The organism is Nitrospira lenta (assembly GCF_900403705.1).
Lineage (GTDB): Bacteria > Nitrospirota > Nitrospiria > Nitrospirales > Nitrospiraceae > Nitrospira_D > Nitrospira_D lenta.
The window spans coordinates 968788-1026458 of record NZ_OUNR01000001.1 but is presented as its reverse complement, the minus strand read 5'-3'; the positions used below and the strand labels follow the sequence as shown (position 1 = coordinate 1026458).

Here is a 57671-nt window from a genome sequence, read left to right as displayed (position 1 = left end):
AGATCGGGATGTTGACCACCGTCATCATCGGGTCGAGCAATACCTTCATGTTCGAGGGCTACATGGTCACGCCGCGCGGCTATACCAATAAATACAGTTTCGACGGGGCCGTGCTTCCAGGTCAGAGGCCGGGGTTTTCGCTCGTTGTGCCTCCTGCATCGGAGGTGGACTGATGGCGCTGGTCGGACGTTTAGCCGGAGCCATTCTGGCCGAGACGGAAGGACAGTTCTTTCTGGTGGGCAATCCCAAGGAGCCCTGCGATTTCGTCGCGGTGGGGTTCGAGTCTCCTGGCGTGATCGATGCCATGGTGCGGCCCTTTATCAGGCTCTCGCCCCTTCGCCCGGTTCAGATTCCGCAACCGTACGTGACCATGAACGTCGAGGGAGAAGTCTTGGTTCGGTTGCTGGTCGGTCGGTTCGTCATCCAGCGGAATGGATCGGTGAGCGATCGCCTTTGGCGTTTGGTGACCGATCCCAAGCAGGAAAACCGCGCGGTGCCTGGCGGCACGATCGACGCGCGGTGGCTAGGCGAAATTCCGGCAGAGATTTGGCAAATTGTGCGAGAGACCGTGTTGAAGTGTACGTAAAGGAGTTTTGATGCGTGTTTATATCATTGGAGCGGGTCCGGGCGATCCCAAACTGCTCACGCTTCGCGGAGCGGAGTTGATCGCGTCTTGTCCCGTCGTGCTCTACACAGGCTCGCTGGTCCCCAAGGAAGTCATCGCCCGTGCCAGGGCTGACGCGAAGGTGATGGACTCGTCGGGGATGACGCTCGAACAGATCGTCGAGGTGATCGTGGCCGCCCGCGATACGGACCAGGATGTGGCGCGGGTCCATACGGGTGATCCGATGATCTTCGGGTCCACTGCCGAGCAGATGCGCCGGTTGATGGAGTTGGGGATCGGCTACGAGATTATTCCCGGTGTCTCCTCCTTCACCGCGGCGGCGGCGGCGTTGGGCCGAGAACTCACCCTGCCGGAACTGTCTCAGACGGTGATTCTGACCAGGGCGGAGGGGCGGACCTCGATGCCGGAGGGAGAAAAACTGGAAGCCCTGGCGAAGCATCAAGCAACCTTGGCGCTATTTTTAAGTATCACGCTCCTCAAGGATGTCGTTCGTGATTTGACTCCGTCGTATGGAGCCGATTGTCCCGTGGCGGTGGTGCATAAGGCGTCGTGGCCGGATCAGGTGATTGTCACAGGGACCCTGGCGGATATTGCCGACAAAGTGAGAGCGGCCAAGCTCAATTCGACCTCGATGGTGTTGGTGGGGCGTGTGCTCACGGCGACCGAGTTTGCCAATTCGAAGTTGTACGATCCGGAGTTTACCCATCGGTTCCGGAAGGGCGAGCCGGCGGTGAAGACGCAAGGAGAGATGCGTGCCGACTGAGCCGGAGACTCGAACAGGCATGGTGTATCTGGTCGGGGCAGGACCGGGTGATCCAGGGTTGCTCACGGTCCGTGCGCTGGAATTGCTGCGTGCCGCAGATGTCGTGGCCTACGATGAGTTGGTCTCGAAAGCCATTCTTTCGCTCGTCAGGTCGGAGGCTGAGCTGTTGCCGGTGGGCCGGCGTCATGGTGAGGGCGCGATAGGCTATCGATTGCATCCGGAGGTGTTGGCTCGCGTCAAGGCCGGCCGCACGGTCGTGCGATTGAAGGCGGGGGATCCGCTCATCTTCGGACGAGGCGGAGAGGAAGCGGAGGAATTGGCGGAAGCGGGTATTCCTTGCACGATCGTGCCAGGCATTTCCTCGGCTCTTGGCGCCGCTGCCTATGCAGGCATTCCGCTGACCCATCGGCTGCATGCGTCCGATGTGACCTTCCTGAGCGGCCACGATGTCGAGGGGAGCCGGAGTCTCACTGATTGGTCCAAGGCGGCCAGCGGCAAGGGCACGCTGGTACTCTTCATGGCGGCCCGAAAACTTTCCGCGAATCTTCAGCGACTGATTCAGGCTGGCCGCTCCGCTGAGACTCCCGCTGCCTATATCGCTTCCGCCACCACTTCGGAACAGAACGTCATTGTCGGAACCCTGGCGACGCTTCCGGAAAAAATACAGCACGTTGATCTTGCTATTCCGGCCCTCGTCATCGTCGGCGACGTCGTTGGATTGCGTGAACGGATTGCCTGGTTCGAGCGCCGGCCTTTGGCGGGACGCCGCCTGCTGGTCGCCCGCGCGCGCTCTGGCCGCTCTGCCATGGCTGATGACCTCCGCGCGCTCGGTGCCGAGGTGCTGGAAAGTCCCGAGGTCGAAGCGGTCTCTCTCAGTGGAGGGTCTCCCCTCGATACCGCGCTAGCTCGCCTCTATGAATTCTGCGGCATCGTCTTCGGCTGCGCGGCTGGTGTCGATGCGGTCTTGTCCCATGGTCCCACCCTCGATCTGCCGGTTATTGCAGTCGGGGCAGCAGCGGCGCAGGCGTTGTCACGCCATGGCCTCGCTGCCGAAGTTTCGCTGCGAGGCGCCTGTCAGGAAGCGGTGGAAGAGCAGTCGTCGTTTTTTCAGAAGGGGCGATTCCTTCTCGTAACAGCGGAGGGGGGGCGCCCCAACTTATACAACGAACTCACGAAGGTCGGCGCGGAGGTCGAAGCGGTGGCTGCCTATCGGTATGTGCACCGGATGCCGACCTCTCCCTTGCTGCCAATCGATCTTGTGGTGTTGCCCAGCTCCTCGGCGACTCGTACCGTACTGTCTGGAGACTTCGGCAAGGCTCTGTTGGGCCTGCCGATGGCGGCGATTGGGCCTCAGACCGAAGCAGCGGCGCGCCAATGCGGGGCTCAATCTGTATCGTTGGCGAAAGAGGATACTGTGGCCTCGTTGGTCTCGCTTGTGGTGTCGATGGTGGGGAAACTATGACGGATCATGCCTTTCCGGAAGCCTGGCGCCGCGGTCTGTACGAAACGATCACGCGCCGCCGCGACATGCGAGCGTTTCTCCCGGATCCCATTCCAAACGAGATCCTGGCCCGTATTCTCCTAGCAGCGCATCAGGCCGGGTCGGTTGGGCTCTCGCAGCCTTGGAACTTTCTTGTGGTCGAGAATCGTGAGGTTCGTGTGCAGGTGCGAGCCCATGTTGAGGCCGAACGGCTGCGCGCGGCGGAGACGTTCGATCAGGAACGCCGCGAGAAGTATCTCTCCTTCAAGCTGGAAGGGATCCTTGATGCGCCCCTCAATCTCTGTGTCACCTGCGACCAGGAGCGGTTCGGGCCGACGGTGATCGGGCGGAACACCATTCCAGAAACGGCGGTGTATAGCACGTGCTGCGCGATCCAAAACCTCTGGTTGGCAGCTCGGGCAGAAGGGGTTGGTGTCGGGTGGGTGAGTATTATGGAGCCGGCGGTCCTTCGCACGATCCTCGGAATTCCGGAACGGATTGTTCCGGTGGCCTATCTCTGCGTCGGGTTCGTGGAGAGTTTTCCTGAGCGGCCAATTTTTGAGAGTAATGGCTGGTTGCCACGACTGCCGCTTCATGAGTTGGTGTTTCATGACCGCTGGGACGCGCGGCCCAGGTCCGATCTCCTCCGTGCGCTTGAGACGAGCCGGATCGACGGAGCGCAAGCGACACCTGCACCGATACACTCCGCGGAAGGCAGAGCCCAATGACCTATCCATTCGAATGTGCGGTTAAGGCTCAGCCGGAGATTGGTTCGTGACGATTCCACGGCTCGTCATCGCCGGCACTGCTAGCAACGTCGGCAAGACGACCGTCATGGTCGGGCTCGTTCGGGCGTTACGTGCGCGGGGGCTGCGAGTGGCCGTCTTCAAGTGTGGCCCCGATTATCTCGATCCGACCTATCATGTTCGTGCGGCTGATGCGCCGTGTCACAATCTCGACGGATGGATGATGGGGCGTGAGGCGGTCCTTTCGACGTTTACGCGCGCGTCGCAAGGGGCAGACATTGCATTAATCGAAGGGGTGATGGGGTTGTTCGACGGCGCGTCACCGACGGGCGATGAAGGCTCGACTGCCGAGATCGCCAAGTGGCTCCAAGCGCCGGTGCTGCTCGTGTGCGATGCGGGAGGGATGGCTCGCAGCATTGCGGCGCTAGCCAAAGGGTTTTCGACCTTCGACGCAGGCTTGCAGATTGCCGGTCTCATTTGTAACAAGCTCGGCAGCCGCGGGCATTTGGAATTGCTCCGCAAGGCGACGGGTGGTGAGCCTCCCGTCCTGGGGGGGCTTCTTAAGGAAGCTACTTTGGCGTTCGCGGATCGGCATCTGGGTCTACGCAGCGCAGACCGGGCGACGGTCCCGGAGGATGTCTTTGTGTCGTGGGGCGATCGGGTGAGCGAGTGGTGCGATGTCGAGGCGATCATCGCGCTGGCGCAATCCACGCCGGCTCTTCCTGAAATTCCCACCATGGAACGGATCGTCGGTGAAGGAGCCAGCTGTCGAATTGGTCTCGCGTTCGACGAGGCGTTCCATTTCTATTATGACGACAACCTCCGCCGTCTTGAGAGTCTTGGTGCGGAGCTCGTGCGGTTTTCTCCCATTCACGATACGCATCTGCCGGACGTGGACGGTCTGTATTTCGGTGGCGGCTACCCGGAGGTTCATGCGGAGGAGCTGTCGCGGAATCTTTCGATGCGTAGGGATGTGGTCTCGTTTGCCGAAGCTCATGGCCCCATCTATGGAGAATGCGGCGGGCTCATGTACTTGTCCAACGGCATCAGGACGCTCGATGGCGTGCTGCATCCTATGGTGGGCCTCATTCCAGGCGAAGCGGAAATGAAAGATCGTTTGCAGGCGCTCGGATATGTCGAAGTGGACACGAAGGACGCGACGATGCTCGGTCCGGCGGGCTTAAAATTTCGAGGCCATCAATTTCGCTATTCGGACTTTCGCCTTCCGCCAGCAGTCGAGTGTACCTATAGCGTGCGCCGCCGCCGTGGCGGCGAGGTCTTTCAAGAGGGCTATCGTCAGGGCAATACGCTGGCGTCCTATGTCCATGCCCATTGGGCCTCGAACCCGCGCCTGGCTCAGGGTTTCGTGCAGGCCTGCTCGGCCCATGCCAGGAGGGTCCGGTGAGCGGACTGGCCCCCACGATCATGGTCCAGGGGACGGCTTCGTCTGCAGGGAAGAGTCTCCTGGTCACGGCCCTCTGCCGGTTTTTCCGCCGCGAAGGACTGCGCGTCGCTCCCTTCAAGTCGCAGAACATGTCGCTGAACTCGGCCGTCACCATCGATGGCCTGGAGATCGGGCGGGCGCAAGCGGTGCAGGCCGAGGCCTCCGGTATTCTGTCCTGCGTGGACATGAATCCGATCCTGCTCAAGCCCGAAGGTGATCGACGCAGCCAAGTCGTGGTACTCGGCAAGTCGATCGGTAGCATGCTGGCGACCGAGTATCACGAGTATAAGCCGCGCCTCACGACGGTGATTGCGGAGTCGTTGACTCGGCTCCGATCGAACTACGATCTGGTCGTGATCGAGGGGGCGGGGAGCCCGGCTGAGATCAATTTGAAGGATCGCGATATCGTCAATATGCATGTGGCCAAGCTGGCGGATGCGCCGGTTATTCTGGTGGGGGATATCGATCGAGGCGGCGTCTTCGCTTCCTTTGTCGGGACGATGGAACTGCTCGAGCCGGACGAGCGGGACAGGATTGCGGCCTTTGTCGTGAATAAATTTCGCGGCGATCTGGCGTTGCTCACACCGGGGCTCGAGTTTTTGAGCGAACGCACAGGTAAGCCGGTGCTGGGTGTCGTGCCTTATATCAAAGACCTCCGCATCGCCGACGAGGATTCCGTATCGCTTGAAGCGCGACTGGCTCGGCGTAGACCCTCCCAGCAGGAACTAGATGTCGTGGTCGTGCGCGTGCCGCACCTCTCCAACTACGACGATGTCGAGGCGTTGGAACATGAGGCGGGGGTTGTCGTGCGTTTCGTTGAGCAGCCCGACGAAGTTGCGGGTGCCGATCTCGTGATTCTTCCCGGTTCGAAGAGCACGGTGGCGGATCTCGCGTGGCTCCGTGCCAGTGGTTTTGCCGGCGCGATTGAGGCGCGCGCCCGTGAGGGTGGACCGCTCTTAGGTGTATGCGGCGGATGCCAAATGCTTGGTGAGATGATCGACGATCCGCACGGAGTGGAGTCGGCGGAGCCTCACGTACGGGGATTGGGACTGCTGGCCCTACGGACCCACTTCGAGCAGGAGAAAGTCACGGCGCAGGTTCTAGCCCGCGTGCGGTGCCCCTCGTTTCTCACCGATGGCGTGGGGCTCGAAGAAGCGGTCCATGGATATGAAATCCATATGGGAATGGTGGTGCCACATAATCAGCAGGCGAGCCCCTTCGAGATTCAGTCGCGGAACGGACGCACAAAGGTACGCAGTGACGGGGCTCTCAGCAGCGATGGGATGGTGGTGGGCACCATGTTGCATGGCCTGTTCGAGAATGAGGTGATCAGGGCGCGGACTCTTTCTTTCCTGCGTCGGCGCAAGGGGATTTTCGCAGGCGACATCATCCGGTGCATTCCCACGAAACAGGACGAGTACGACCGGCTAGGAGCCGTGGTGCGTGGGCATCTCGACTGTGAGCTGCTCTGGCGTCTCACTGGCCGGTGCCCGGTGTTGCCACGGTGAATGATGCGTCAGAGTTTCGGGGTGAGAACCATGAGCCACAAGGGAGCCTATGAATCCAACTGATGGCAGTCTCTGGGCCTTGCTCGGTCTCGCCTTCGCATTGGGGTTGAGCCATGGAGCCGACCCAGACCATCTCACCGCCATCGATGGCATGACGAGGGCGTCTGTCGATCGGCATCCGAGAATGAGCCGGTGGGTGGGGACATGGTTTGCGTTCGGGCATGCCCTCTCTGTCCTGTTGATTGCGGGGTTGATCGCATTGGCGGCGGAGTATCTGCAATCGTTCAACGACTCTGTGCTGCACGTGAGCGGGGTTTTATCGGCCTGCCTGTTGTTCGCCATTGGGACATTAAACCTCGCCAGGCTGAGGACATTGCCGGCTGGAATGACGGTTCCGAGCCACGGGGTCATCGGCCATTTTTTGCCCAGACAGTTGCTCAACATCACACACCCGATGAGCGCCGTGCCGATCGGCGCCTTATTTGGACTGGGGTTTGAGACCGCCAGCCAGATGTCGGCCTGGGCCTTGGCCGGCACGATGGGCTATGGCCTGCTGGGCGCGCTGCTGATCGGCGTGGCCTTCAGCCTGGGGATGGTCGTTACCGATTCCCTCAACGGCCTTGTTGTACGCCGGATGTATTTGGCGGCGACCACGATGGCGATCCAAGGCAATCGCATGATGACACTGACCGTCGTGGGGCTGGCCTACGTCGTCGGGATCATCAAATTACTCCAGCCCACCTCGTTTGCGTTGCCGATTAGCGATCTGGGTCTCACGATTATGGTGCTAGGCGCGGTATTGCTGGCGTTTCTGACCGCACTGATCAAACCCAAGTGCCGGGTGGCGTAACAGAAGGGAGGCCTACTAGAGCAGTAACTTTTTCAATCCAATGCATTGATAGCCCATGTACCCCAAGGGAAGCGCGGTAGAAGCCGCCACTGGTCCGCAACTGTGATCGGGGACGAAATCTGCACTCAGCCACTGTCCGCAAGGATGGGAAGGCGCAGAGAGTAGGACGAGCCGAGAGTCAGGAGACCTGGGTACATGGAGACTCCAGAAACCCCTTTCGTGATCAAAGGAAGAGCCCTATGCTTTGCCGTCTTGTCATGGCCTCAGGAATTGTGTTGTGTCTCATGCCCCTCAATCTTTTTGCCAAGGAGGGTGAAGGGGATCCCGTGGAAGTGCAGGAAGTGACGGTGATTGGACAGCCAGTCGAGCGCCAGGGGACGGGGACGCTCAATCTCGACAGTCTAAGTATGACGTCCAGCCGCTTGGGGCTGACGCTACGTGAGATTCCAGCCAGTATTGAGGTGATCGGTCAACAGACCATTCAGGAGCGCGGATTTCGGTCGATCTCCGAAGCGATCGAAGGCGCGACGGGGGTGACGGTAGGCGACGCACCAGGAGACCCCGCGAACTTTTCCATGCGGGGGTTCACGAATAACCAGATTCGATTGCTGAACGATGGGCTGATGACCGGCCCGGCCAATATGACCTCGCGCCCGCGTGACACGTGGAATCTTGATCGCATCGAGATCCTGAAGGGGCCCGCGTCGGTGCTCTATGGGGAAGGGGCGATTGCCGGCGCGATCAACTTCGTGACCAAGCGACCGGTCCGTGAGTTACAGGGAACGGAGACGTTTCTCTCGTATGGCACCTTCAATACAACCAGGGCCGGTGTGGGCAGCGGAGGGACCCTCGGGACCGATAAGCTGCATTATCGAGTGGACCTGAGTTATCAGAACTCCGACAACTTTCTGGGCGTGCAGCGGGCACCCTATACCTATTGGAATGGGACCAGCGCCCTCCTCTATGACGTGACCTCTCGTCTCAGCGTTGAAGTATCCTTCGATCTCGGGTTCGATCGCAGCAAGCCCTACTTTGGCACGCCGCTGGTGCCCTCGTCGTTTGCCACCCAAGGGGTCAACGGAGTCGTAAGCACACTCGATGGGCGCACTGTCGATAGGCGGATGCTGCGGCAAAACTACAACACCCAGGACAGCGACATGAGTGCGCTGACCACGTGGACGAAGCTCAAAACGACTTGGAAGCCGACCGATCTGATCGAAGTGCGGAACCAAGCCTATTACTACACGGCGAAGCGCCATTGGCAAAATGCTGAAACCTACACATTTAACACCGGGACGCAGCTTATTGATCGTGATCGATTCTATGTGGCGCATGATCAGACTATCATCGGCGACCGACTCGAGTTTCAGGTCAACCAGCCCGTCGCGTCGTTGAAGAATCGTTTTGTGACGGGATTGGACTTTAGTCGTCTCGACTTCACGAGGCCTAGTTTTTTTAATGGGGCGGGTGGGAGCGTGGACCCGTTTGCCCCTGTCGCCGGACTGTTCGGGCCGATCGCGGCAGCAACGCAGAAGGCAATGGTCACCACGACCGCGCTGTTTGCCGAGGATCAGCTTAGCCTGACCGATCAGCTCAAGCTGATCGCCGGGTTTCGACATGATCGTATCGATTTGACTCGGGAGTTGTTCGACACCGCCGGCGTCCTCGATACGACGAGCAGTTTCTCGCGGAACTTCAATCCCACCACCTGGCGCGCAGGCCTTGTCTATGACGTGCTGCCGCAGATCACGCTCTATGGGCAATACGCGACGGCGGCTGATCCGGCTGCCAGCAATATTTTCCTCGTGACACGTCAGGAAAGTTTTGCACTCGCGACCGGGGCGCAGTGGGAGGTGGGCGCCAAAGGGGACTTCTGGAACAAACGGGCCGAGTGGACCGTTGCGTACTTTGATATCTTCCGGAAAAACATTCTGACGCAAACCTCGCTGACGGAAGCGGTCAACGTCGGTCGGCAGTCGTCTAAAGGCGTCGAGCTGTCCATGGGGGTGCGTCCCACCGAAGCGTGGCGAGTACAGGGAAATCTGACCTTTCTATCCGCCAAATTTGACGACTTTGCCGAACTGTCCGGAGGCAGTGTGGTCTCCCGGAACGGCAATCGCCCGTTCAATGTGCCGCAGGCGATGGCCAACCTCTGGTCGATCTACCGGCTTCCAACGGCGGTGCCGGTCGATCTCGGCGCGGCGCTGCGCTATGTGGGAGATCGCTACAACGATGCGGCGAATGCCATACGGATGCATGCGTATATGACGGCCGATGCCTGGATGACGGTGCCATACAAGAATCTGTGGTTCACGCTGCGCGGGCGCAACTTGTTCGATAAAACGTATGCGAGTTGGGGCGATAATTTCTATCCCAGCGAAGTCATTATCGGGGCGCCACGGACGGTTGAATTGAGCCTGATGGCGCGATTCTGACAGGGGTGCAGGGATGCGTTGGGTGAGTGCCGGACTGACAGGAATCCACCGTGTGTTGGGAGTGGGGATCGGTCTGCTCGTCATGCTCTGGTTCGGATCGGGTGCGGTGTTGCTCTTTGTGCCCTATCCGAGCCTGACCGAGGCGGAGCGATTCCAATGGCTTGAGCCACTCCAGTTGGAGTACTGCTGTGTGCCGCTGGAATCGGTTTGGAGTCAGGTCGGACCCAGCCAGGGGGTTGAGCGGGTGCGTCTGCTGATGGCTGCCGGGCGTCCGGTCTACGTCATCTATTTTCTGGACGGTACGCTGACGAGTCTGTGGGCGGATCGTGGAGAACCCATGTCTGGGGTCGCGTACAGCGATGCCTTACGTATTGCACAACAAGGTGTGCCGCGCGAAGACGAGATCGCGGCGGAGGCGCTGCAGGACGATCAATGGACGGTCCAACAGCGTTTCGACCCCTATCGGCCCTTGTGGAAAGTCCCATTGCACGATGCGGATGGGCGTGAGGTATACGTCTCTTCCAAAACGGGGGAAGTGGTGATGGAGACGACGGTGTTCGAGCGAAGGTGGAATACGGTAGGTGCTGTCATCCACTGGCTCTATGTGCCGGTGCTACGTCGGCATTGGGCTGCGTGGGATCAGACGGTCTGGTGGCTGGCTGCGGCTGGCGTGGTCACTGCCGCCACCGGGTTTGTGCTCGGTCTTCAGCATCTTCATCACTGGAGACGGCAAGGCCATAGCAGCCCCTTTTCGGGGATCAAGCGATGGCATCATCTTTTTGGAGTGGCTATTGGATCTGTGGTCTGTACGTGGCTCTTGAGCGGCATGTTCTCGATGGATCATGGGCGCTGGTTCTCGATCCCCGAGCCAACGGTAGACCAGCGTCAACGCTTCATGGGTGGAACGTTGGTGCCTGAAGATATTGCCGTTCCGTTACGAGACGCCATGCGGCAGGCCCAGCTCGGTGATGCCGTTAAAGAGATCCTGGTTACCAAGGTTGGGGGAGTGAGCTACTATGTGTTCCGCTCAGATCCTGAGCAGCAAGTGGTGATGAGCGCGGTCACGGCGCATGCGCCGTTTCTGGAATTTGGTCTCCAGGCTCTTCGTCAAGCGGCGAAGGCCGTGTTCCCAGCTCATGAAATTAAGAGGAGCGAAATCACCTACGGCGACATGTATTACTATAGCACGACCCACAATCCTCGGCCGCTTCCTGGTTTGCGAGTTGTTTTAGACAATCCGGCACAGACATGGCTTCACATCGATATGAAGACAGGCCAGCTGATGGAGCTCATGGATCACAGCAGGAGAGTGTATCGATGGCTGTTCCATGGTCTGCATAGTTGGGATATCCCGTTTCTTTTGGAACACGACCGCCAACGGAAGATCTTACTCCTGGTGTTCTGCGTCGCTGGGTTCCTGTTCAGCTTGTCCGGGGTGTATTTGGGGATTACGGTGTTTGTTGGTCGGTCGCAGCCGAAACCACCAGCCACTTAATAGTGCATGGTCTTCCGAGGAGGCGGGAGGACAGACACCGTGGCATTGTCCGTGCTTTCATCCGTCAAGATCCACACGATGGTGAACGGTCGTTGACATAGAAATCTGTTTCACAAATGTTTGGTCTCAATAAAGTCGATTGACTGCGGTCGCTCTGCCGATTGGCGACATGGGTCTCACGATCACTGTGTTCGGAGCAGTGCTGTCGGCGTTTCTGGCAGCTCTGGTGAGAGCAAAGTATTGGGTCGCGTAAGTGAAAGGAGGCCTACTAGAGCAGTAAATTTTTCAATCCAATGAATTTCTAACCCATGTACTTTAAGGGAAGCGCGGTAGTAGCCGCCACTGGTCCGCAACTGTAATCGGGGTGACGTATGGCCCCATACTGAGACAGTGCTTAACCAGAGCCGACGACTTTTTCTGACCCTCTAGGCTTGTTAGCTCATATCGGCGTGACGCTAGTCTGCACAGCAGCTCATTTTCGACACGTCTTTTGTGTACGACAACGCGGCGATTTTAAGCGCCTCGGACATGGTTGGATAGACGTGCAGCATGTGGGCGAAGTCGTCGATACTCGCACCAAAATGAAGCCCCATTGCCGCCTCATGAATCACCTCTGCCGCGTTCATTCCGTGCATTGACACCCCCAGCACCTTCTTCGTTGTCCGGTCCGCCACCATCTTCAGAACCCCTCTGGTCTCCCGGACCGCCCCAGCTCTGGGAACGAGAGACATAGGAATAACCCGACAATCGCACGCGTACCCGCGCGCATTGGCCTCCTCGTCCGACAGTCCGACGACGCCCATCTGCGGGTCGGTAAAAATCGCTCGCGGAATCACGGCGTGGTTTACCTTATGGCCCCCTTTGCCGTTGAGCGCATTCTCGGCGGCAATCCCACCGTCCTGCGCCCCCACAGGAGTCGCCATCTGGCTTCCTGTGTTGGAACCAATGACATCTCCGGCGGCATACACGTGCTCGGCAGAGGTGCGAAGCTCCTCATTGACCTTCACGAAACCACGTTCATCCAGATCGACTCCTGGAAGGTCAAGCCCCAGGTGTTCTGTATTCGGTGTGCGCCCCGTGGCCACAAGGAGCTTCGCCGCTTTCAGTTCCTTCTGACGCCCGTCCACCTGGAGCGTGACGACGACTTGGCGTTCATCGCCCTGCACCCGGCTCACCGTGGTGTTCGTCTGGATGGCAATGCCCTCCTCACGAAATACGTCTGCCACTGATTGTGCAATCTCCGGCTCGTAGGCCGAAAGAATTCGCTCTCCGCGTGCCAGAATCGTGACGCGGGTGCCGAAGCGCGAAAACATCTGGCCCAGCTCCAGCGCGATGTAACCGCCACCGAGTATGATGAGCGACGCCGGAAGCTCTGTGAGCTCGATGTCTTCGTGACTGGTGAGCAGGTCGCTGGTGAGATACGGCGTGTCACGAAGCCCGGGAACCTCTGGCACGGTGGGCGCGCTTCCCGTCGCGACAAGGAACCGAGGCGCTGAGAGCACCTGCCCGTTCACGGTCACCTCGTTGGGGCCGCTGAAGCGAGCGGCTCCTTCAAAAACGCGGATGCGTTCAGAATTGGAGATAATGCTCTCATACTTCTTTCCCCGGTAGTCTTCAATCACGGCATCCTTCTGCTCGATCAGAGCGCGGAAGTCCAGGCCCATCGAGGCAGGAGAGAGCCCTGGGTAGCGCGGATGCTTCGACTCGTAGAGGATTTTTGCGGCTTCGATGAGGTTCTTTGAGGGCAAGCAGCCACGATTGACACACGTGCCACCGAGCGTTCGCACCTCGGTCATGGCTGCCGTTTTTCCGCGTTCTGCCGCGCGAAGCGCCGCCGCAAACGCCGTCGAGCCGGATCCGAGAATTACTAGGTCAAATGTCTTCGCCATGATTTTCCCTCCTGGGTTGGTTGTCCGGGAATGTTCCTCAGGTCACACGCACGTCTGGCGCCGCACGACGTAGTAGCCCAGCGCGGCCACGCCGATGAACACCACAAGAAGACCGATCAATAGGGCATCATTGAGAATGAATCCGAGGCCAAGCGCGGTGACCAGACCGGCGACAAGAAACGGCGCCACGCAGCAGAGTGCGGCAAACGCGGCGCCGCTGATGCCGACCGCCAGGAGCGTGCGGCCCAACCATGATGGCGTCTCGTGACTATTGGTTTTCGCGTCCATTGCATCTGTTAGGGATGAACGGTAGAGGGGTAGCCCGCGTTCTTGGTAGCGTCCAGCAGCGCCTCGACCGTGGTCTTGGCGTCATCGAAGGTGACCAGGGCTTCCTTCTTCTCCAAGTTGACCTCGATGTTCTCGACGCCTTCGACCTTGTTCAGCGCTTTCTTCAGCGTAATCGAGCAGGTCGCGCATTTCATGCCGAGCACCGACAGGGTAACCGTTTGCGTGGCGGCCCAGGCGGGCGCGCTCAAGGCGGCCAAGAGGGCCAATACAGTGATGCGCTTTTTCATGGCGTGTTCCTTTCAGTACAACAGCGGAAGAATGTAGGGGAACGCCAGCGCGATCCCCGTCAGTGCGGCCACGATCCCAAAGATGAGCTTGTACGCCGTCTTGACTTGCGGCACGGCACAGACCGCCCCCGGCTTGCAGGCTTCGGAGGGCCGGAAGATGCGCCAGTAGGCGAAGAAGAGCGCCACGAGTGCTGCGCCGATTAAGATCGGACGATACGGTTCGAGCACCGTCAGATTGCTGATCCACGCGCCGCTGACGCCAATCGTCACCAACACGAGCGGGCCGAGACAGCAGATCGAGGCGAGGACCGCCGCGAGGCCGCCGATACCCAAGGCGCCGCGACCATTTTTCGCTTTAGACCAAGGGTTCTCTTGCTCCGACCTGAACAACATATCTATATGTCTCTGCTCCACCTATTTTCTTTCAGAGCCCGCAGTACAGGCGGCCGGACACAGCAGACCACTGGGCCATGGCGGCCAGCACGATCCAACTCAGCGGTCCCTTTCCACTCTATGAAGCCACGGCCTGTATCTCCAACTCTTGCCCATTGATTCCAGTCTAAACTCCGTACTACGGTACGGAATCAAGGGAAATCTTCATGGCTTCAGAATTAACGATAGGCCGAGTGGCGAAGCTGGCTGGGGTGAATGTCGAGACGATCCGTTATTACCAGAGACGAGGGCTCCTGGCCGAGCCGGACAAGCCGCACATGGGCTATCGGCGGTATCCGGCGGACAGCGTGAAACACATCCGCTTCATTAAGCGGGCGCAGGCGCTTGGGTTCACGTTGGAGGAAATCGCCGAACTGCTACAGCTGGAGGAAGCCCGTGCCTGTGCGAAGACTCGGACCCTGGCTGCCCACAAGATGCGATTGATTGACCAGAAACTGACGGGCCTCGCGGCGATGCGGAAAGCGTTAGCCGGTCTGGTTCAGCAGTGCGACAGGAAACAACCTGTAGAGGGATGCCCAATCATTCAGGTGCTCGAACAGGATTAAGCGTCCTCTTCATCCGCGAGCTCACTATCCTAAGTCGTGGCTCCTTGTGGGCCTAGGATGTCGGAGTGTAGATCGGAGGAACCTCCTAACCCGCATGTACCGAGGTTCAGGATCAGTCCATCAATTATCTGATTTCTGGACGGTGGAAGTCGAGTTCTTGGTCACATGAGTTCGAGAACTTGCGGGAAGACATGTGGGCAGGTTTTGTGGACACCGACACCTGTGTTAGGTAACTGTTCTACGACCCTCCCCCAGCAGACTCATATCCAATCCAGGCTGGCTTACCGCTAAGCCAGCACAATCTCTCATGAACGGCAGCTTTCCGGCGCGGAGATTGCCTTAGCGACTGTCGCAAAGTGGCCGGATAGCGACAGTCGTGAATGGTCATACGCGACCGTGAAAATTCTGAAGTAATGCTTTACACACAAATACAGGCGAAACTACGTGCGCGGTTGCAGGCCGGAATTCGTATGCAGTATGACTAGATAATCCCTTTCCTTAAAATCAGACTAGAGAGGACGTCGACCGTATGGCAGTATGAGGAAAGGGTAGTTGCTGGGCTGCTATGCCCCAGCAGCCGGCATAGAGCGACCAACCCATGAGAGAAGGCAACTTCCCCGATCTTTGGTTCCCGTAAGCCGAACAAAAGTTGTCGGAGGCCGCTCAGTAGGGGTTCGTGAAATATCTTATGTTCAAATAGGGGAATCTTCACCCCATCAAATACACATGGTTTGACAGCCTTGAGCCAACGCAAGAGGAACCAGCTGGCAAATGAATGCCTCAAGTGATGGAAACAGAACGGTTCAGCGATGACTTCCCGAAGTACTAGCCCTGCAAGCGAGGCTAAATAACTGCTGTCATAAGGCTCAGGATGTGTCGGCGTGGCAAGAAGGGGGGCTTCCAAATTGCCGCATGTTTCGCGGAGGCGGTGCTCATAAAACTCTCGAACTTCCTTCAAGTGATGAACGGGCATGAGTTTGGATAGATGAAGGTTCCGAATCCCGGCAGCTGTCTTAGTGACTCTGATTTCAATCACGGGCTCCGGATACACTACAAATTGCTTCAGCTTCATATTCGTTGCTTCCATGGAGCGGAGTCCGAGAGAGAAACCCAGGATCATCTTAACCCTGAGTAGTCGCCGTATTTCGACAGGTATGACACTTGAGCAGGTTGCTGACAGAGCTGCATCAAACTCCTCTGGACCTACGAGTGGCACGGGTTGTTGAGCCAGCGGTTTGGTAAGGGCTTTCGCCTGCCATGGGATGTCCAGCTTTGGCGCCAATCCCACCTCTACGAGGAAATCATCCAACCTACAGAAACTGGCTTTAGCATGCGATGTCGCATGCTCCTCCATGGCCCCGGCCACATTGGATACCCAGTCTGCCTTGTCCCAGCTATGAAAAGGCATCTCCGCACAATACGGGAAGAACCCTGCGGCTATGGCGGAAGCACGCGTTGAAACAGTCCCATTGTCATCTTTTCCCATCAGCAGATGTATCAACCAAAGACCGTAACATCGAGTATTGTATCCCAGCGAAGTGAAATCTCCCGGGCGGGTGGCCAGTTCCCTCTCGGTCACCCCAACCAGCTGACCGATGTGACAGGCCATTTCTCTTCGGATGTTCCTCGCGTCTGGCTCCTCTCGATGAAGCCCCTGGCGTGCCAACTCGATTTGCTGAAACAGTTCCCCATCCGAGCCGTATGAGGAGGCTAGTTGCCGGGGGTTTACCCGCGGCCGTTGCGACCTTGGATTTTCTATGCCCTGCCAGTCCTTGAGGAGGAATAGACGGTTGAAACTCGCCTCGGTCATGGGTGAGACCAGTGTTTGGGCGGTGTGCACCGCGACGGCGAATGGAGGAAGATTCTCTGTCAACGCCAGCACGGTTCCCACATGAACCAGTGAATCCATTGAAATCTCAGCAGCCTGAAATGGTGTATTTCTCATCAGCTGAGTCATGAACTCCTCCCACGCCGGTCGCAGAATGCGATTGCGCCACTTCCTCGTACGCCAGTCGTCGGGGAAAAGTCGTCTGCGAGTGTTTCTCTCTCTTGTTTTCGGGAGCTTTACTACCCGTAGAAGATTCTTCAGGTGTTGCGTCGTAGAGGGAGTGAGGGAGAATCGTATTAGAGTGCGGAGGCCTTGATCGACCTCCTCGCGTCGGCCACGCTGAGGCAGTAGGATCCAATCACGTTCTTTTAGATCTTCCCGCTGAAGACTAAACAACCGCTGGGTGAGACTGGGCAATAGTATAAAACTGTCGAGAACGACCGATGTATAAAACAACAGGCATTTCCATACTTCTATCCCCCAACGCCAGTCGCCGGGAGGTTCAAGCGTCCGGTTGTTTTTAAGAAAACGGCGTATATGGCGGGCACCAGCCAGCATGGTTGGTGTGATTCCATCGAGAGTTGCGACCAAGGTACGAGGCACTTGATGCGGCACCTTCACATATTTTGTCTCGATCACCTCCTCCTTCTCGAGCTTGAATAAAATGAGATTAAGGGTGTGCTTTGCCAGCCATTGATGTGCTCTTGAGGAATACCGCTGATCGAATGCCTTGACGAGATCCGTCAGCTGTTCATCTGAAAGGATATATCGGCCCGCGCGATCAATCACGCATTGTTCCAGCTTCTCCCTTAGACAAGACCAGACACTTCGAACAGTTCCGAGTGAACGTTTGCCCTGACAATCCAGTTGTCTGGCATAGACCTCAATTATGCTGTCGAGCTGGTCAAGATTTCGGGGATTCATTTCGTGTTTGGAAGATACAGGAGTCTCTTGAAGCGCAGACGAGCAACCATCTCTTCGTGCTGATCTGTCAAGAGATTTAGCGCCTGTCCGATAAAAGCACTTCCGAAAGAGCAGAATGGTTCTCGTCCGGCGCGTTGATGGCCGATATGGCAATCGATAATGTCCTCAGCACAAACGGGAACTTTGGCACTTCTGTTGTAGTGCCTTCCCACATTCAGAGGGGCCTGCCCCAAGTGGTCTGAACCAAAAGATGCGAGATGGTCTCTCTGCCGAGACAAATTGAGAGCGGTCAAAGTCCCGTTATCACACAAGCTTACTAACAATGCGTCACTCGACGTCGCCTTAGCCGCAGGTCGTCCAAAGTACATCTCCAAAATCCGCATGAGGCGCATTCTTCCAGTAGCCAGCTGATGAAGAATATGCTTAACGGTAGGAGGAAGGCCGAGCAATCGGTCTTCTATGTACAGTGCGCTCAGTTTGTCGACGATGGGAATGTAGTCGACATCAGCGACAAAGGCGGCACATGATAGACCTAAATCATTCCGCGGACGGACTCCCAGAATGCCTAACGCGAGCGCGGCGTAAGTTACATATGCATTGTGATGCGCGACGATCTCCTCTGGTCTCTGAGGCGATGAGGTCCTTATAATCTCATTGCCAATGGATTGAATCTCATCCCCCAGTAGGGACTCTCCTAATACCAGTGGAGAGCCAACTCCATATATCCCGCCTAAATCCGGGCGGTGATCGGCCACGTCAACACAATCGCTCCACCATCCAGATGAAGGAAGAAAAGAGCGCACAAGATCGTGCAGCCCCTTGCAACACTGTTGGTACTCGACATGGAAGTGGCTAATGACTAGATGGGTATAGCGAGGTTTCGGTCCCACCCTTGTTAGCTGTCCGCTAATAAAATTGGCAGACACATCGTTCAAACCAAAAGCATGAACAAGCCATCCGCGAAATCCCCGTGAAATGTCGAACAATCTCGGAATCCGAGATGCATCTAGCCCGGCTTCCTTGAGCAGGTCTGGAACTTCCTCGCCCTTGAGTGGTCTTATCTGGCCGGTTTTATCAACATATTGGAGAACGTGAGATCCAGGGTTACTATGACCAACATCATTGTGCCAGCGCAAATAGGCTCTCCATAGGTTCAGCAGAGGTTTCGGGATAGGAAATGGAACCCATGCTGTGGATGCAAGCCATCCGCTTGCTTCCGGCTGCTGAAAAGAAGAACGTAGCTTACTCTGATGGAAAAAGAACCATGCCTTATCTATGTCAAGAAAGAGATTTGCATGTGAAAGGCCAGCTTCTGTCTCAGAGCTTGTGGGGTAATGGGCGATCAGGGCTTCCTCAAGGTCACGAGCATCACGACCGGAGAACAGTGGTGTAAGCAAAGCGAGAATTGGCGCCCCAAATTTGGAAATGTCCAATGCTCGCAATTCTTCAACCGTCTTGTAGAGATCCACAATCGCCTCAAGGCTTAGGCATTTGGAGTCCCACCAGAATTCATATTGGTGCAGAATGTAGCGGGACACATAATTGTGTGGGAGGTGAGGAGGCCGACGGAGAAGCGGATGTTCTTCAGTGGAAGATATCAATTCGATGACCGTCTCGTCAGGATCTTCCTTCCTACCATCTGCGGCATCAGCACTCGGCGTCACATCGGCGTCCAGTGGACTCGATATAGCTACTGTTCTAATTGGGAGTATCTCAGCTCCTAAATTTTGTGATGCCAGCGTCGATGTGGGTGAATCGTCGATGAGGGTCGATGTCTCCTCTGACGATGGTGTAACATCAGGATACCGTCTATGGCTCACCTTCAGTTTATAGAAAAGTCGCCATAGACGTTGACAATGGTCATTCGCTATCAACGGCAGAGCCCGTATCAGTCCTCTCCTGTGAGGAGCAGCGATATAACCGTTACGGAAGTGTTCAAGGTGTTCTTCAAAATAGTCTGGTGTGATTAGCGAAGAAGGTTCAATCCGAATCTGACCATGGGGAAAGTGGACGAAGAACAGCCGCGCGCTTGTTGTATACCTACGTAGCGTCTCAATTTCTGACGTAGTTTTCTGAACCTCGCGAAGCCCTTCGTGAAGCTTTCTGCCCCACATTTCATACAATTGGCAAGGCGTTGCATTTTTGCCGGTCGCGTGGAAGGCACCCACGTGAAAGGCAAACAAAGGTGCGCTCTCCATGTGAGGGCGCCAATCGAACACCCCCTTGTCTAATTCGATCTCGGCATACTGCCGTAGACCCTTAAATACCTTGCTTAGGATAGCTAGGACCATATCCTTGAGAGATGTCTCCTCCTCCTTGATGAGGAGAGGAGTCCAGTAATGCAACACTGGTTCAGCGTGCAGGATGCCGCGCAGATCCTCTGGGGCATCCAGAATCGAGAAGAATGCATTAGTCCATTGAATTACATCGTCCAATGAGCAACCGGTAATGTGCTGTGGTAAGTGGGAAAGAATGATACGGAGAGGCAGGCAATCCTCGTAGTGAAGGATTGCAGTTGCCGGCGTAGCCGCCCTGCCAAGAAACCGGATAACATCAGGGCTTAGAACGTAGTCACCCATGTGTCACCTTGACGCACCTGGTTAAATTCACACTCTTGCTGAACTGTCATCCAGTTTCGGCACATTCTCGCGACTACTTGACCCTTGGCAATTCTTAGTAGGATAAGACCACGGCTTATACCGGTTGCCAGACACTTAGGACAGTTTTCCAACTTGCCATCTGATCCGTATCCTGCTCGAACAAACTCCTTGGTCTGAAGCGTGCGCAATTTAAAGGATGCGAGTTCTTCCGCGGATAACAAAACACGGATTCCACACTCTTTACATGAAACATATCCGCCTCGTTTCTCTGCCAGAAGCGAAGCATAATTTTTGGGTACTCTGAGCACAGCGTACTTGTTCTCCGGGTAACACAAAGGGCATGTTTGCTTTGCATCCACTCGCTTGTCCCTCATAACGATGGGACGCGATGCCTGATTGGCTGTTGAAATCATCTGACATAACGCTTTTGCGATTGTCCGATCCAATTGGGAGAGTTTCCCCGCTTGATCTCCGGATAGATCTTCTTCTGTCAGCACGATTAACGGCACATCTGTCTCCGGGTAATCGTGCATGAAAGAAAAGGACACATGATTGCTCAGAAGTTCGAGCGGCTCTTTTCCTGGGCTCTCTCGTGCAATGAGAGGCAAGCGAATCAAAAGCATGTGGAAAGCACGCAGTCTTTCACGGATACGAGCCAGTTGATCCGCGGGCAGGGTGAAGCAATCCTTGCCCACTATTATTGGAGTTGATCCAGGTTTTATAGAAAAGAACTTCATATCGTGCCCATTCAAGACCGTTAAAAAAGCCGATCGCTGAAATCTTTGTTGTTGGCCAGTAAGGACAACGTCACCTCGCAGGCGAGAACCAATGCCTGCCGGGCGGTATCCGGGCGACTGAGCTTCTTGATCTTGGCCAGGCCTGATTGAACACTAGTTTGCAGTGATTCCGGCAAACTATCGTCTTGTTCTGATGACACCTTCACATAATGAGTTAAGGCATTAATCGCATCGCTGATTTCCGTTGGTTTAGGGTTGCCTTTCGGTGTAGTCGATGCAGCAGCCGTTCTTTTGACAATCCTGTTCCATGCCTTCTCATCGTGGTACAAATCGAAAACCTGCTCGGAGATCTCCCGGCCGCGGATCATGTCATCAAGGAGTTCGATCGGGAGGCCCTTTCGGGTTTGGCTCGCCTTCTGTATCTCTGCATCGATGACGCGTTTGGCAGCAAACCAATCAGATTTATTGACCCCGGCCAGGCTCCAGGGCTCTTTTATCGGTTTCTCTTCTAAGAGATTCTTCCGGACCGTATGAATGACACGCATGCCCTTGGGCAGTTTCCGAGTGAGAGTGTTGACGAACGTGTTGTCGATAGTGGTGGCGGTCATTGCCTCGACATCGGTGGTTGCTTCATCAATCACAATGGGAACGTCCTTAATCCCAGCCTTTACCGCAGCGAAATACCGGTGTTTCCCGTCAAGAATGGAGTAATCACGTGTGACTAAGAGAGGATGGTTCAGACGAAAGCCCTCTCGTCGCATGCTTTCTGTCAGTTGTTCGATCATCTTCATGTCCAGATCCGTCAGCAGGTTGCTGGGGTGAATTTTGAGCGAGGCAAGAGGAATCATTTTCATTTGTGGCTTCATAGATTTTCCCTTTCCTTTTTGCGATGCCGGTTGACTTTGGTGAAATAAATTGAGTGCTGAGCCTTTCCCGGGTGGGGCATAGAAAACAAGCGGAGGTCCTTGCACATGAAGCCAACGAGCAGCTCTTCGCCGACCAATGCTCGGCCTTGGTTATGGCGAACCTCATAGCTCTGAAGGGCAAGAGGTTGCACAACACGGCAAATCGATAAGACGAGCAGAAAGTACGGGAAAACCGGCAGGGACAGTGCGAAGGATGTTGGAAAGGTTTTCACGACACACCACCACGTTTCCGAGCACGAGGATCCGCGCTCAGCGTGAATGGCGTGTTAGGCGCCACCTTCACGTTCAGCCACCCGCGTACGGTGTGGCTAAAGCTGAAGGAGGTGAAGCCCCGATAGGCTGGGCTTCAAGAGGTGGTGAAGCTAGAGGCTAGTTGCCTCTTGATAAACACTCACCGTCGAGTCCAATTATAATGGCTGAATATTGATTATGTCAAATCTTATTATTCTGTATTCATGTGATATTATCATTTATAGCGTCTGATAACTATTTGCGAGTTCGAGTTGATGCGTAAATCGGATTGGCAATTATTCTGCCAAGAAACTGTTGAAGGTCCTTACGAACGCCTCGTGAGAACTTCTGAAGGAAATGTGAATGAAACTTGACGCGACTGAATTTATCGAAGGACTCGATATCTTAAAGCAGCTCCACAATAAGCTGACTCCAGACGTTATCATTAGAGATGTGATGGGTTACCCATGTTATCTCAAAGACATAATGGGGCCCTCGGCTGATGATCCTCCGTCACCGCCGATACTCTCAGAAGCCGACGAATTATTTACAATAGACATCTTCTTAGGCACATATAATTCAGCCAACCGGTCGATCAAGCTATTTTCAGAGAACATCCAAAGGGCTGCCCGACTACTGGACTGCGAAGAAGAAGATCTTGAGTATGTAGTCCGTTACCACGAACACGCACATGCGCTTATTCATCTCGGTGTGACTGAAGCGGACAGATGGGAAGGTCTTAAAAACGGAAGATTTGCTGCATCGCGGCTGAAACGCCTGACCACAATATACAACCAGATTGACCCCTTCCTTCACGAACACCTCGCTCAGTTGGTCACTTACCAAGTTCTCAAGAAGCTCTCTGAAGATTCAGAAGATCGTATTGTATGCAAAGCCGCTGGCCGAATGCTTGATATCTTCAATAACCTGATGCGACGACAGCCGCGTGAGTATCGAGTTGAACCGTATTTAGAAGTACCGCTTGAGCGATTACGAGGAACCATTCAGTTAATTAAAAAGGAGGAGCTTGCTGGAAAAGTAGAAGCATGGAGAGAGATCATGTCTTGGAAGTGAAGTTTCTAAGCGAGGGACGCCTGACCGATATCCAGAATATACAGCCAAGCCGTGCGTATCGATTCATCAAACTATCAGAACTGACGCATTTGAACTGATGGGGCGGTTCAGCAAGGAAACCAGGCAGATCAATGGCTTATATGGGCCCATCAGCATGCAGATCGGCTTGATCCACTGACGCCGAATAATTCTCTAATTGCGCCAACTTTGAATTCCTTACCTCCTAAGCTGTGGTGATTTCTCACGGGGAAAGGGGTATTCTGCGGCGGCTAATAGGCATTCCTTAACAATGGGTTCTGAATTGACGGACCTTACTCCCTACCACGCCAAGTATTTCGCCCACGAACTCACGAAACGTTGTCCATCCGATAGCATCGAAAAGCTCGCAAGCGCGCTCGTAGATGCACAAGTCGATCTCAATCCCCATCAGATCGAAGCTGCGCTATTTGCCTTCCGATCGCCTCTCTCGAAAGGCGCCCTTCTCGCAGACGAAGTTGGTCTGGGTAAGACTATCGAAGCTGGTCTCGTGCTGTCACAGAAGTGGGCGGAGCGAAAACGGCGCATCCTGGTCATTACTCCGTCCAACCTCCGCAAGCAGTGGCATCAGGAACTTCTGGAGAAGTTCTTTCTGCCCTGTTCCATTCTTGAGACGAAGCCCTACAACGATACGGTCCGCCAAGGTCATGTCCGGCCGTTCGAGTGCGACGACATCATCATCTGCTCCTACCAGTTTGCCCGTACCAAGGCTGCGGAGATCAGCCTCATACGCTGGGACCTCGTGGTGATCGACGAAGCCCACCGCTTACGGAACGTGTATAAGCCGACGAATGTCATTGCCAACACCATCAAGCACGCCCTCAAGGACGCACCGAAGCTGCTCCTTACTGCTACGCCACTGCAGAATTCGTTGCTCGAACTGTATGGGCTGGTCAGTGTGGTGGATGACCGCATCTTCGGCGACCTCAAGAGCTTCAAAGAGCAGTTTGCGAACCTGCACAACCAAGCCACGTTCGAAACCCTGAAAGCCCGTCTGCAGCCGCTCTGCAAGCGCACGCTTCGCCGCCAAGTCTTGCCGTATGTGCGCTACACCAAGCGCTTACCGATGATGCAGCCCTTTACGCCGGCTGAAAATGAAGATCGGCTCTATCATTTAGTGTCCGACTATCTCCGTCGCGACAACCTGCAAGCGCTCCCATCAAGCCAGCGATCCCTGATGACGCTCGTCCTCCGCAAGTTGTTGGCCTCGTCTTCGTTTGCAATCGCCGGAGCGCTGGACTCAATGAGCTCGCGTCTCCGTGAACGTCTTCGACTCGCCGATGGGCCAAACCCGCTTGAGGAAGCCCTGGAGGAGGACTTTGAGACACTCGATGAGCTGGCGGAGGAGTGGGACGAGGAAGAAGCCGCCTCGAAAGTGCTCACTGAGGCGGACCGCAAAGCCATCCAACAGGAAATTGACGACCTCGAAAGCTTCCGCAAGCTGGCGGTGTCGATTACTCATAATGCAAAGGGGCAAGCGCTCCTCACCGCCCTGCGCACGGCCTTTGGCAAAGCAGAACAATTAGGTGCGGCACAAAAGGCCATCATCTTTACTGAATCACGTCGTACCCAGGAATATCTCCTCCGAGTCCTGGCCGATAGCCCCTGGAAAGACCACATCGTTCTCTTTAACGGCTCGAACAACGACCCCCGCTCAAAGGAAATCTACCAAGATTGGCTTCAGCGCCATCAAGGGACAGATCGAATTACCGGGTCACGTTCAGCCGACCTGCGCTCTGCGATCGTGGATTACTTCAAGGAGCAGGGCCAGATCATGATCGCCACAGAAGCAGGATCAGAAGGAATTAATCTCCAATTCTGCTCGCTCGTCGTGAACTATGATCTCCCCTGGAATCCCCAGCGGATCGAGCAGCGCATCGGCCGCTGCCACCGGTACGGGCAAAAGCACGATGTCGTCGTGGTGAACTTCCTCAATCAGAACAACGAAGCCGATCAGCACGTCTTTCGGCTACTCTCTGAGAAATTCCTGTTGTTTGAAGGCGTCTTTGGGGCCAGCGACGAAGTGCTGGGCGCAATTGAGTCCGGCGTGGATTTCGAAAAGCGGATTAACGACATCTATCAACGGTGCCGTACCCCACAGGAGATCAAGACCTCCTTCGACCAATTGCAAAGTGAGCTTGGCACCCAGATCGACGAGGCTATGACTCGTGCCCGCCAGCTGCTATTTGAACACTTTGATGATGAGGTGCGAGAAAAACTGCGCGTGAGCGACGAGAGCTCACGGCTGTATTTGAATCGATATGAGCGCATCCTGATGCAACTCACGCGCTTTGAGCTGCGCGATCATGCCGACTTCCTTTCGGACACCTCGTTCCGGCTTCATGCCTGTCCTTTCAAAGGAGAGATCCCGCTTGGGCTCTATGAACTGCCTCGTCGAACCCGGGAAGCCCATCTCTATCGCTTGGCACATCCACTGGCAGAGCATGTGCTGGAGCAGGCAAAGAACCGCCAGCTCGATCCGGCAGAACTGACGTTCGAATATGGCAAACACGATGGCAAAGTCAGTGTGGTGGAGCCGCTTATTGGCAAGTCCGGAGTCCTGACCCTCTCTTTGTTCACCGTAGAAGCGTTGGATCAAGCTGAAGACTATCTCATTTCAACGGGGATGACCGACAGCGGCGAAGTGTTGGACGAGGAAGCCGTTCGGCGCCTGTTCTCCCTGCCTGCCACAGTCGCGCAGCCGGAGAGCTCCGTGGTTGAGCCTCCAACGCTCAGTAAGCGGACGGAAGAACGTCAGGACACTATTCGGCGGCACATCTCGCAGCGCAATGCCGAATTCTTCGAGATCGAAGCCGACAAGCTGGACGCCTGGGCCGATGACTTGAAGGTAGGGCTAGAGCGAGAGATCAAGGAGTTCGATCGGCAGATCAAGGAAGCCAGGAAAGCCGCCGTGGCAGCGCTCACTCTGGAAGAGAAGCTCGCCGGTCAAAAGCAGATCAAGGCGATCGAATCCGAACGAGGCAAGCGCCGCAGGGCGTTGTTTGATGCCCAAGATGAGATCGATCGTCGTCGCGGACAGCTCATCTCAGAAATTGAGGGCAAGTTGCAACAAAAGGTAGGCTCCCAGCAACTATTTTCAGTTCGCTGGCAGGTACGGTAAGGACGAGGACGGCTATGAGCGAACCAACCATCATCTGTCCCAACTGTAAGACCGAGATCAAACTCACGGAGTCTCTCGCAGCTCCATTGATCGAATCCACACGCCGCGAATACCAGAAGCAACTGGCTCAGAAAGATGCCGATGTTGCGAAACGCGATGCTGCTTTGCGCGAGCGGGAGGAAGCACTTTCCAGGGCACAGCAGACAATCGATGATCAGGTGGCAGAAAAGCTCAAGCTGGAACGAGGCAAGATTTCGGTTGAAGAAGGGAAGAAAGCGAAGCTGGTTCTTCAGACAGATATTGACCAAAAGACGCAGGCTCTTGCCGATCTCCAAGAAGTTATCATTCAGCAGAACGTCAAATTGACCGAGGCGCAAAAAGCGCAAGCCGATCTTCTTCGCAAACAACGCGAGCTCGACGACGCCAAGCGTGAATTGGAGCTGACAGTTGAAAAGCGGGTCCAAGAGGGACTCGCGACCACCCGAGAACAGGCGAAGAAAGAAGCCGAGGAAGGGCTGAAGCTCAAGGTTATGGAAGCGGAGCAAACGATCTCTTCCATGCAGAAGCAGATCGAGGAGCTGAAGCGAAAGGCCGAGCAGGGTTCGCAGCAGCTTCAAGGGGAAGTTCAGGAATTAGAACTAGAAGCTCTCTTACGGGCAAAGTTTCCACGGGATACCATCGAGCCCGTTCCCAAAGGTGAGCATGGCGGTGATGCCCTTCAGCATGTTGTCGGACCGAACGGACAACCTTGCGGGACGATCATCTGGGAGTCGAAGCGAACCAAGAACTGGAGCGACGGCTGGCTGGCTAAGCTTCGCGAAGACCAGCGGGCGGCCAAAGCAGAGATTGCCGTGATCGTGAGCCAATCGCTCCCCAAAGAAATAGAAACATTCGGGTTAGTCGAGAACGTCTGGGTCACGCATACCAAAACGGTACTTCCTGTCGCCCTCACGCTCCGCCACACGCTCATCGAAGTCGCCTCAGCCCGTCAAGCGTCCGAGGGGCAGCAGACGAAAACGGAAATGGTCTATCAATACCTGACCGGACCTCGCTTCCGTCATCGGGTCGAGGCAATTGTCGAGGCGTTCTCCTCCATGCAGGAGGATCTCGATAAAGAGAAGAAGGCCATCATCAAGCAATGGGCGAAGCGAGAAGAGCAGATTGATCGGGTCATGCAAGCGACAGCGGGGATGTACGGAGATTTGCAGGGGATTGCAGGAAAAACGATTCAAGAGATAGAGGGGCTGGAGCTTCCTGCTTTGAACCCACCGGGAAATAATATCACACCACTGTGAATACACTCTGACCGGACGACAAAAGAGGTCTATGTGCGCCTAGTTCAGCTGAGATTGTCCCATTTCCGTGGCTATAAGGAAGAAACCTCGGTAGACCTCGATGATCTCGTCGTGCTCATTGGCAAGAATGACTCAGGGAAGTCGTCATTGCTGGATGCTATGAATATCTTCTTGAATGATCTTGTGCCTGAGCAAGACGACCGCTGTGTTCATGCAACCGATCAGAAGGTAGACATCACCTGTGTGTTTGATGATCTCCCCAGCCAGATTGTAATTGATGAGCAATACCCAACAGATTTGGCGAGCGAATATCTATTGGATCAGAGCGGTCGGTTTGTGGCGAAGAAGGTTTTTACATGCACTGGAACAGGTAAGGTAAAAGCCGCGACTGTCTATGCCCTTGCGTATCATCCAACCGCTGACAAGTATGACGATCTGCTAACTCTCACCAATGCCAAGTTGAAGCAGCGAGCGAAAGACCTCAGTGTTGATCTGAAAACTGTGAATCAGACCATCAATACTTCCCTCCGAAGGGCCATCTGGAACCATGCTGCCGATTTGGAGCGTCAACAGATTGAGATTGAGTTAAAGTCAGAGGCTGCAGAAAGGATCTGGGAGCAGTTGAGAAAGCATTTCCCAGTCTTCGCTTTATTTAAATCTGACAGGCCAAGTACAGACCAAGATTCTGAGGCGCAGGATCCGTTGAAATTAGCCATCAAAGAAGCCATCAAATCGCAAGAGGATACACTCAACATCATTGCGCAGCGCGTCAAGCAGGAAGTGCAAAGCATAGCCAACAAGACGGTTGAAAAGATTGCCGAGATGAACCCTGAATTGGCAAGGGAATTAACCCCCAGGGTCACAAACAAGAATTGGGATAGCCTCTTTTCGGTCAGCCTAACCGGAGACAACGACATTCCGATCAATAAACGTGGCAGTGGCACTCGCAGGCTTGTACTCCTAAATTTCTTTCGCGCACAGGCAGAAAAGGATGCGGAGGGCAAAGCCAGCAATATCATCTATGCCATAGAAGAGCCTGAAACAAGTCAGCATCCACACAACCAGAGACTGCTTGTCGATGCAATTCAAGATCTAGCAAGTAATGACGGTTGCCAAGTGATCTTGACCACGCATACCCCAGTCTTAGCTCGGAGCTTTCCCCAGAGTTCCCTTCGTTTTGTGACGCAGAGAAATGGCTGGCCTGATATCCACAGTGGGCATGATGAGGGGACCCTTACCGAGATTACTGCGTCACTTGGAGTTTTACCTGATCACGGTATTAAGGCATTTTGGGGTGTTGAAGGCAGGCATGACATCACGTTTCTTAAAGAAATATCTCGAATCCTCAATCAGGCAGGCGAATCAGTGCCTGATTTGGAAGAAGCGGAGGAAGATGGAAGGTTGGTCTTTGTACCATTGGGAGGAAGTAACCTCGACCTCTGGGTATCCAGACTTAAGGGCTTCAACAGGCCTGAGTTTTACCTGATGGATAGAGATACGGAACCGCCAGCCTCCCCCAAATATCAACCAATCGCGACACAGCTAAGCCAGCGGAGTAACTGCACCGCCTGGATAACAAAGAAAAGAGAAATTGAGAATTACATCCATCCAGATGTGATTAAGGCAGAGTGCCCTTCGTATTCTGGTGCCGGTCACGCGTTTGAGGATGTGCCTGTACTTTTAGCCAAAGCCCTACACGAAGCGAGCGACACAACTCAGACGTGGGCTGATCTCCAGGCCAATCAAGAAAAGTTGGGGAAAAAGGTTTCGAATGCCAAACGGCGACTGTGCGGTCACTTTACCCTTAAAATGACACCTCAATATCTCACTCAGATTGATCCAGACAATGAAGTGCGACTATGGTTGCAGACGCTTGGACAGGCACTCAGCGCGACGGAATAGGCAAAGCGAATGGCAAAGACTAAGCTCGAACTCACCTGGTTTGGGTAGGAGAACCGGCCGAAGCTGGAGCCGAGCATCCTACTGGAGGACCACGAGAAGTCTTACAATGCCCCGCATCGGCTGACTGGCCATGACCTATGCGACAACCGGCTCGCTTCAAGGTGCACGCGAGGTCGAGCACCCGGTCAACGAGATTGAGGGAAGGCTAGAACAAAAGGTGAGTTCGCAGCGGTTATTTTTCAGTTCGAAGGCAGGTACAGTGAGAACCCTGGGTGAACACAGGGAAAGACGAACTCACCGCAAGGGACGGTCAACTTTCTCTACCACGGTTCTTTGAGAGGTAGTAAACTACGCCTCCATACTTATCGGAGAGTCCTCTCATGGCTAGTGGCAAGATATTAAGGCAGTTGATAAAGGCAGGGGCTAATGGAGATACCGCTGCTTTTCGTCAGGCATCTGAAGCCATTATTCAGGAAGAGCGTGAAAAACAGCATCATCTCCTTGCGAATGACCTTGAGCGCATCCTTTATGGAGATACCTTTCAGCCTCAGCCATTACGACATGGCTTAAAGGAGCACATCCCCATCGATCAAGAGCGCGGGCTGCCTTTGCTAATTGTACGGGAGCCCGCGCGCCGAATGGATGAAGTGGTGCTTACGCCAGAGGCAAAACAGGTTGTGGAAGATGTATTGGAGCAGCATAACCGGGGAGATGTTTTAAGAAGTTATGGCATGCGCCCTTCCGACCGCTTACTCTTCTGTGGGCCTCCCGGCTGTGGAAAGACCGTTACTGCTGAAGTAATTGCTACGGAACTGGACCGCCCATTAGCACTCATTCGACTGGACAGCGTGGTGTCCTCCTACCTGGGAGAAACCGCTGCTAACCTACGAAAAGTCTTTGATTTTATTGAAAGCATCTCAACGGTTGCACTGTTTGATGAATTTGACGCTTTGGGGAAAGAGCGTGCCGATGCTAGTGAGCATGGCGAACTCAAGCGTGTGGTTAATGCCGTGCTTCAAATGCTTGATGCTTACCAAGGCAAGAGTTTAATCATTGCTGCAACGAATCACGAAGGAATTCTGGATTCGGCTATTTGGCGACGATTTGAAGAGGTTGTTGTATTTCCACCGCCAAGTGGAAAGGAGACTGTCGAGCTTCTTGGGCTGAAATCACGTGGAGTCCGTCGCGATTTTGAAGCAAACGACAAGAAAGTACTGACTCTATTTAAGGGCAGATCCCATGCCGACATTGAACGTATTTTGCGCAGAGCCATTAAAGAGATGATTCTTAAAGGCCAAGAGTTTCTATCGATCGGACATCTTAAACGAGCACACGAACGCGAAATCCCAAGAGATACACGGCTGAAGATGGGGAAGAGCAAGAATGCCCGCTTATCCGCATCTGAAGATTGATCGAGAACAGCCGGTTAATGAGAAACGCCCAGTCGGACGCGTTATCACGCGACCACCAGAAAACATTCCCGCACATGCACGCCGACTCCACGCAAGCCTTGAGCGTGCCCGTGAATCTGCCACTCAGAGCCTTGGTGGATTTGACGATCGATTATTGTTCAAACTCCAAATTGGGAGTTTTGCTCCAGATCAACTTGAAAGGATCAATGGGGTTGAGGTTATCAGTCAAGAGGACGGTGGCTATGCGTTGGCATTCGCGAATATTGAAGCATTGGAGACCTTTGAAGCACGACTTGCGACACTGGAGCGAGGCCGCCAGATAACGCGAAAGGAAATATTTTTTGCACTTCAGGCTTTTGAGAATTGGACTGAAGAAGATCGTAAGGGCTGGGCGCTTCAGCATGAAGGATTGCCAGCAAGAGACAATTTCATGCTTGATGTCGAGCTATGGCCCATTCGCACAAACACCTCTAGAAGGGAAATGATCAATCACTTTAATTTTTGGTTGGGTCAGGAGGGCATAGAAAATCTAGATAGTATCAATGTCGATAGCCTTGTGTTGTATCGAGTTCGAGCAAGCCAGGAACAAGCGTTGCGCTTGTTGCACCATCGAGACGTCCGCACGGTTGATCTGCCTCCAAGATTTCAGTTAGAGATTGAGGCGCTACAGTTCGATATCCAACAAGTGGGGAATATCCCTGCCCCGCCTGCAAACGCACCATTCATTGCTGTTCTAGATAGTGGAGTTGCATCGGGGCACCCAATGATCAGAATGGCAATGGCAGATGCACAAGGCTTTCTGCCTCCGGATCGTTCTGCCGATGATGATCAAGGCCACGGTACACATGTTGCCGGAATTGCTCTCTATGGTGATGTTGAGGAATGTTTCGAATCGCGGTCGTTTGAACCACAGCTACGACTTCTTTCTGGTCGCATTCTAGATGCTCAGGCAGAAGGCAATCCACGCTTGATCGAAAATCTAGTGGAAGAAGCGGTTCGCTATTTTCATGAGCAGTACCGCTGCCGCATTTTCAATCTCTCCTATGGTGATGTAAATAAACCTTATACCGGTGGTCGTGTGAAGTGGTTGGCCTACACACTGGATCGACTCTCTCGCGAATTAGATGTTCTGTTTGTGATTCCAACCGGCAACTTTAACGATGTTCCTTCAGATTGGCTACGCTCCGAGTACCCGGAATATCTACTCAGAGATGATGCTTCTCTAATTGATCCGGCTCCTGCCCTGAATGCGTTAACCGTCGGAAGTATAGCCCGCTGGGATCAGACGGCAAATTCATCGCGTTGGCCACATGACCCACGAGAGCGTCCTATCGCTCAACGAGATCAACCATCTCCATTTACCCGGTGTGGAGCATCCGCCAAAGGTGCAATCAAGCCCGATCTTGTGAGCTATGGAGGGAACTGGGCATTGCATTTGGTAACGGGGCATCGTGTAACTCAGCGGTTGGGGGAGCTATCGACATCAAGAGCATTTCTGACCGATGGCCGATTGCTTTCCGATGCTAGCGGTACTAGCTACGCAGCACCCCATGTCGCGCATCTAGCTGCTCGAACACTTGGAGAATTGCCGGCCAACAGTAGCATAAATTTAGTCAGGGCAGTGCTGGTCGCCAACGCCAAGATTCCTCCGGCCTCCGCGGTGCTTTTCGATAAAGATGAGGAGCGCCTGAGCCGAACTGTTGGCTATGGCATGGTCAATCCCTCAAGTCTTTACCGTTCCACGGAGGAGGAATTAATTCTGATTGCCGAGGAGGCTCTTGCTGACAAGCGTCATCATTTCTATGAATTGCCAATACCCGATGGCTTTCTAAACGGGACGCCGCGATCAAGGCGGCGCCAATTGACTGTTGCCCTCGCATACTGCCCTCCAGTGAAAACGACGCGAGTGGATTATAAGGCTGTCCGAATGGATTTTAGAGTGGTCAAGGCAGAATCGCTTGCTGCGGTCGTCAAAATGTTCAATCGAGCCACATCCCGAGATGAATATGAGCGGATGAGCGAATGGGGAAGCAATAAGTGGGCGTATGGGGCGAGTATCCGTTCAAAAGGCACTGTCCAATCGGCGACGTGGACACTTAGGAAAAGACTGTCTGGGCAGCTTTTTGTAGTAGTGACACGTAACGATTATGGCTGGGTAGGGGACAACTCTATCGATGAGCGGTATGCATTGGCTATCCGAATGAGCGACCGAGAGAACCAGGAAGCCCGCCTTTATACTCAAATTAATACCATGCTCCAGGTTCGCCAGAGAGAACGTGTTCGAGTGAGAACACGCACGTGATTGGTCTCATTAGACAATGACAAGAAAACCAAAACTCGAACTCACCTGGATTGGGAAAGAGAACCGGCCGAAGCTGGAGCCGCGCATCCTGCTGGAGGACCGCGAGAAGTCCTACCACGCGTCGCATCGGGTCACCGATCACGACCTATTCGACAACCGGCTCATCTTCGGCGACAACCTCCTTGCCTTGAAGGCCCTTGAACAGGAGTTCACCGGCAAGGTCAAGTGCATTTACATCGATCCGCCCTATAACACGGGCAGCGCATTCGAGCATTATGACGATGGTTTGGAGCACTCTATTTGGCTTTCGTTGATGTATGACCGACTAGATCTTTTGCGCAATCTGTTAAGAAGCGATGGTTCAATTTGGATGACGATCGACGACAACGAGTGCCACTACCTTCGTGTGCTATGTGATGAAGTCTTTGGTAGGAGAAACTTTGTTGCGAATATCGTTTGGCAAAAAGCCTACACTTCCAACCAAACCGCCAAGCATTTGTCTAATACGCATGATCATGTCCTGGTCTACGCAAAGGAGATCGATACCTTCACTGTAAGAAAGCTCCCACGCACACAGGAGCAAATCCAAAAGTTCAGCAATTCTGACAATGATCCGCGAGGTTCCTGGAAAGCTGAGAATTTATCAGCTGGGAAATTTTATTCAGCTGGCCAATTCGCCATAAAAGGCCCAACAGGTCAGGAGTTTTTCCCGCCAAAGGGACGCTATTGGCGGTGCAATGAAGCTCAATATCTAACTTGGCTTGCAGACAAACGAATTACTTTTGGACGTAGTGGTGAAGGGCGTCCCATGCTGAAAAAGTTTCTCTCAGAAATGGAAGACGGCCTCACGGCAAACACCTGGTGGACACATGAGGAGACAGGAAGCAACAAGGAAGCAAGCATTGATCTAAAAGCAATGTTCGGCGACAAATCAGATGTGTTTCAAACTCCGAAGCCTGAAAAACTACTCCGCCGAATTTTAACATTGGCGACTGATCCAGAAGATTTGGTTCTCGACTCTTTCGCCGGCTCCGGCACCACGGGCGCGGTGGCTCATAAGATGGGGCGGCGCTGGATTATGGTTGAATTAGGCGAGCACTGCCAGACGCACATTATTCCTCGGATCAAGAAGGTCATTGATGGTGAGGACAAGGGCGGTATTACCGAGGCTGTTGGGTGGAACGGCGGTGGCGGATTCCGATACTACCATCTGGCACCATCGTTACTTGAGAAAGACAAGTGGGGTAACTGGGTTGTCAACAAAGCCTACAATCCGGCCATGCTGGCTCAGGCGGTTTGTAAGCTGGAAGGTTTCATCTACGCGCCAAGTGATGCCATCTATTGGCAGCAGGGACATTCCACTGAGCGGGATTTCATCTACGTCACGACTCAGAACCTGAGCCATGATCAGTTGCAGGCATTGAGCGATGAAGTTGGCGAAGAGCGGTCGCTCCTCGTGCTATGTCCTGCTTTCCGAGGCAAGCCCGATAAATATCCCAATCTTACGATTAAGAAGATTCCCAAGACCGTGCTCACCCGCTGTGAATGGGGCCATGACGATTACAGTCTGAAGATTGAGAACTTGCCCAAAGCTCCGATTCCGCCTGGCCAAATGGAAATGCTTGGCGAAGAGGCGAAATCATGAATCGACATGTCAACGCGATTGCTGGACGATTAAGCCTGCGCCATCCGCAACGGCACTCACTGGAAATTCTCGACCGCCTCACAGAGATAGTGCCTCCTAAGAAGGGAGCGGACATTGCTGCCTCGCTGGCAGCAATCAAGAGCGAATTCCCAACCGTTACCGACTTTGAACGCGAGTTTCCATCTCTCTGTTTTGCCCTTGCCACTGGCGTCGGCAAGACAAGGCTCATGGGGGCCTTCATCAGCTACCTGCATCTTGCGCATGGCATCAACCACTTCTTTGTCCTGGCGCCGAACCTGACCATCTACAACAAGCTGATTACTGACTTTACTCCGAACACTCCGAAGTATGTTTTTACCGGGATCGCTGAGTTTGCGACCGAGCCACCGACTATTATCACGGGAGACAACTACGAGTCCGGTGTCGCGGCTCGACTTACGTCCTTGCCTGGGTTTGGGCAAGAGGTCCACATCAACATCTTCAATATCTCGAAGATCAACTCGGAAGTCCGAGGCGGGAAAGCGCCACGGATTAAGCGCCTGTCTGAGTACATTGGCCAGAGTTACTTCGAGTATTTGGCGGGTCTCGACGATCTCGTCCTCCTTATGGACGAATCCCACCGCTATCGGGCGTCGGCTGGTGTGCGGGCCATTAACGAACTCAAGCCAGTGCTTGGGTTAGAGCTCACCGCTACTCCGTTTGTGGAGTCCCCCAAAGGCCCGGTGCCATTTAAGAACGTGATCTATGACTACTCGCTGGCCAAAGCGATGGCCGATGGCTTTGTCAAAGAACCGGCGGTGGTCACGCAGAAGAATTTCAACCCGAGTCAGTTCAATGCCGCTCAACTGGAGCAGATCAAGCTGGAAGATGGCGTGCGCCTTCACGAGAACACAAAAGTTGAACTAGAAACCTACGCGAGACAGACGGGGCAGCGAGTGGTGAAGCCCTTTATGCTCATTATTGCCCGCGACATAACTCACGCTGGTCACTTGATGCAACAGTTTCAATCGCTTTTTGAGGGCAGGTACAAGAACAGGGTCATTCAGGTCGACTCCAGCAAGACCGGCGCAGAAGAAGACGAGATGGTTCAGCACCTCCTCGCCGTCGAAAGTCCGGACGAGCCGACCGAGATCGTGATTCACGTGAATATGTTGAAGGAAGGGTGGGATGTCACGAATCTCTACACGATTGTCCCGCTGCGAGCCGCTAACGCGAGAACCCTTATCGAGCAATCTATTGGCCGCGGTCTCCGGCTTCCCTATGGCAAGCGCACTGGGGTGAGTACCGTGGACCGCCTGAACATCGTGGCCCACGACCGGTTCCAGGAAATCATCGATGAAGCCAACAAGCCGGACTCCATGATCCGCCTGACGCAGGTGATTCTCGATCCGGCGACAGATTTGCAGAAGATGCGAACAGTGGTCGCGCAATCAAAGATTGAGGAACAGTTGCACGGGGCCTCCCTCACTGGCCCTGCTGGTGGGCCGCCGCAAGCCACGCCTATTTTTTCAGGCGAGGTGGAGCGAGGGATCGCGCAGGCGGTGTATAAGGTCATTCAGAAATACGAGAACCTGCCGTCTTCGAATGACCTCTTAAAGCCAGAGATTCAGGCACAGATTGTTGAAGAGGTGAAACAATCCGTCACGCCAAGTCAGCAGGCCCTACCGGGCATGGCCGCGGTCCCGAGCATTGCAGAGGTTGTCGCTAAAACGGCGCAACTGGTAGTGCGGCAATCGATCGATATTCCAAGGATTCTTGTCGTGCCACGGGGTGAAACGACCACCGGCTTTCATGCCTTTACCTTGGACTGTTCAAACATCCATTACCAGCCGGTCGAGCGGGACCTGCTGATCCAGCACCTTCGTACCCATGAGCAGGAGACTTTGACTTATGGCGGACGGATGCAGCCAGAGCAGCGGCTTGAAGATTATCTAGTCCGAGGACTCGTTGATTTCGATGACATCAGCTACGACGAGCACTCCGATTTGCTGTATGACCTCGCCGGTCAATTGGTCAGACACCTTCGCTCATATCTCTCAGAAGAGGATGCGAGAAACGTACTCATCTACCATCAGAAACAGCTCGCCGCTTTCGTTCATGCTCAGATGCAGGAACATCATTGGGAGAAGGCGACGGGTTACGATGTCGTAGTGAGTAAGGGGTTCACTGACCTGAAGCCCAGTGCCTATACAGCGAGAAATGGAGAACCAGTGCAGGATTTTCGTCAGACCGTCGAGGATCGGAGCCGGATTTCGCAGATGCTCTTTGGTGGATTTCAGCGAGGCCTCTATTCCGTCCAGAAGTTTGACTCCGACACCGAACGACGTTTGGCCATTATCCTAGATCGAGACTCACAGAAGTGGTTCCGTCCGTCCTCAGGACAATTTCAGATTTCCTACAAGCAAGGTGTTTCGCAGCACGACTACCAACCTGATTTTGTTGCCGAGACATCGGACTGCATTTACATGCTCGAGCCCAAAGCAAAGAACGAGATGACCTCACCGGATGTGCTTGCCAAGAAGGAGGCCGCGGTCACCTGGTGCACCCGCGCCACGACTCACGCCCTGAGCAACGGCGGCAAGCCTTGGAAGTATGTACTCCTCCCACACGACATGGTCGACCAGAACATGACCCTGTCAGGATTGGCATCGCAGTTTGCTGTGAGCTGAGGGCATATGAATCTCGATTTTGTCATGGCTGTCTCCGCAAAGAGCTGGACCCAAGCGTGTGCATACTGCGGAGTGGAGTTATCAGACGGACAGGAGAACGTCGAGGTTAAACCAAAGTGGCAGACTGTTGACGGAAGCTCGTTCCTCTTTCGTCGGGTGTGACATCAGCACTGCCACACGCAGTATTGGGATGAAGGTGAAGAGACATGATTGGCTCAGACGGCGACCACGCTGATCTATCGGATACCGTAGGCGGAGCGCTATGAAAGCAGAAGAAGTCGCTCTGCTGGAACGGTTCGTTCTTGATAACCCAGACCTTGAGCGGCTTGAGGCAATTCTCGACGAATTTAACCCCTTCGTCGCAATGAGGTGGACCCGACAGGAAACCCGTCACTCCTGTTTTCTGCGATGGCTTTTAGATCCTTCAGAAACACATGGCCTGGGCCCCTACTTTCTACGCCAGTTCGTGAAATATATTGCCTCGATATCCAATCAGCCGGCCAGCTTGTCTGTTGTAGATTTGGACAGCTGGTCTTACATGACCACCCAGGTATTGACTGAGTGGAACAATATCGATCTCCTCATCCGTGACGATACCCACAAGCTTATAGTGCTCATTGAAAACAAAGTAGACAGCAGTGAGCACAGCGATCAGCTCAATCGATACCGAAGTCTTATAGAGAAGCAGTTTCCACAGCATCACAAATTCTTGGTGTATCTGACTGTCGATAGCGAAATAGCCTCCGATGGGGCTTTCATTGCCCTTGGATACCCAGATCTCATACGGCTAGTGAGCGATACGATCAAAAGACGACAGGATCAGATGCATCCTTCTGTAAGCGCATTCATGGAGTCGTATGTTGAGATGCTGAGGAGGCATATCGTGGAAGCTTCAGAAATTCAAACGCTGTGTGAAAAGATCTACAAGACGCACAGGCGTGCTCTCGAGATCTTGTTCGAATATCAACCGGACCGAGCGTCTGAGCTTAAGGACTATCTTATCGGCTTGATCGGAAACGTAGCGCATTTGCAGGCAGACTACAGTTCCAAATCCTATATCCGTTTCATACCCAAGTCTCTGGACTTTCTTCCCCTACACGGAGAGGGGTGGACTCTGTCCAAACGCATGATTCTTATTGAGATTGACCAGTCAGGAGGCGGGATCAAACTCAAACTATTACTCGGGCCTGGTCGACAGGAAACCCGTGAGCGCATTCATGCCTTTATTTCCAAGCAACCAACTGTATTCAATCGTGCTGGAACAAAGTATTACCCGCGCTGGTGGTCATTCCATAGTGAAAATTGGGTGACGAAGAAAGAGTACGATGAAAACGACATCGAGGATCTTAAACAGCGCATTAGCGCCAGGTTTGGAGAGTTTATCACCGGTGAATTGAGACAAATGGTGAAGGTCATTGAAGGTCTACGCGGAGAGTCCTGGGACTAAGTTGAAGTAGGGCTCGCGAGGCAGAAATGGTGACAAGTTTCTTGATTGCCAAGATGATTCACGTACCTGTTTAACCAATAGCCCTCCTTCAGTAGTTCATGTGCAGCGAGATAGATCAGGCGTGTCCTTCCTTTGTTGGGACGACTGATCAAAGAAGATGAAACGCACGCTTCCAGTGATCTACAGCATACGAGTTGTTTCTAGCCCGTAGGCTCGCTAGTGCTTTGTCTCGTGAGCTGATCGCTCGTTGTACAAACTTTTGACGACACTCCGAATCAAGGCCTCCAGCAACATCACCTCCCGTTTCCGCTACATCAGGCACAGATGTTGACCACCCAGATAGGCCGATTCCTACCGACTCCCACTGGAGTACCGTATCCTCGCCTGCGGCATAGGCCATATGGTCCCAAAACCTCACAAGGCCCTCTTCAAGCGACGGAATCCCATACCGCCTAAAAATACGAAGGGCCATAGTTTCCAATAGAAACGACTTTACCTGCGCCGTCGACGGCAATTGACGATTCCAAAGCTTAAGCAGTTTGACTAAAGGTTTTAGCTGTCCATCTCGAGATCGATTTACTTGTGTCGCTTGTCGCGCATGTTCTTTGGGATTGCTTAAAATCCATGTCCTTGCTTGACGGTCCGGGACATAGATCGCTGATGAGTGTTCGTTTGCACTCAACGCAGGAACCACATCTATGTCAAGATCTGAAAGACGAAGGTTTACAGACCGCCGCTGCCCATACACTGACGACAGTGTATACCGATGACGAATGGCCCTCGCAAAGCTGTCGAGTACTTCATATGGTTCAGGACGCCACAATGACGGCCACTGACTCCAGTGAGAGGGCTCTACGATAAACACAATATCAACATCGTCGATAGGGCGCAGTGCGGTGTCTCGGGAATATGATCCAGAGAGATACGAATCCAGTACGGGGAGTCTCGACTCGTGGAGGAGTTCTCGAAGGTGACGCTGGCTAGCAGCCACCTCTTGCTTTTGCAACTCTGTAGGCTCCCACTTTCTGGCAAGATTCGACAAGAATTCTTCTGCTGCCATGTACTAACCTCAGTTGAAATAATTTCCTAAGCTCGCGGAGGATCCGATGTTTCTACCGCGTTTTCAGAACCCAGGGGGCAAAGTCCTGACCATGCTGGCCCACAACATAATCCATAGTGGACGCAAGAGTTTCACGAGCAAAACTACGAACGGATTCGATGATGACTCCAGGGTCGACGTAGGCATTGGGCGGAAAACGGAAGAGCCTTTTCCCTAACACGACATAGAGTTCAGTTGTGGGAAGCGGTCGGCTGACAATTTTTTCTGAACGAACATCAACCGGACCAACGAGGGGAGCAAGTTCCACAATCAAACGTTCAGTGAGCATGCGCTGAACCTCTTCGCCAGTTCCAAGTCGCGTTCGTGCACGTGCTAGCTGAAGGTGCCATATCAAGTACCGGCGAAGACGTCGTTCTGCCAGCCGATCAATACGATCTCCATGCTCGAATCGATCGAACGCCTCGATGCCACTCAGCACCCCCTCCACATTTGTAGAAAGGCAGCGACTGGCTGCATCACGATCGTCGGGTTGGCTAAGGCGAATGTCTCGCCTGGTCATGGCGCAAACCGCGACGGCGTCAGCCCAAAAATCGAGTTCTTCCAACACGACACCGGCCCGCCCAATATTGAGATAGTTGGTTGACTGCAGGTTTTGATCAAAATGATAGACTTCATGGAGGAAGAACAGCGCAGCAATACGACGGACACTTTCCAGACTGCAGTCTCGAAGGGCTTCGAGAAGACCATGCCCCAGAATCATTCGTCCCTGAAGCATGTGGAGCTCAAAGGACTCACCCTCTGGACAACTCGGCAAGGCAACTCTCTGTAGATTATTCAGGAACTGGGACTTGCCTTCGCTCCCCATGAACTCAGGAAGATCTTCTGCTTGGACCGTCACACGGATATCCTCAATTCCCTTCTTCATTTCTTCCAGGACACTCGTTCGCACAAGTTTATCGCTCTGTTCCATACTGATCGGTCGAACACGTCTCCCTGGCCGTGGCCGTCGCAGAACAATCTCATAGCGAGGCGCCTCATAATAAGCGAATAAGATCTCGGCAAATTGATTGGGGTTTATTGCTCGTCCGACGATATGAGCGAGCGGAGCAGGACCAGCAATAAACACAGCGACTCCTGCAGCATGCGGGTAGGCTCCTGCGATTTGTGACAGGAACATCGTCAGTTGCTCTGAGGCATTCGCAGAATTTGTACTATCAAGATATCGGAGGCTACTGGTTCTTATCTCGACCACCCCAGCGAGACCCTTTCCGTCCTCACGTAACGCAGTTCTGATTGCGTCCTGTGGTGCTGGCTGACCGATCGTCGAGACAAACAATGCGACGTGTCCAGTTCCTACTGCAGGCCCACCTGTCGAAAGACCTTCCATGACATCAAAAACCTGGCCGCTCTTTCCTACTTCCGACCCAACGAGCGGCAACACATCCCACTGCTCCGCTTTTCGACGATTGAGGAGCACCAGGGGGGCTGCCCATGCAGACAACTCACACCCGAGATGTGCGAAAAGAGGAAGGGGTGCTAGCCCGGTAGCATAGAATTCGGCAGGTCGCCCGAGTTCGCGATTCTTGTCTCGCGCAACCGAAATCATTCGCTCGATGGCATCGGCATGACCATCCCAATCTACCGGCAATCGTTTTCCACCTTCACGCAGGACAGCTACGGCGCCAAAGTCGCTGAGACGAAAGGGAAGAAGCTCGTATCGATTGGGAGTGAGGAGTGGGAGTACCTCCGATTCGGAAACATCTCCATCAACGTTTAGAATGAATAAGATTTGGGTAGGGTGCTCCATAAGGCTCATTTTCCTAAAAACGAATCTGCAGTTGATCAGGCATGTTTGAAACTCGATGGCAAATATCAGCGCTATACAGTCCGGACATTGAGATGCTCACTCGATACCGTCTCATTGCCATCAGCGGCATGAGCGGTGAAATGGCCACGTCATTCTATGACCTTTTCTTGGAATGGAGGTGTTGGCATTATCGATTCTGCAATTGCTAGCGCGCGCTGAGGGACGACAGCTTGATCAGGGTATGCATCCAATACAATGGCAGGGAGAAGGCGCTGAGTCAGATCTGAAAAGGTGAAGCCGTGAGCACGCCCCTTAACAACACCCGTGGCAGTCACGATTGCGGTTATGCTCGTTTGTGAAAAGCCAAGCTGCTTGAGTGGCCGGTCCAGGACTGCATGACGTTGCAACTCATTGGGGCGGTCAAAGGCGAGAATGTCTGCCGCTCGCCGTTTCACGGCAGGGTCGAGCGCTCCGAGTCTGTTAGTACACATGATGACGGCGGCGGGAAGGCGACCGTTGCCGATACGGTCGATGCCGCGAATGAATGCATTCACGCCAGCGCGGTCTTCGTGATGCATCTGGGCGGCTTCTCTTGATTGCGCGATGGCGTCTGCCTCATCGACGAGAAGTAGAATAGCGCCTCGCGATCGGTTAGAGGTACCTTTCAGTTTGGTGGCTTCTTCGACTGTGTAATCGAACGCGGCTGATAAGAGCTGTGTCATTTCCCCGACCCGTCCTTGTCCGCGGGTAGAGAGGCTAAGCGGGAAAAGAGTAATCTCGATTTTTTCCTGTCGTGCCACAGCATCGCCGATGGTTTCGGCCAGTTCTGATTTTCCGGATCCTACATCACCTGCAAGAACAACGAGGGGCGGCCGTCGTAAAACTGTATTCAGGAGGTCCGTTGCTCCGTGGTGGTGCTTCTTGGCCCATGTTTCCAGTCCGTGGGGATTGACGAGAAGGCCGAGAATTTTCGTGAGACGGGATTTGTGGTCGTCAAGGCCGACAAGGCGGGCAAGACGATCCATCGCGTCAACATCGGGGTATGTGAGGCGCCGTTCAAAGAGTTCATCGAGCGGAGGACGTGTGGTCATCAGAAGCTCCTGACGCTGGCGCGATCAAGTGCCCGGCCACCCGAGGAATATGTTCGATCGCTGTTCAGATACCCGGTGACTCCTGGTTCGGCTGCACCTCCCCTCTTGAAAGGAAGGTGGTTTTCGAAGACCTCTCTTTCGGCCTGCGACAGGTTATTCCAGGCGTTACTATAAGTAAGGTAGCTGTAAAAGGTCGCGTTGGAGATATCCTTGCCTGGTCGAATACGCCCCGGATCGTCGTCATTTGCGAAGACTCCTGAGAGATCGCGGGCAGTGTATTGAAGAGTCGGTTCGATCCAGTTTCCGTTGCGCTTAAAACCGTACGTGACCTTTCCCAGGTATCCCCCCTTGAGAAGTTCGATGACTTCTTTTTCGAACTGATCAATAAGGAGATCAGGCGGATCGCCATAGAACCCTTGCAACCGCTTGAGGTCAGTTGCGACTTTGGCTGCCATATGTTTGGCATGTGCGACTGTGAAGCTGGTCGTCTCGGAAAGGGTAAAGCTGGTACTCATAGTTCTCCTTATATCTGAAATGTTGCGCCAAAGACTTTCTGCCAGTAGTAGACGGTTTCTTGTTTGGTGGGGGCCCTCAGAGCTGCCTCAACAGCATCGCCCGCATCCAGGGCCGCATCTACGATTGCAGTGACCTGTGTAGTGGTGTAGAGCCGGCTGACATTGTTCTTGGCATTGACCGGATCGATTATCTGTACAGGCTCCTTGAATGAACCCACCTGCGAGGATTTGTAGTAGTCCTCAAACACGATGCGCTCATGGAGATTGGTCTTCGCGACATAAGTGAAGAAGTGTTGCAGCGCTTCCGGGTAATCGGAAAACTTGAGACCTTTGTCGGAAAGATGGGCCAGAATCATTTCGATCATAAAGGACTTAAGCCTGAAGTCTTGGTTCTCACGTTTCATCTTCTGTGCCCAAAATTTAATCAGCCGCACAGTCTGTGCAAAGTGAGTTTCCTGTGCGTCTTTGCGCTTGCGGGTGAAATCAAGGTGGAGCGGGATGCTGGTCTCAAGGAAAGAGCCATCATCCTGGCTGACAAGATTGCCACGCCATTGGGGGTCTCCAGTATAGAGAATCGGCACGACATCAACGTCTAGCCCTGTTCCCCGAAAGGATACCGTGACACTGTATGTTTGGGCTTTCACTTGGTCCGGAGAAAAATTCGGATACGCCTTACGTAGACGTTCGGCGAGATACTGAAGCAAGGCTGCGACATCGTTAGGCGCATCTGCGCCGCTGATGTAGCAGGCAACATCGATGTCGTTTAGGGAACGCAACGCCGTGCCCTTGGCAAGGCTTCCGGACAGCATCATCTTTTTGAGTGTGAAGTCGGGATGCTCGTTCAGGTAGTTTTCGAGCTTGTCTCGTAAGCCGCGTGCCTGAGTGCGATATGCATCGGCCCTGTCTTTGGGAAGATTTACCTTCTCCTGTGCGAATCGTACGAGATCGCTATGATTAACGTGCTCTCTTGCCATGGCATGGAACCTTCCTTCCCTCACGGTCATTCAGCCGAGACCGCTTGACTCTTTTGTCTGACAGGGTTAAAAAGTGAAGAGCTACCGTCATGTAAAAGTTAACTCGATCAGTATATAATATGAATTAGTGAACATTCAAGTACCCATATATTATTTTGTTTATCTATTATTTCAATTACTTAGATCATACTAGCAGTTCTTGGATGAAATTCTCCTGAAAGGAGGCGTAGCTGTGAGTATGACAACCACATATCACGAAGGTGCGGCGATGGGGACAATCGGTTCGAGAATTAAGTATCTCCGGGAGAAGCGGGATTGGACGCAAGATCGCTTGGCTCAGGAAGCAGGTGTCAGCAAGAGTTTCATTAGCGAGGTGGAGAACGATCGACGTAACCCGAGTTCAGAAAAGCTGCTTGAGATTGCCGATGTCCTCGGAGCTTCTCTTGATTTCATCATGAAGGGCGAGGGACAGAATTCTGACGGCCCTCCGACACCCGTCACGATTCCCAGAGAACTGGCCGAGGCAGCTGAAGAAATGCATTGGCCCTATCGCAACGTAGTGGCTGTTCTCGATGCATGGAACTCGCTCATAGCCAGACGAAATCCAGAGGGGAAGCCGCAGATGACACGAAAGAGCTGGATCGATTTCTATAACAAGGTACGAGCACATCTCGACTAATGGAACACATGCTATGGGACGGCTCAGAGAAGCCCCAGATGTTATCAAGCTAGCCAAGGATCTTGGACTTACGAGTGAGGATCCAGCAGAAGCGATTCTAGCGCACTGTCGCGAACGGGTAGCGTCGTGGGTCGAAAGTTTCAAGGGAAAACTAGATCTACCGCGGTTGCATCAATTGATTGACAATAAATTGGATGTCCAACACATCGTTGTCCAAAACGACGCAGAACTCGATAATCTCATAGCTGAACAAACCGGACACGGCGAAACAATTTTCGCGACCCTAAAGGAGGAATTCGCAAGAGGGACCGAAGCGATCACCATAAAGCTGAAACATGCCGGTGTAGGCATGAAACGACACCTTGCGGTGATCGACGGTCGCGGTAGCCGGGCAACACGTATCTACTTCGGCAAGCGTCACGAAGGCTCCCATCTACTTTGTCTCTCTCCCAGGCAGCTGAGCTTCGTATTCAGACGTACCCATGCATCAAAGAATGTGGCGGAAGAACAACTGATTGATCGAATCAGTGGTGAATTGGCATTCTACTCGCCGATCTTCAGCCCGTGGCTCGTACGGCTCCAATGCAGGTATGGTCGACCATGCTTTCACCTGATCGATGATCTTCGGATGCACGTATGCACAGAGGCAAGCTGGACAGCAACCGCGATCGCAATGGTGGAGCAGAACGAATCTCCAGCCATATATCTCACCGCACGATATGCCTCAAAAGCCGGCCAGGTTTCAGGTCCAGGATCCACCAGCTGGGCATTGCGAGCCAATCCTAGATGGAATCGGGCCGCAAAAAACGCTGGACTTTTTATTCCATGGAATTATCGTATCCCCTCGTCGTCGGTTATCCATCACACCTTTCACTCAGTACTGGGAAGCATGGATCAAAATGCTGATGAGCGACTGGGGATATGGACGGCTTCAAATGGCTCAAGTCTTTCAGACTTGCCTGTTCGCATCGAAGCACGGAAACTTAGTGATCAGGTGAGTGCGATCATCACCCTCCGTTAACCGCCCCCAAATCATTACCTGGCTTATTTTGATTGCCTGAACTTTGAGTTAGAGCCAGGCAAGGCAAATGCGACTTCTCTAGTATAGGAATTACTGCAACAATACATGACTTTCTTTCCCAGTCGATGGCTCCTTCGCATTCTAATATCGATAAAGCTATGCAGTTCTTACCTGAGTAGGACTGTTATAGGGTGGAGCCAACTCATGGTCTCCGCCTTCTTCTGGGTTCTGCCGCCGACATGGCGGTCAGTTTTTCCCTAAAATGTCACATTCCGCGGATGTCCCTTCGCTAGTTCATAAACATATATAACCTTGTGATCTTGGTTCACGCCTCCTGATCACCACTGTCGTTCTCTCAAACCCGTCTCCTCACGAAGTGATAGGTCACCCGAGGAGCCTCCGTGCCATCTCTTGCCTCGAGCCAGCAGCAATGGATTCTGTGGGAGGGGCAGTGACGACCCTCCTAGCGGTGCTGCTTCTCGCCTACTCCTGATTCGGATACCGGGTCGAGCCCAGAGAACGGCCTCACCGACCATCCCGACAGCATGTCGATAGCTGCACTCCAAACACCGCGAGCCATCGCGGCCAACAGTGAAGGTTGATCCAACCGCATCTCTGCAATGGATTCCGATAATCCGATCATTCTCACAGGGAGAAACCTCTCATGCATCACACGCGCGCTCCGTACTATCTCTTCCTGATCTGGCTCCTCTTTAATCAGACATCCTGCCTCACGGTCACCGATCGGGTGATCCCTGGTCCGACCCTCAGGCAGGAATCCGCCGTCACGTCACAGGGGGTGCCTGGTGGTCACCTCGTGATTCATCCGGACCATCAGGGATGGACCGTCAGTCTGACTGAGCCCTTGCTCCGTCATGTCGAGATCGTGCGAACCGAACGGAAAGAGGAGCATTCGTACTACCTGAATCCTTTCGCAATTCCAGCGGGGATGTTCGCCTGCCCATCTTCCGTGTGGGGCTGGTTCTGGAGCGCAGTTGCCAGCATTCCAGATCCTACGCGCCAATTTGAACAACGGAAGGCGTTGGTGGACTTCACCTTCACGAGTTGCCTGATGGCGTTGTCGATCGTCCGCACTGATCAAAAAGTAAAGGATGTCGAAACGGTCGTCGAGCACAAGCTGGAATCGGATTCGCGTCCTTTCACAGAAGGGCGCGTCACCCTCTCCTGGCAGGGGACACGTGAGGTCAGCGTGCCATATCCCGTCACGGCAGACGGACGAGCCATCGTTCGGGTGAGTCATCTGGCCACGGCATTACAGCAGCACGAGGTCTCGTTCACGACGGTGCCGCGTGGCCGGATTGAACTGGTCGCGTGGCATCGCGATCAGGTGCTACGTCGATGGCCTGTTGAGGTCACCGCCGAGCAGCTTGAGGCGGCGGTACAGATGGGGACGCCCGTCATGGCACCTCGCAGCCGGTGGCCCCGCTCACTGGTGTTCAAGATCGGGACCGAATCTCTGCCTGCGGCGCGGCCCGATCCCGTCAGCACCATACAAGATTTGCTCGTGCAGCAGGGTTTGACCGTCGTGGCCTCGGAGGCCCAACAACCCCTCGTCCTGCGAGAACTTGAACAGAACCTCACTGGCCTCGTCGAAGACGACCTGGCCATCGGACCGGGCCATTGGCGCGCGGCCACGGTACTGGTCCTCATCACTACTGGCTCCTCCGACGCGAACCAATCCGGCGTGAGCGTGTCCTGCGTCAACGTGCAGACGCGCGAACTGCTCGCGCGCCTTGATGTGACCGCCGGACCGGAGGGATTCTCCGGCGCCTTGGATGTCCTCGCCATACGTTTCCAGAATTTGCTTCGACACCTACCGAATCACGCAATTCCCTCAGAACGATAACCCGCTCCTCACCCCAACGCGGGCCAGCTCTGGTTCGCTGGTCATCATTAACCCTTTCCCATAGGAGGTCCTTATGGATACACAGCTGAGCTCTGACCCCACCAATACCTGGCCCCTCACCGATCTCAATGCGCTCTCAGTGACCGGTACGCTTGTCCAGGAGCCTGACTTACTGGTGGGAGCCACGGGCGAATTAGTAGCCGTGGTGGTGCTCGCGATTGAAGGCAAACTGCAAGCGAGCGCTTCCGGCACGATGATCCGGCACACCTACTTCGTCCACGCGTTTGCCATGAGCCCTGTCGCAGACTGGCTGGCCACGATGCGGGCCGGCACCCGCCTGCGGATCCTCGGGTCTCTGGACTATTTATACCGCGCCGACGCCCCGACGGTTACCGAACGGGTGGTCCTCTCGATTCGCATCGAGGAACTCGCGCTGCATGCCTGACCTCGACAGTCCGTTCCGTTTCATCCGTGCCCTTACGGCTCGGGCCAAGGAAGGCCCGGGCCACTACTGAAGACTTCTTGAACCCTATATCTGGAGGTGTTCGATGACAACCTATCCCCCGTTCGACGCGCTTCGTGCCTGTATTCGTGAGGTTCGTGCCCAAGGCCACGTGGTGACGGCGTCGGCCCTCGCGAAACCGCGCTTTCGTGCAGTGGCCGAGACGGTGCTCGGGCCGATGATCCGCCATGCGGCCAATGTTCTCTTGTTGGAAGGTGTGTCAGCCTCGCCAATTATTGAGTTGGATGTGGATCTTCCACATGTCGCAATCAGCCTGGATGACTACGCGATGGGAATCTACTTCTGGCCATCATCCGATCCTGATTCTATTCAGTGGGCGGTTCAGAGTGCTGGAGAATATGGCCAGATCCACACCGTGGCGTACCACGCCCTGCCTCCCTCCCGACTGGCATCACTCGTTGAGCGAACCATCGAAGAGCTCTTTCTTCGCTCCGTGAAAAGACAAGAGTTGCCTACGGGGGAACGGGAGCGCATGCGGGCCATCTGAGCCAGCACCTGCACATTCATGAGATGGAAGTGGGCTAGATCGCCGCAGTCATAGGAAAGAAATGAGAAAAGGTCGAGCAGTACAGAAAGTCCACACCCACATGACAACGCCCCATTCAATGGGATCTGCCCGAATAACTGCTGTTCCGAGGGGGATTCCGGCTCTGATACAATGTCTCCGCTTATACGTCGCTGCTCATCCAGAGAAGTTTCAGCGGCAGACTCGACAAGTGGGCCAGCGACGCGTGTGCACCGTGACGATAATTGGTGATGGAAAGGGGCAATCATGAGAATTGCATTTTACGGTCGGTATAGTTCCGACAACCAGCGAGAGGCATCGATCGACGATCAGCATCGTGTTGTTCAACGCTGGGCGGAACGGTATGGACATGCAATTATCGGGGAATTTTCTGACGCCGCTGTCTCCGGTGCGAGTGCAAAAACGCGAGAAGGTTTGCAAGCCGCACTGGACGCTGCGCACTCAATCCCCCCGGCCTTTGAGGCGCTCGTGGTTGATCAGCTTTCCCGGCTGTCGCGGGATGTGGGCGACACCGACACCATTATCAAGCGGCTGAAATTTGCCGGTGTCCGAGTCATTGCGGTTTCAGACGGGATCGATACCGGTGAGGAGACGACAAAGATCAGCGTGACCGTGAAAAGCTTGGTCAATGAGCTGTACTTGGACGATTTACGCAAGACGACCAAGCGCGGACTTGATGGGCAGTTCTTGAAAGGTCTTTCCACAGGTGGGCGGACGTATGGGTATCGCTCTGAACCCGTGTTTGACGAATCAGGGAAAACGGATCCGCGTGGACAGCCAATTCCTGTCGGATATCGCCTGGCCATTGAGCCGAATGAAGCAACAACAGTCCGAGACATCTTTTCACGCTTTCGAGATGGAGAAGGTGAAAAAGCTATCGCGAAGAAGTTAAATGCTCGAACAACAGGCAAAGTGTGGCGGCCGAATACCATCTATTTGATGTTACAGAACTGCAAGTATCAAGGTCTGTTCTATTTCAACCGACGGGAATGGCGTAAGCACCCAGAAACCGGCCGTCGTGTTTGTCGTCTACGCCCTCGCGAGCAATGGGAGCAGCGAGAGATTGAAGAGCTTCGAATTATCGACCAAGAACTCTGGGATGCCGTGCAGATGCGATTGGCGTCACGGGAGAAGCTGTTCACACATGCTCGGCAGCGGACGACCCACTTGCTCTCAGGCTTGCTTGTTTGTGATCAGTGTAGTGGCCGACTCGGCATCGCCGCAAAGGACTACTATGCCTGTCGCAACCATGTGGTGCTAGGCACCTGTGAGAATGATCTCAGGATTCATCGAGAGACGATCGAAGAGATCATTGTCCGTGAATTTGCAGCACATTTACCACAGTACATCGAATTGCTTCGGGATGCCGCAAGTCAAATCATGTCCAATCAGTCTGAGGATGATCGAGATACCCGTGCTCAAATGGATGCCTTGCGAAAGGAAGCAGAGACCATCATGGGGGCCATTGGACAAGGCCGCCTCCAGGGCAGAGCACTTGACGAAGCGTTGGCCACGTACCAGCGTCTCTGGAGCCGTGCAGACACGTTGGAAAGTGAGCAGGGGCGGAAGAAGAAACAAGAACAAATCGAAGTGACGAAGTATGATCCCGAAGCGATTAAGGCCTTTGTAAACGATCTTCCCGCGGCGCTACGGACGGACGTGAGAATAGGGCGTGAATTTCTGAACGAGACCCTCAAGAGCGTTCGGGTTGCCAAGATCGGAAACGGGCGGCCTAATTGCCCTGTCTGCAACAAGTCCTTTCCGAAACTGACCGTTCAGCATCTCCGCAAACATCGGCTCACTTTCCAGGAGGCCTACCGTCGCTACCCTGAGGTTGGTTTTACAAAGCGGGCTCGGTTAAGCATTCAACCGAATCCAGAAGGAATTGCGAAGACTGGGAAGGAGTACGGTTTCGTGGTTGCGGGGAGAGGATTTGAACCTCTGACCTTTGGGTTATGAGCCCAACGAGCTACCAGGCTGCTCCACCCCGCAGACGGAGACTAACAAAGCGTTGAACGGCAAGTCAAGCTGAGTTGCGCCCCGTTGCATTCAGTGCAGGGCGATGTTAAAGCCATAGCATGCGTATTGTGTTCATGGGCACGCCGGAATTTGCCGTCCCCTCACTGGAGGCGCTGCTGAAATCTGACGACCACGTTGTGGGCATCGTCACTCAACCGGATCGGCCTAAAGGTCGCGGCAACGTTTTGACGCCACCTCCGATCAAGCTTGTGGCCCAGCGGGAGGGCATCCCCTTCCTCCAGCCCACCAAAATCAGAGTGCCTGAGTTTCTCGCGGCCCTCGCAGCGTGGAAGCCAGATTTGATCGCGGTAACGGCCTATGGACGAATCCTCCATAGCCCGATTCTCACGCTTCCACCGATGGGCTGCGTGAATGTGCATGGTTCGCTGCTGCCGAAGTATCGTGGAGCGGCACCAGTCCAATGGGCAGTGATCAACGGAGAGGCTGAGACTGGCATCACGACCATGATGATGGATGAGGGGATGGATACGGGCGCCATGCTCCTGCAGGAATCGCTGACGATCTTTCCTCAAGACACCGCCGGATCGCTGGCGCCACGTCTGGCCGCACTTGGAGGAAGGTTGTTGGTCGAGACCATCGCGCGACTCAAGGCGGGAACGATCACCCCACATGTTCAGAATCATGCGTTAGCCACTCTGGCCCCGCCCTTGAAGAAAGAAGATGGAGTGATTGACTGGACAGCGAGTGCGAGTAGCATTGCCAATCGCGTCCGTGGTCTTTCTCCCTGGCCCGGTGCCTATAGCTATCTCGGCCGTGAGCGATGGATGGTGTGGAGCGCAACTCAGAGCCCGGGCAAGCCGGATGTCGTGCCTGGCACCATCATCGAGGTGACGAAGCAGTCTATCCTGGTTGCGACGGGAGACGGGGTGTTGGCGCTGGAAGAGATTCAACCGTCCAATAGTAAGCGGCTTACTGTGGCGCAGTATCTGGCGGGGCACCGCGTGAGTGTAGGTCAGCATTTCGATGCAGAGCCGCCGTTGTCAGAATTGCCGGCGTGATCGGCCGCATCATGTCTTCTCCTCCCACCTCAAAACCATCTCTCCCCCCTTCTGCCAGGGCCCGCGCGCTGGCCGTCCTGTTGACTCAGCACAAATCAGGCGATCCACTCGATGAAGTGTGCACTCGTTTGTGGGATCGCCAGGCAATGGATAGCCGTGATCGGGCCTTTGCCATGGAATTAGTCTATGGAGTGTTGCGGCGTCAGGAGACGCTTGATTGGCGTTTGGAGCCGGCACTGAAGAAACCCTTGCCCCGGCTCCCGCTGATGGTGCAGATGCTACTGCGGATGGGGATGTATCAGTTGGCTTATATGGATCGTGTCCCGGCTTCTGCGGCGGTAAACGAATCCGTGAATCTGGCAAAGGCCAACAAGGCCCAGCTCGGGCGAGATTGGAGCGGGTTGGTCAATGCTGTGTTACGGAGTGTGACGCGTCTGCCGGAACGTCCGTTCCCAGAGCTCCAACCGGATCCGGCCGGAGCGCTCTCGATCCGTTATGCGGTGCCGCAGTGGCTCTGTGCCCGCTGGGTCGAACAGATGGGAGTTGAGCGGGCGGAGGCCGCTTGTCAAACAGTGAGCACCGTTCCGGCCTTGACGCTGCGCGTCAATCGTCAGCGAGTGGGCCGTGACGCATTTCTTGAACAGCTCGTCGGCGCGGGGATTGCCGCCCGACAGACAACCGTCAGCCCCGTTGGGGTGATTCTCGAAGAAGGGCGGGCCGTCACGACGATCCCGGGATTTCAAGACGGATTGTTCTATGTCGAAGACGAAGCGGCGCAACTTATTCCACTCATACTGGATCCACAGCCTGACGAACACATTCTCGATGTCTGTGCGGCCCCTGGAGGAAAGACCACTCACCTGGCCGAGCTGATGTCCAATCGTGGTCAGATCGTGGCCATGGATCGTCATGCCGCGCGACTACAGGTCTTGAAGGAGAACTGCCAGCGGCTTGGTGCGACGATTATTGCCCCACTTGTGGCAGATGCGAGAGAGTTGGGGATGGTGGTCTCTCGCCAGGCAACAGATCTACAAATTCCGTCGCCGGGTGTATTTGATCGTATCCTGGTTGATGCGCCGTGTAGCGGCATGGGGGTATTGCGGCGCCACCCTGATGCGAAGGGTCAAAAAGATACCGAGATGTTTGTCCGTCATCACACTTTACAGAGAGAGATCCTCGAACGGGCTTCCTCTGTCTTGCGGCCCGGCGGGGTGCTGGTCTATAGTACCTGCTCGACGGAACCGGAAGAGACTGAAGCCGTCATCGCCCGGTTTTGTCAGGACCATTCAGATTGTGTTCGCGAGTCCATCATGCCGTGGCTTCCCGCTTCCGCTTTTCCCTTTGTTACGGAGCAGGGTGCGCTGTCCACGATGGGAAATGCTCTCGGTATGGACGGGTTCTATGCCGTCCGGCTGAGAAAGATACAAGGTTCTCTATGAGCAGTTCGGTATTAATTTCCCCCTCGATCCTCGCCGCCGATTTTGTGCGTCTGGCTGATGAAATTGCGGCTGTGGAACAAGCCGGAGCGGATCTGCTTCACATCGATGTGATGGACGGGCATTTCGTGCCGAACCTCACCATTGGCCCTCCGGTCATCGAGTCGATCAAGAAGGTCACTAAGCTGCCGCTCGATGTGCACCTGATGATCACCAATGCCGATACGTTTATTCCTGAATTTGTGGCTGCCGGGGCTAACTACATCACGGTGCATGTCGAAGCCTGTCCCCATCTCCATCGGACGATTCAATCGATCAAGGAGCGCGGCGTCAAGGCGGGCGTGACGCTCAATCCTGCGACGCCGGTCAGTGTATTGCAGGAGATTTTAGCCGACGTCGATCTGGTCTTAGTCATGTCGGTGAATCCAGGATTCGGCGGGCAGAAGTTTATTCCGTCTGTCTTGAAAAAGATCGTCGCGATTCGGGAGATGTTGGATCGTCTCCAAAGCCGGGCGTTACTCGAAGTCGACGGCGGGGTGAAACCCGACAATGCCGCGCAGATCATTGCGGCGGGAGCCACTGTTCTGGTCGCAGGCTCGGCGATTTTTGCGAGCCGGGACTATGCCGGCACCATTGCGGCGCTGCGGACCGCGGGGCAGCCGGCCGCCTCAACCACCACCTCTCGCGCCGCTTCCCTTCGATAGGGTATTCAGGGTGAATACTTCCGCACTCATCGACAGCCTGCATCCTCTTGAAATCAGAGTCATCATCGCGCTCGGGTCCCGTCCCGCCGACACGGTTCTGGAAACTGAATCGTTGGCCGCCGCCGCTGAATTAGAGCCGTCTCAGCTGAGCATGGCGATCGAGTGGTTGCTCGCAAAGTCCCTGCTCGTGGTCCACGCTGAAACCGTGACGCCGATCGTGTCCCTGACGAAGGTGGGCGAACAATATGTCAGTGGCGCGTCACCGATTGAGCGAGTCTTCTCGGCCGCGCGCGAGGTGACCAGTACAGGGAAGCGGCTGACCATTCCCGATCTCCAAGCGCAGGATGGATTAGATCCGTCCGATGTCAGCAAAGCGGTTGGACGGTTGAAAAAAGAAGGGGTGTTATTAATCGTCCAGGGCGGCTGTATTGAATCGACTGGCCGCCCCAGCCCTACGGTTGAGGCGATCCGTGTGTTACTGCAACAGGTGAACGAGGCCTCTCGTGAGCTGAAGAGTTTTCCCGAGGCGCACCGCCAGGTGATCGAAGATTATGCCGTCAAGCGTGGAAACGCCAAAGAACCATTCCGTGTGGATGATCGGGTCACTCGATCGTTCAGGCTCTCTCCTGCCGGAGTAGCAGCGGCGGAGCACCTCGCCAAGGAGGGGGTGGCGGAAGAAGTTTCGCAGTTGACGCCTGAGCTGTTGAAAGACGGCAGCTGGCGGAATAAGCGGTTCCGCAAATATACCATCAGTCTACGCGCCCCCCGCATCGGGACCGGGAAGAAGCATCCCTATCGTGAATTTCTCGATACCGTGAAGACGAAGCTCGTGAGCATGGGCTTTCAGGAAATGCGCGGCTCGTTGGTGGAAACGGAATTCTGGAACATGGACGCGCTCTTCATGCCGCAGTTCCATCCGGCCCGCGATGTTCACGACGTGTACTTTGTGAAGCATCCGACGCATGCCGCGAAGATCGCGGAGCCGTTTCTGTCGCGCGTGATGCAGGCTCATCAGGATGGCGGCAAGACCGGCTCCACCGGATGGAAGTATGCGTTCAATGCCGAACGGGCAAAGCGGCTTGTCTTGCGGAGTCAGGGGACCGCGGTCTCGGCAAGGACGCTGGCGTCGGTGCCGGCTGTGCCAGGGAAATATTTTTCGATTGCCCGCTGCTTTCGCTACGATCAAGTCGATGCCACGCATGCCACCGACTTTTTTCAGGTCGAAGGCATTGTGCTGGGCGAGGACATTAACTTCCGTACCCTGCTTGGCTTGCTGAATCTCTTTGCGCGTGAAGTGGCTCAGGCCAAGGAAGTGAAATTCCTGCCGGCCTATTTCCCCTTTACCGAACCGTCGGTCGAGATGCACGTGCGGCATTCGCGCTTGGGGTGGATGGAGCTGGGCGGAGCGGGGTTGTTTCGGGCTGAAGTCACCTTGCCGTTGGGCGTGACCGTGCCGGTTATTGCCTGGGGGCTGGGGCTGGATCGCATGGCGATGGTGGCGCTCGGCATTCACGATATTCGTGAATTATTCACTGACAATCTGGACTTGATCCGGACCACAAGAGGCATCTTCTAGCGCACGCCATGCCGACGATTTCTATTTTCAAAGACGATCTCGAAACCCTGCTGGCCCTCGGCGGCCGTGCCAAGGGCTCGGTCTCGCCAGTTTCGATCGAGCAATTGGAAGACTGGCTGATGCTGGTGAAGGGTGAGCTCAAGGGGCATAACCAGGAAACCGGCGAGTTGCGCATTGAATTGCAAGACAGCAATCGGCCTGATCTCTGGTGTTGCGAGGGCATCGCCCGGCAAATCCGTATCAAGCAACAGGGGAAGCTCAAGCCCTATCCTTTCTTTTCTAAGAAGGCGAAGAAGGGGCACGCTCTCATTGTCGCACCAGGACTTGAACAGGTGCGTCCCTATGTCGCTGCGTGCACAGCCAGGGGGTACCGGGTTACCGAAGAAGGATTGGCCCAGCTCATTCAGACGCAGGAGAAGCTGGCGGATATCTTCGGGCACAAGCGAAAGACCGTCTCGATCGGGATCTACCAACTATCGAAGATTGTGTTCCCGGTCACCTATGAGTTGGTCAAGCCGGATCAGGCGAAGTTCACCCCGCTGGGGATGGAGACCGTGATGACCCTGGCGGAAATCCTTATGGTTCATCCAAAAGGATTGGAGCATGGGCATATCTTAGCCGGGCAAAGCCGTTTGCCGATTCTCCGCGACGCGAAGAATCAACCCTTGTCGTTCCCGCCGATTATCAACAGCCGGGAGGTGGGGGAAGTGCGGGTGGGGGATGATGAATTGTTTGTCGAAGTGACCGGGACCGATCAGTTGATGGTCGTTCTCACGTTGAATATCTTTGCCGCCAACCTTGCCGATCGCGGCGCCACGATAGAACCGATTGAAGTGCAGTATCCCAAAACGACCCCGTTGGGTAAACGGGTTGTCACGCCACAGGATCTCGGAAATTCCAAAACGATTCAGCTCAAGACCATCGAGCAGGCACTGGGTCAGAAGCTCGGTGTGAAGGTGGTGAAGCAGGCGCTCGAAGTCTATGGCTATGAGGTCTCAGCGGGAAAGGGAGCGGTTAAGGCGAAGTTGCCGCCCTATCGGCAGGATCTGATGCACGCGATGGATGTGGTCGAAGATGTCGCGATCAGCCGTGGCTATGGAGAATTCGCCCCGGTCATGCCGGCGCAATTCACCGTGGGAGGGCTCTCGCGGATCGAGCAGACTTCCGATCGGGCGCGTGAGCTCATGGTTGGGTTGGGATTCCAGGAAATCATCTCCAACATTATGGGATCACCGGAAAGCTATCGCGATACGATGCGTCTGGCTGAGACAGAGTGGGGACGGATGGTCGAAGTGGAGAATGCCATGACTCTCACCTTCTCCTGCCTGCGCCAATGGATGTTGCCCTCTCTCCTGCGGGTCGAAGCGGCCTCTAATCGAGCCTTCTATCCGCACCGTCTGTTCGAAGCCGGCGATGTGGCGATCCCTGATCCCACGCATGAGCTAGGCTCGCGCACGGAGACGGTGTTGGGTGCGGTCATCGCTCATGCAACTGCCCACTTCTCGGAAATCCATTCATGCCTCGATATCCTGTTCTACCATTTGGGTAAAGAGTACAGCTTGGAGCCGGTCCAGCATCCGTCCTTCCTAGAAGGCCGCGCAGGGCGCATCGTCGTCGCAGGCAAACCCATCGGCGTTATCGGCGAAGTCCATCCCGAAGTCCTTGAACGCTGGCAGATCACCGTGCCGGCCGTTTCCTTCGATGTGAACCTGTCGCAATTGGCTGATCTGAGCTAATTGTTTTGTAGCCCGGCCCTCTCATTTTGCTTCCTTTGAATTCCCGCTAAAGGCGGTCACATCCTGAGACGTAAGGGTATCGACTTGGCGCAAGCGATAGCCTTTGAGCTAGTGTTCGATTATCCCCTGCGACTATTCGTCTCGCGGCTGTCCGCGATTTG

The 57671-nt window shown here is 54.6% G+C and carries 43 protein-coding genes, 1 tRNA gene, 1 pseudogene and 1 riboswitch (1 of these 46 running past the window's edge); of the genes and pseudogenes, 31 read left to right on the top strand and 14 right to left on the bottom strand.

Going from position 1 to position 57671, the window contains the following annotated elements; genetic code table 11:
* The 10 genes and pseudogenes from cobJ to NITLEN_RS04835 form a co-directional block, all read left to right on the top strand.
* Positions 1–143: pseudogene (gene cobJ, locus NITLEN_RS18805) on the top strand (precorrin-3B C(17)-methyltransferase) (its annotated part extends 664 nt beyond the left edge of the window); the annotation flags it as partial.
* Positions 144–172: 29 nt separating this feature from the next.
* Positions 173–586, top strand: a complete 414-nt coding sequence (locus NITLEN_RS18800) for a precorrin-3B C(17)-methyltransferase (protein ID WP_121988431.1) — start codon at positions 173–175, stop codon at positions 584–586.
* 10 nt (positions 587–596) lie between these two features.
* On the top strand, positions 597–1388 hold the full coding sequence (gene cobM / locus NITLEN_RS04870; RefSeq protein WP_121988430.1) for a precorrin-4 C(11)-methyltransferase: 792 nt from the start codon (positions 597–599) through the stop codon (positions 1386–1388).
* On the top strand, positions 1378–2850 hold the full coding sequence (gene cobA, locus NITLEN_RS04865) for a uroporphyrinogen-III C-methyltransferase (protein ID WP_121988429.1): 1473 nt from the start codon (positions 1378–1380) through the stop codon (positions 2848–2850). The genes cobM and cobA overlap by 11 nt, the downstream gene beginning before the upstream one ends.
* Positions 2847–3596 carry a 5,6-dimethylbenzimidazole synthase gene (gene bluB, locus NITLEN_RS04860; RefSeq protein WP_121988428.1) on the top strand — a complete coding sequence of 250 codons (750 nt, stop codon included), beginning with the start codon at positions 2847–2849 and terminating at the stop codon, positions 3594–3596. The genes cobA and bluB overlap by 4 nt, the downstream gene beginning before the upstream one ends.
* A gap of 46 nt (positions 3597–3642) precedes the next feature.
* Positions 3643–5019, top strand: coding sequence for a cobyrinic acid a,c-diamide synthase CobB (locus NITLEN_RS04855; RefSeq protein ID WP_121988427.1), 1377 nt, complete (start codon positions 3643–3645; stop codon positions 5017–5019).
* 5 nt (positions 5020–5024) lie between these two features.
* Positions 5025–6566, top strand: a complete 1542-nt coding sequence (locus NITLEN_RS04850; RefSeq protein ID WP_342776533.1) for a cobyric acid synthase — start codon at positions 5025–5027, stop codon at positions 6564–6566.
* Between the two features lie 49 nt (positions 6567–6615).
* Entirely contained in the window at positions 6616–7416 is an 801-nt protein-coding gene (locus NITLEN_RS04845; RefSeq protein ID WP_121988426.1) for a HoxN/HupN/NixA family nickel/cobalt transporter, read from the top strand.
* Positions 7417–7458: 42 nt separating this feature from the next.
* Positions 7459–7625, top strand: a riboswitch (cobalamin riboswitch).
* 30 nt (positions 7626–7655) lie between these two features.
* Positions 7656–9851: a TonB-dependent receptor gene (locus tag NITLEN_RS04840; protein ID WP_121988425.1), complete on the top strand. Its 2196-nt coding sequence runs from the start codon at positions 7656–7658 to the stop codon at positions 9849–9851.
* A gap of 13 nt (positions 9852–9864) precedes the next feature.
* The gene (locus tag NITLEN_RS04835) at positions 9865–11346 is read left to right on the top strand and encodes a hypothetical protein (RefSeq protein ID WP_121988424.1); all 1482 of its coding nucleotides are present in this window, start codon (positions 9865–9867) and stop codon (positions 11344–11346) included.
* Positions 11347–11801: 455 nt separating this feature from the next.
* Here NITLEN_RS04835 and merA read toward each other — a convergent pair whose 3' ends face one another.
* The 4 genes from merA to merT are packed head-to-tail and all read right to left on the bottom strand — an operon-like array spanning position 11802 to position 14203.
* Entirely contained in the window at positions 11802–13235 is a 1434-nt protein-coding gene (merA, locus tag NITLEN_RS04830) for a mercury(II) reductase (protein ID WP_121988423.1), read from the bottom strand.
* Positions 13236–13277: 42 nt separating this feature from the next.
* On the bottom strand, positions 13278–13523 hold the full coding sequence (locus NITLEN_RS04825; protein WP_121988422.1) for a hypothetical protein: 246 nt from the start codon (positions 13521–13523) through the stop codon (positions 13278–13280).
* An 8-nt stretch (positions 13524–13531) separates the two neighbouring features.
* A complete protein-coding gene (gene merP, locus NITLEN_RS04820) occupies positions 13532–13810 on the bottom strand; it encodes a mercury resistance system periplasmic binding protein MerP (RefSeq protein ID WP_121988421.1) in 279 nt (92 codons plus the stop codon).
* 12 nt (positions 13811–13822) lie between these two features.
* Entirely contained in the window at positions 13823–14203 is a 381-nt protein-coding gene (gene merT, locus NITLEN_RS04815; protein ID WP_121988420.1) for a mercuric ion transporter MerT, read from the bottom strand.
* Positions 14204–14409: 206 nt separating this feature from the next.
* Between merT and merR the strand changes: the two genes are divergently transcribed.
* The gene (gene merR / locus NITLEN_RS04810) at positions 14410–14808 is read left to right on the top strand and encodes a mercury resistance transcriptional regulator MerR (protein ID WP_080879238.1); all 399 of its coding nucleotides are present in this window, start codon (positions 14410–14412) and stop codon (positions 14806–14808) included.
* A gap of 481 nt (positions 14809–15289) precedes the next feature.
* On the opposite strand, the gene NITLEN_RS04805 is transcribed toward merR, so the two are convergent.
* From NITLEN_RS04805 to NITLEN_RS04790, 4 genes are all read right to left on the bottom strand, one after another.
* Positions 15290–17425 carry a site-specific integrase gene (locus tag NITLEN_RS04805; protein ID WP_146216101.1) on the bottom strand — a complete coding sequence of 712 codons (2136 nt, stop codon included), beginning with the start codon at positions 17423–17425 and terminating at the stop codon, positions 15290–15292.
* A 131-nt stretch (positions 17426–17556) separates the two neighbouring features.
* Positions 17557–20139 (bottom strand): hypothetical protein, encoded by a 2583-nt coding sequence (locus NITLEN_RS04800; RefSeq protein WP_121988418.1) that lies wholly within the window; start codon positions 20137–20139, stop codon positions 17557–17559.
* Positions 20121–20897 (bottom strand): hypothetical protein, encoded by a 777-nt coding sequence (locus tag NITLEN_RS04795; protein WP_146216100.1) that lies wholly within the window; start codon positions 20895–20897, stop codon positions 20121–20123. The genes NITLEN_RS04800 and NITLEN_RS04795 overlap by 19 nt, the downstream gene beginning before the upstream one ends.
* A 20-nt stretch (positions 20898–20917) precedes the next feature.
* A complete protein-coding gene (locus tag NITLEN_RS04790) occupies positions 20918–21763 on the bottom strand; it encodes a ParB/RepB/Spo0J family partition protein (RefSeq protein WP_121988416.1) in 846 nt (281 codons plus the stop codon).
* Positions 21764–22417: 654 nt separating this feature from the next.
* On the opposite strand from NITLEN_RS04790, the gene NITLEN_RS04785 reads away from it, so the two are divergent.
* The 9 genes from NITLEN_RS04785 to NITLEN_RS04745 all read left to right on the top strand — a co-directional run bounded on the left by NITLEN_RS04785 (position 22418) and on the right by NITLEN_RS04745 (position 38957).
* Positions 22418–23128 (top strand): hypothetical protein, encoded by a 711-nt coding sequence (locus tag NITLEN_RS04785; protein ID WP_121988415.1) that lies wholly within the window; start codon positions 22418–22420, stop codon positions 23126–23128.
* A 289-nt stretch (positions 23129–23417) separates the two neighbouring features.
* Positions 23418–26285, top strand: coding sequence for an SNF2-related protein (locus NITLEN_RS04780; protein WP_121988414.1), 2868 nt, complete (start codon positions 23418–23420; stop codon positions 26283–26285).
* A gap of 14 nt (positions 26286–26299) precedes the next feature.
* Positions 26300–27580: a DUF2130 domain-containing protein gene (locus tag NITLEN_RS04775; protein ID WP_121988413.1), complete on the top strand. Its 1281-nt coding sequence runs from the start codon at positions 26300–26302 to the stop codon at positions 27578–27580.
* A gap of 33 nt (positions 27581–27613) precedes the next feature.
* Positions 27614–29482, top strand: coding sequence for an ATP-binding protein (locus tag NITLEN_RS04770; protein ID WP_181416634.1), 1869 nt, complete (start codon positions 27614–27616; stop codon positions 29480–29482).
* A gap of 380 nt (positions 29483–29862) precedes the next feature.
* On the top strand, positions 29863–30894 hold the full coding sequence (locus NITLEN_RS04765) for an AAA family ATPase (RefSeq protein ID WP_121988411.1): 1032 nt from the start codon (positions 29863–29865) through the stop codon (positions 30892–30894).
* The gene (locus tag NITLEN_RS04760) at positions 30866–33196 is read left to right on the top strand and encodes a S8 family peptidase (protein ID WP_121988410.1); all 2331 of its coding nucleotides are present in this window, start codon (positions 30866–30868) and stop codon (positions 33194–33196) included. Before NITLEN_RS04765 ends, NITLEN_RS04760 begins: the two co-directional genes overlap by 29 nt.
* Before the next feature lie 16 nt (positions 33197–33212).
* Complete coding sequence (locus NITLEN_RS04755) at positions 33213–34841, top strand: site-specific DNA-methyltransferase (protein WP_121988409.1); 1629 nt, start codon at positions 33213–33215, stop codon at positions 34839–34841.
* Positions 34838–37510 carry a DEAD/DEAH box helicase gene (locus NITLEN_RS04750; RefSeq protein ID WP_181416633.1) on the top strand — a complete coding sequence of 891 codons (2673 nt, stop codon included), beginning with the start codon at positions 34838–34840 and terminating at the stop codon, positions 37508–37510. The genes NITLEN_RS04755 and NITLEN_RS04750 overlap by 4 nt, the downstream gene beginning before the upstream one ends.
* 262 nt (positions 37511–37772) lie before the next feature.
* A complete protein-coding gene (locus NITLEN_RS04745; RefSeq protein ID WP_121988407.1) occupies positions 37773–38957 on the top strand; it encodes a PDDEXK-like family protein in 1185 nt (394 codons plus the stop codon).
* A gap of 148 nt (positions 38958–39105) precedes the next feature.
* Here the strand turns inward: NITLEN_RS04745 and NITLEN_RS18795 are convergent, their stop codons facing one another.
* The 5 genes from NITLEN_RS18795 to NITLEN_RS04725 form a co-directional block, all read right to left on the bottom strand.
* Positions 39106–40017: a nucleotidyltransferase domain-containing protein gene (locus NITLEN_RS18795; protein ID WP_159450764.1), complete on the bottom strand. Its 912-nt coding sequence runs from the start codon at positions 40015–40017 to the stop codon at positions 39106–39108.
* A gap of 52 nt (positions 40018–40069) precedes the next feature.
* Positions 40070–41824, bottom strand: a complete 1755-nt coding sequence (locus tag NITLEN_RS17835; protein WP_146216099.1) for a hypothetical protein — start codon at positions 41822–41824, stop codon at positions 40070–40072.
* A gap of 149 nt (positions 41825–41973) precedes the next feature.
* On the bottom strand, positions 41974–42915 hold the full coding sequence (locus NITLEN_RS04735; protein ID WP_121988405.1) for an AAA family ATPase: 942 nt from the start codon (positions 42913–42915) through the stop codon (positions 41974–41976).
* Positions 42915–43430: an HORMA-1 domain-containing protein gene (locus NITLEN_RS04730; protein WP_121988404.1), complete on the bottom strand. Its 516-nt coding sequence runs from the start codon at positions 43428–43430 to the stop codon at positions 42915–42917. The genes NITLEN_RS04735 and NITLEN_RS04730 overlap by 1 nt, the downstream gene beginning before the upstream one ends.
* A gap of 8 nt (positions 43431–43438) precedes the next feature.
* Entirely contained in the window at positions 43439–44404 is a 966-nt protein-coding gene (locus NITLEN_RS04725) for a CBASS oligonucleotide cyclase (RefSeq protein ID WP_121988403.1), read from the bottom strand.
* Between the two features lie 238 nt (positions 44405–44642).
* On the opposite strand from NITLEN_RS04725, the gene NITLEN_RS04720 reads away from it, so the two are divergent.
* From NITLEN_RS04720 to NITLEN_RS18790, 6 genes are all read left to right on the top strand, one after another.
* Positions 44643–45083, top strand: coding sequence for a helix-turn-helix domain-containing protein (locus tag NITLEN_RS04720; RefSeq protein WP_080879214.1), 441 nt, complete (start codon positions 44643–44645; stop codon positions 45081–45083).
* Positions 45084–45096: 13 nt separating this feature from the next.
* The gene (locus tag NITLEN_RS04715; protein ID WP_121988402.1) at positions 45097–46104 is read left to right on the top strand and encodes a hypothetical protein; all 1008 of its coding nucleotides are present in this window, start codon (positions 45097–45099) and stop codon (positions 46102–46104) included.
* Positions 46105–46768: 664 nt separating this feature from the next.
* Complete coding sequence (locus NITLEN_RS04705; RefSeq protein ID WP_121988400.1) at positions 46769–47971, top strand: hypothetical protein; 1203 nt, start codon at positions 46769–46771, stop codon at positions 47969–47971.
* A 73-nt stretch (positions 47972–48044) separates the two neighbouring features.
* Positions 48045–48416, top strand: a complete 372-nt coding sequence (locus tag NITLEN_RS04700; RefSeq protein WP_121988399.1) for a single-stranded DNA-binding protein — start codon at positions 48045–48047, stop codon at positions 48414–48416.
* A 103-nt stretch (positions 48417–48519) separates the two neighbouring features.
* Positions 48520–48981 (top strand): hypothetical protein, encoded by a 462-nt coding sequence (locus NITLEN_RS04695; RefSeq protein ID WP_121988398.1) that lies wholly within the window; start codon positions 48520–48522, stop codon positions 48979–48981.
* Between the two features lie 285 nt (positions 48982–49266).
* Entirely contained in the window at positions 49267–50979 is a 1713-nt protein-coding gene (locus tag NITLEN_RS18790; protein WP_425464136.1) for a recombinase family protein, read from the top strand.
* Here NITLEN_RS18790 and NITLEN_RS04680 read toward each other — a convergent pair.
* Positions 50936–51012, bottom strand: a tRNA-Met gene (locus NITLEN_RS04680). The genes NITLEN_RS18790 and NITLEN_RS04680 overlap by 44 nt on opposite strands.
* An 86-nt stretch (positions 51013–51098) precedes the next feature.
* Here NITLEN_RS04680 and fmt point away from each other — a divergent pair.
* The 5 genes from fmt to pheT are packed head-to-tail and all read left to right on the top strand — an operon-like array spanning position 51099 to position 57510.
* Positions 51099–52058, top strand: a complete 960-nt coding sequence (fmt, locus tag NITLEN_RS04675; protein WP_121988397.1) for a methionyl-tRNA formyltransferase — start codon at positions 51099–51101, stop codon at positions 52056–52058.
* 11 nt (positions 52059–52069) lie between these two features.
* Positions 52070–53497, top strand: a complete 1428-nt coding sequence (gene rsmB / locus NITLEN_RS04670) for a 16S rRNA (cytosine(967)-C(5))-methyltransferase RsmB (RefSeq protein WP_245924387.1) — start codon at positions 52070–52072, stop codon at positions 53495–53497.
* Positions 53494–54198, top strand: coding sequence for a ribulose-phosphate 3-epimerase (gene rpe / locus NITLEN_RS04665; protein ID WP_121988395.1), 705 nt, complete (start codon positions 53494–53496; stop codon positions 54196–54198). Before rsmB ends, rpe begins: the two co-directional genes overlap by 4 nt.
* A 10-nt stretch (positions 54199–54208) precedes the next feature.
* A complete protein-coding gene (gene pheS, locus NITLEN_RS04660) occupies positions 54209–55774 on the top strand; it encodes a phenylalanine--tRNA ligase subunit alpha (protein ID WP_181416632.1) in 1566 nt (521 codons plus the stop codon).
* A gap of 8 nt (positions 55775–55782) precedes the next feature.
* Positions 55783–57510, top strand: a complete 1728-nt coding sequence (gene pheT / locus NITLEN_RS04655) for a phenylalanine--tRNA ligase subunit beta (protein WP_121988393.1) — start codon at positions 55783–55785, stop codon at positions 57508–57510.
* Positions 57511–57671: the final 161 nt, after the last annotated feature.

Coding starts and splice junctions, on each gene's coding strand:
- NITLEN_RS18800 (WP_121988431.1), top strand. CDS start 173: ATGGCGCTGGTCGGACGTTTAGCCGGAGCCATTCTGGCCGAGACGGAA.
- cobM (WP_121988430.1), top strand. CDS start 597: ATGCGTGTTTATATCATTGGAGCGGGTCCGGGCGATCCCAAACTGCTC.
- bluB (WP_121988428.1), top strand. CDS start 2,847: ATGACGGATCATGCCTTTCCGGAAGCCTGGCGCCGCGGTCTGTACGAA.
- NITLEN_RS04845 (WP_121988426.1), top strand. CDS start 6,616: ATGAATCCAACTGATGGCAGTCTCTGGGCCTTGCTCGGTCTCGCCTTC.
- NITLEN_RS04840 (WP_121988425.1), top strand. CDS start 7,656: ATGCTTTGCCGTCTTGTCATGGCCTCAGGAATTGTGTTGTGTCTCATG.
- NITLEN_RS04835 (WP_121988424.1), top strand. CDS start 9,865: ATGCGTTGGGTGAGTGCCGGACTGACAGGAATCCACCGTGTGTTGGGA.
- merA (WP_121988423.1), bottom strand. CDS start 13,235: ATGGCGAAGACATTTGACCTAGTAATTCTCGGATCCGGCTCGACGGCG.
- NITLEN_RS04825 (WP_121988422.1), bottom strand. CDS start 13,523: ATGGACGCGAAAACCAATAGTCACGAGACGCCATCATGGTTGGGCCGC.
- merP (WP_121988421.1), bottom strand. CDS start 13,810: ATGAAAAAGCGCATCACTGTATTGGCCCTCTTGGCCGCCTTGAGCGCG.
- merT (WP_121988420.1), bottom strand. CDS start 14,203: ATGTTGTTCAGGTCGGAGCAAGAGAACCCTTGGTCTAAAGCGAAAAAT.
- merR (WP_080879238.1), top strand. CDS start 14,410: ATGGCTTCAGAATTAACGATAGGCCGAGTGGCGAAGCTGGCTGGGGTG.
- NITLEN_RS04800 (WP_121988418.1), bottom strand. CDS start 20,139: ATGGGTGACTACGTTCTAAGCCCTGATGTTATCCGGTTTCTTGGCAGG.
- NITLEN_RS04795 (WP_146216100.1), bottom strand. CDS start 20,897: ATGAAGTTCTTTTCTATAAAACCTGGATCAACTCCAATAATAGTGGGC.
- NITLEN_RS04790 (WP_121988416.1), bottom strand. CDS start 21,763: ATGAAGCCACAAATGAAAATGATTCCTCTTGCCTCGCTCAAAATTCAC.
- NITLEN_RS04785 (WP_121988415.1), top strand. CDS start 22,418: ATGAAACTTGACGCGACTGAATTTATCGAAGGACTCGATATCTTAAAG.
- NITLEN_RS04780 (WP_121988414.1), top strand. CDS start 23,418: ATGGGTTCTGAATTGACGGACCTTACTCCCTACCACGCCAAGTATTTC.
- NITLEN_RS04775 (WP_121988413.1), top strand. CDS start 26,300: ATGAGCGAACCAACCATCATCTGTCCCAACTGTAAGACCGAGATCAAA.
- NITLEN_RS04765 (WP_121988411.1), top strand. CDS start 29,863: ATGGCTAGTGGCAAGATATTAAGGCAGTTGATAAAGGCAGGGGCTAAT.
- NITLEN_RS04760 (WP_121988410.1), top strand. CDS start 30,866: ATGCCCGCTTATCCGCATCTGAAGATTGATCGAGAACAGCCGGTTAAT.
- NITLEN_RS04755 (WP_121988409.1), top strand. CDS start 33,213: ATGACAAGAAAACCAAAACTCGAACTCACCTGGATTGGGAAAGAGAAC.
- NITLEN_RS04750 (WP_181416633.1), top strand. CDS start 34,838: ATGAATCGACATGTCAACGCGATTGCTGGACGATTAAGCCTGCGCCAT.
- NITLEN_RS04745 (WP_121988407.1), top strand. CDS start 37,773: ATGAAAGCAGAAGAAGTCGCTCTGCTGGAACGGTTCGTTCTTGATAAC.
- NITLEN_RS18795 (WP_159450764.1), bottom strand. CDS start 40,017: ATGGCAGCAGAAGAATTCTTGTCGAATCTTGCCAGAAAGTGGGAGCCT.
- NITLEN_RS17835 (WP_146216099.1), bottom strand. CDS start 41,824: ATGGAGCACCCTACCCAAATCTTATTCATTCTAAACGTTGATGGAGAT.
- NITLEN_RS04735 (WP_121988405.1), bottom strand. CDS start 42,915: ATGACCACACGTCCTCCGCTCGATGAACTCTTTGAACGGCGCCTCACA.
- NITLEN_RS04730 (WP_121988404.1), bottom strand. CDS start 43,430: ATGAGTACCAGCTTTACCCTTTCCGAGACGACCAGCTTCACAGTCGCA.
- NITLEN_RS04725 (WP_121988403.1), bottom strand. CDS start 44,404: ATGGCAAGAGAGCACGTTAATCATAGCGATCTCGTACGATTCGCACAG.
- NITLEN_RS04720 (WP_080879214.1), top strand. CDS start 44,643: ATGACAACCACATATCACGAAGGTGCGGCGATGGGGACAATCGGTTCG.
- NITLEN_RS04715 (WP_121988402.1), top strand. CDS start 45,097: ATGGGACGGCTCAGAGAAGCCCCAGATGTTATCAAGCTAGCCAAGGAT.
- NITLEN_RS04705 (WP_121988400.1), top strand. CDS start 46,769: ATGCATCACACGCGCGCTCCGTACTATCTCTTCCTGATCTGGCTCCTC.
- NITLEN_RS04700 (WP_121988399.1), top strand. CDS start 48,045: ATGGATACACAGCTGAGCTCTGACCCCACCAATACCTGGCCCCTCACC.
- NITLEN_RS04695 (WP_121988398.1), top strand. CDS start 48,520: ATGACAACCTATCCCCCGTTCGACGCGCTTCGTGCCTGTATTCGTGAG.
- NITLEN_RS18790 (WP_425464136.1), top strand. CDS start 49,267: ATGAGAATTGCATTTTACGGTCGGTATAGTTCCGACAACCAGCGAGAG.
- fmt (WP_121988397.1), top strand. CDS start 51,099: ATGCGTATTGTGTTCATGGGCACGCCGGAATTTGCCGTCCCCTCACTG.
- rsmB (WP_245924387.1), top strand. CDS start 52,070: ATGTCTTCTCCTCCCACCTCAAAACCATCTCTCCCCCCTTCTGCCAGG.
- rpe (WP_121988395.1), top strand. CDS start 53,494: ATGAGCAGTTCGGTATTAATTTCCCCCTCGATCCTCGCCGCCGATTTT.
- pheT (WP_121988393.1), top strand. CDS start 55,783: ATGCCGACGATTTCTATTTTCAAAGACGATCTCGAAACCCTGCTGGCC.